We start from the raw sequence: 57,671 nt of genomic DNA on the forward strand, positions 1-57,671 counted from the left end.
TAGATTAGTTTTTCCTATTCTATCTAGGTTGCTCTCTTGAATAATTCCATCCATAATTAATGGGATGGTAATAGATGACTTATTTTCTTCCTTTTCAAATACAGAAAGTTTACCTGATGTTTCTAGTATGGCAAACTCTACATCTGCAATATTTCGGATATTTTTTTCTCTCAGCTGAATTAATAAGTCATCATAATTATAGCGCTGACTTCTCATGGCTTTTTCGTCAATCTTGCCATTTTTAATAATCAATGTTGGTTCTCCCTCAATAAAATCACGCATTTTTTTGCTTTTTAAGGAAAAGAACGCAAGAAGCACTTGGATGGCTAGAAGGATAAACATTGGAAATAGTGTTGGTAAAATCGGATCCTTATAATCTTCTATAGCAACAACAGCAATTTCTGCGATCATAATGAATACAACAAGATCTAGTATGCTTAATTCCCCTATTTCCCTTTTTCCCATCATTCGAAAAATAAGAACGATTAAGAAATAGATTAAAATCGTTCTAAACAAAATGATCAAATACTGGTCCATATTATCTCCTCCGATCAAATATGTTCTCTTTTAATCTGCTCTATAAGATAAAAATAATACGGGAAAGCAGCATTATAACGATGAGAGAAAAATGTATTTTTAAATATTTTTTAATTCTATTTTCTTCCTTCCTGAATATGCTTGTACTAGAGAACTTTTATAGAAAACTTTAGATGTTTTGGAAAGGAGAGGTTTACAATAGAAGAGAGTAAACATGTTGGCAGTTCCATTTTATACGGTCTAATTGCCATTTTCATTATGTTAATAGCAAGTAGTTTGTTCTTTTCCCTTTTATTAAGATTTACATCTATTCAAGAATCATCCCTGCAACATATTATTACAGCCGTATCCTTTATAACTTTATTTGCAGGTGGTTTTATTTCTGGCGGGAAAGGAAAAGAAAGAGGTTGGTTTCTTGGGGGACTTACTGGGTTCATCTATTCCATCATCATTTTTTTATTTTCCTTTTTAGGCTCAGACCAACTATTTACGATAGAACAAACCATTTATCATGTATGTTATACCCTTATTTGTATGATGGGAGGGATATTAGGGGTAAATCTTTCCAAAAATAACTAACCAAAAATACTTCAAATAAAATATAAAAGTGCAGTCTTATTTTTTAAGACTGCACTTTTTTTACTTATTGTTCTGTTTTTTCTAATGTTGGACTAGCTACTGCAGCAGAGGATTCTACGACTTCACGAATTGCATTACGATCAAATGTCAGGCGTGAACCATCTTTTGCTTTTAACACAACCGTTCCTTCATCAATTGCATCGATTGTAGCATGCATGCCGCCAATCGTGACAATCTTGTCCCCTTTTTTTAAGCTACTCTGCATATCACGCACAGCTCTTTGACGCTTTTGCTGTGGACGGATAAGCAAGAAATAGAATAGTACAAACATTAAAATAAACGGTAGTAAACCAGCTAAATTTCCCATCTATATTTCCCCTCCTTTCAAATTCTCTATTAAAAGTTTTTAGCGTTCGGCTTATTAAATCCATAACGTTCGAAAAACTCTTCTTTAAAATCTCCTAAACGGTCGTTTCTGATTGCGTCTCGGACATTCTCCATTAAGTTTAACAGAAAATATAGATTATGGTAAGATGTAAGCCTTATTCCGAATGTTTCGTCACATCGAATAAGGTGACGAATATATGCCCGGCTATAATTTTTACAAGTATAGCAATCACAATCTGGATCCAAAGGTCCAAAATCTCTAGCATATTTAGCGTTTTTCACAACAAGACGGCCTTCACTTGTCATCACCGTACCATTTCTTGCTATTCTAGTTGGTAACACACAATCAAACATATCAATCCCACGAATCGCACCATCGATTAATGAATCTGGTGAACCTACTCCCATTAAATAACGCGGTTTATTATCCGGCATTAATGGTGTTGTAAATTCGAGGACACGATTCATCACATCCTTAGGTTCTCCAACTGATAATCCACCGACTGCATAGCCAGGTAAATCCAAAGAAACTAAGTCTCTTGCACTTTGTTTGCGAAGTTCTTCGTATTCTCCACCCTGAATAATACCAAATAACCCTTGATCCTCTGGACGATTATGTGCCTTTAGGCAGCGTTCTGCCCAACGTGAAGTACGTTCCACTGATTTCTTCATATAATCATATTCTGCTGGGTATGGCGGACACTCGTCAAATGCCATCATAATATCTGACCCTAATGCATTTTGGATTTCCATTGCTTTTTCTGGAGAAAGGAATAATTTATCCCCATTTAAGTGGTTACGAAAATGTACACCTTCTTCCTCAATTTTGCGGAAATCACTTAAACTAAAAACTTGAAATCCGCCAGAGTCCGTTAATATCGCTTTATCCCAATTCATGAATTTATGAAGCCCGCCCGCTTCTTTTACAATGTCATGACCTGGTCTTAGCCATAAATGATACGTATTACTTAAAATGATATTTGCTCCCATCGTTTTTAAATCTTCTGGAGCCATTGTTTTTACTGTTGCTAACGTTCCAACTGGCATAAAAGCCGGCGTTTCAAAAGATCCATGAGGTGTATGCACAATCCCCAATCTGGCGCCTGTTTGCTTACAAGTTTTTATGAATTCATAACGTATTGCTGTCAAATTATTTTCTCCTTCATATAAAGTGAATCTTCCTCGAGATTCATAATTCACTTCCATTTTTAATGAAAAATATCTATTAACAAAAAAGCAATAGAATCAACTATATTATTCTAATGAATATTACTACGAAACTCAAGCAATTGATAAACCCTATCATGTGGATCTATTACTATTGTATAAACATTGCATCGCCAAAACTAAAGAAACGATATCTTTCTTTGACTGCTGTTTCATAAGCATGAAGTACATTCTCTCTTCCTGCCAGTGCACTTACTAGCATAATTAACGTCGATTTAGGCAAATGGAAATTCGTAATCATGCCATCAATTCCTTTAAATTCATATCCAGGGTAAATAAAGATACTTGTCCAGCCACTGCTTTCTACAAATTCACCATTATTCGCAGCAGCAATTGTTTCAAGTGTTCTAGTTGAGGTTGTTCCTACAGAAATTATTCGTCCGCCCTGACCTCTTACTTTATTTAATAAAGCAGCTGTTTCCTTGTTAAGCTGATAAAACTCAGCATGCATTTCATGCTTATCTACATCTTCGACGTTTACAGGCCGGAAAGTGCCTAGACCGACATGCAGAGTAATAAAGGCAATATGTACACCTTTCTTTTTCAGCGCATCTAACAATTCTGTCGTAAAATGGAGCCCTGCTGTTGGAGCTGCTGCAGATCCCCTTTCCTTCGCGTAAACAGTTTGATAACGATCCTGATCGTCTAGTTTTTCTTTAATATAAGGAGGCAGCGGCATCTCGCCGAGTTGATCCAAGATTTCATAAAAAATGCCCTCATATTGAAAATCAAGAATACGACCACCGTGTTCCAACTCTTTTACACAAACCGCTTTTAGTGTTCCATCTCCAAAGGAAATTACGGTACCTTCTTTAACTCTTTTGGCCGGCTTAACAAGTGTTTCCCACATGTCATCTTTTTGCTGCTTCAGCAATAATACTTCAATATGTGCTCCAGTATCTTCTTTCTCGCCATGTAATCTTGCTGGCAATACCCTTGTATCATTTAATACTAAACAATCTCCAGGATTAATATACTCGTATATATCTTTAAATTTGCGATGTTCTAAATCGCCAGTTTCTTTATTAACGATCATGAGTCTGCTGCTTGTACGATCCTCTAATGGAGTTTGCGCAATTAATTCTTCTGGTAAATGAAAATCAAATAAATCTACTTTCATGTCTATCCACCTATTCTCTTTTATACAATCATTTTTTAGCGAAATTTCCCGATAAAATAAAAAACTAAAGATAAAATAATACTAATCACAATACAAGTTGTAATCGGAAAATAAAAAGTTGAATGCTCTTTTTTTATCAAAATGTCACCTGGAAGTTTTCCAATCGGGACTAACTGCATTACTAATCCAATAAGAAATACAATCACACCAATAGTCATTATATACTTAGGAATGTCATTCATTGTTTTCGTCCTTCATTTCGCATATTCTTTTTTATTATTTAGATGTTTCCCTCAATCCAATTTTATATTTAAATGTTCATAAACAAGATGGGTGACACTTCTTCCTCTAGGAGTTCGCTGCAAGAAACCAATCTGCAGCAAATATGGTTCATAGACATCTTCAATCGTATGTGCTTCTTCTCCAATTGTAGCAGCAATGGTTTCTAATCCTACAGGTCCACCTTTAAATTTATAAATCATTCCTAGTAATAATTTATGGTCAATATGATCTAACCCTAAACGGTCTACTTGCAAAAGTTCAAGGGAATGATCTGCCAATTCTTTCGTTATCATTCCATCACCCTTTACTTGTGCAAAATCCCGCACTCTTCGTAAAAGGCGATTCGCAATTCGAGGTGTTCCTCTTGAACGTCTAGCAATTTCCCATGCGGCAAGGTCCTCTATTCCAATTTGAAGTACATCTGCTGTTCGGGAAACAATATCTTTGAGTTGATCTACCTCATAATATTCCAATCTAGATAGAACCCCAAAACGATCTCTTAACGGTGCAGAAACGGAACCAGCTCTGGTTGTCGCACCCACAAGCGTGAATGGAGGTAAATCTAGCCGGACTGACCGAGCGCTAGGACCTTTGCCTATTACAATGTCTAAACAGTAATCTTCCATTGCAGGATATAAGACTTCTTCAATAGCTCGCGGCAAGCGATGTATTTCATCAATAAACAACACATCACCTGGTTCTAAGGCAGTTAAAATTGCTGCTAAATCACCTGGTCTTTCGATTGCTGGACCAGCAGTTGTTCGAATATTAACTCCCATTTCATTAGCAATAATCGTAGCAAGTGTGGTTTTCCCTAATCCAGGTGGGCCATATAACAATACGTGATCGAGAGCTTCTTCTCTATATTTAGCCGCTTCAATAAACACTTTTAAATTTTCTTTTACTTTATCTTGCCCAATATATTCCTGTAATTGAATGGGTCGAAGACTTTTTTCAAATGATAAATCTTGATTATCTGCTTCACTTGAAATAATTCGATCATCCATAGCATTCACTCCTTTCTTCTAGATAGTCGTTTATCCAAAATTAATTCGTTGAACCACACTTATCTTTTTAAAAGAAGCTTTAATGCCAGTTTGATATAACCATCTGTTGTTAACTGTTCCTTCTTTAAATGTGGGATAATTTTTTTGACTTCTTTCTCCGAATATCCAAGTGCAGTTAAAGCAAGCATCGCTTCATCCATTGCTGAATCACTTTCTGCTTTCGCTACATGCTTATCTACTGTAAATAGATCCGGAGAGAAATCTGGCATAAACTCTGCTAATTTTCCTTTCAAATCCAAAATCATTTGTCTTGCTGTTTTCTTGCCAACACCAGGGAACTTCACAAGGAATGCTTCATCTTCCGCTTCAATGGCGGATATTACTTGGCTCGGTTCTCCAGATGCAAGTATAGCCAATGCTCCCTTAGGACCAATTCCTGAAACGTTAAGGAGCTTTGTAAATAAAGCTTTTTCATCTTGCGAACGAAAACCGTATAAGCTAATATTATCTTCTCTAACATAATGGTATGTATATACAGTAATCTTACTACCTGAAAAAGCAGAAAACGAAAATGGATTAGGTGTTTTAATCTGATAACCAATCTCATTATTCTCCACTACGATGTATTCTGGTCCAACAAATTCTACATTCCCTTTTATATATTCGTACAAATTAATTTCTCTCCCTTATAAAGAAAACTTCCATAAATAGGGCTCCGTGCCCCTTGAGTGTGGGATAAATCCTAGCCCTTATTTTATCATACTATTTTGTAGAACTGCTATTATAGATGTTTTTCATAATATTCTTACAAAAAAACAAAAAAAGTGAGCAGATTCGACACATTTCATTGTGCTTCCTCTGTTCACTGCCAAATCCTTAATTAGTAGTTTCAATTGTTGTTAAGTTTTTAAAGGTTTCTAGTACTTTAACATAGCGATCTCTTGATTTAATCGGAATCCCTTTTTGTAAATCTTCATGTTGTTTCGATTCCAGTTTCTTCAGATCAATCTGGAAAAAGGACTGAATAATGTTCTCTTCAGCAGGTTTTCCATTATAAATGGTTAATATCCCTTCTTCATTAATACCAAAATAACCATTTGTTTTCAACAATGGTGATATATCATCAACTTCTTGTTTAAAAACAAGCTCCCTGCTTGTCATATCTACCAGCTGCCATTTATCATACTTTGACCAGAAATCTTCCATCGACCATACTGTCTCTTCTATTGTTTCTTCACTCATTTCTCCGTCTAAATAAATCCTTTGCAATACGACTTCCAACTTTTTAGGATTCTCATTTTGAGAGACACCGCTTCCAGTCTTTCCATATACTTGTCCATTAGATAAAAAGACAGTAAGAATACTGACAAGAAGAACAGTTGAAAATAAAAGGAATCTGGTTTTCATTATAACCACCTCTTCACATTACTCACAACAGTAGCTTTATTTCCAAGGAAATAGGGTACTGTCAATCTAAAGCTTGGTTTTAAAACAACCTTACTCTCTATTATTCTCACCATAAAAAATAATTTCATTCCTAATTTATAGCAATCTTATTCCGGAGAATTCTCTCATAACGTATTGTAGTACCTCACTCCAGTTTGCATATTCTTTTCCTATTGAAGAATCCTATTCAATGGTTCATTTTTCTTTTTTGGTGCCTATTTTTATATTATCTATCGCTAAACGAATCCCCTTTAAAAACGGCACTTGTGCCTGCCATCCTAGATGGACTTGTGCCTTCTTTATTGAAATTCTACTTTTCTCTCCTTCTTTCAAACCCTCGTGAGGGAGAGAATCCTCTTTTATCGACGACTGAATAATAGAGACAACTTCTTTCATCGAATATTTTTCCATTGGACAAATATTAAAAATTTCATTCCCGCCTTTATTTAAACTAGAAACAAAGGCTCTAACAGCATCACTAATATATAGGAAATGCTTCTTATGTTCTCCATCTTTAAAACAATTAGACGGGCGATTTTCTAGCACATTTTTGATTGTTGTTTCCACTATATTGTCATTCTGATTATGGAAGGAATATTCTCCATAAAGAATAGGAAATCTTAAAATCGTATAAGAAAGACCATATAATGTATGATAATTTTGTATGTATTTTTCCACTATCTTCTTCGATAATCCTTCAAATAGTACTGGTTGTAAAGTCATATCCTCTGTGATCACTCCTTCCAAGTCCCCATAAACTGCTATGGTAGATGGAAAGATAATTTTTTCTACTTTAGCTTCCACACATGCTTCCAGTACTTCAATCGTACGGCCAATATTCTTCTCTGACTGTTCAAAGGAGTCTTTCATTTTGTTTGATATAATTGGCTCATTCGATAAGTCAATTACACAATCGATTTGATACTTTGCCATTAAACCTGCTAATTCCATCGTGTTTAAGAAAGTGTGTACTTGATGCTGAACTAGAGAGGTAAGGATACTATTATCATTTGCTTGATCAGCTACTATATGATAAATTTGCTTGTTTGAAAGTTCTTGCATTAGAGCATATCTAATTTTATTCTCTTGTCCACCTACGATTAGCACTCTCACCATATATCCCTCCGCCATTTTCGGCTTTTAACTAATTCTGTGATAGTTCTTTATAACGAATGTTTTTTTCATTATAAAGTATACATCTTTTCTTTTATAATTACAACAACTAATTCATTATATAGAACACCTTCTTTTCCTTCTTTCTTTTTTCTGTTAGTATTCATTCTTTTCTTCTTTTATAATTTGGGTGAATCTTGTCTACTTTTTTTAATATGTTCCTAATAAAGAACAAATGTATAAAAACTAACTCCAAGTGGTTTATTCCACTCAAAGTTAGTTTTTATTTTATCTGTTATCTCTTGCAGGATTTAAATCCTGAAAAATATTTTCAATATTATTGTTAATCGTTTGTCGCGGCTGACCATTTCGAATCGAACGATTTATATCTTCTATACTGTTAAATACTCCTCTATCTGTGACGACTGAAATATCTCTTCCATTTAGTAAATCATTTAGTTTGTCTTTTACCTGCGCTTTTGTTTTGGCTATATTCTTTGTGTTTTCAACTTCCAATGCAACTAAAACGTTCTCTCTATAAACAAGCGTCCGTGCATTTTTAACATTATCCATTTTAGTAACCCGATCGGATATTTTTTCAGCTAATTCCGTGTCATAGGATACTCTTTCATCCCGATCATTTGTATTTACGTTATCATGATCATTGTTGCGATTATTTATATTTCTAACGTTTGTTCCGTTTCTATTGTTTACATTTCGAACATTCGATCCATTTCTATTGCCTTCATCCCCAAAAGTATGGTCCATCATTTCTGTAATTGGTCCATCGTTATCTGTATTGCCGACGCCATTGTTTCCTTCATGCTGTTCATTTGAATAGTATCCAATCGGCCTAGTATTATTAAGGCGATTTCGATCAGCAGTCTCATCCTCATTTACACCACAACCTGTCAATCCAAAAGACAGTGTCAACAGAACTGGAGCAACTAGTTTAACTTTACGCATAGTAGAATTCTCCCCTTCATGTAAATCTCGAGCAATATCCTTGCTCTCTTTTATCTTCTACTGTTTGGAAAGAAACATACTGTAAAGTCTAGCCAGTCTTTTTCATGTCTTATGTTCCTACGAGTTGTTGAAGTTTTTGATAAAACTTCTTCCTCCTTTTATATTGATTAGTTGTTAGTAATTGTACTTGATCTAACAAGAAGTCATTATTTACATCTTTATTTCTGATTATTCTATTCCATTCCCTCAAAATATCTGTCGGATATATTAAAGCTGTTAAAAACCATTTATCTTTAAAAAGATCGGCATATACTTGCATTTTTTGTAAATCTTGTAAAGACCATCCTATATCAGGGAGAATGCGATTAGCAAATTGTAAATAGTCAGCAATTCGTGGACCAATACTTATTAAATCAAAATCAATTAAGTATAATTCATTATTCTTAACTCGTAAGAAATTATGATGAGCAACATCCCCATGTATGATTACGTTTGGGGTTGTGTCCAAGTAGTCCATTTGTTTTTTTATTAAACCAAATGAATAATCAGCCCATTCCATTATTTCCTCCGCTATGTCTTTTTTTATATATTGCTCAATAATTAGTAAATTCCCTCGAAATTCTTCTAGCCTTTGTTCAAATTTCTTTATTAAATGAAAAGTTGGCAAGATATACTTATATATTTCTACCAGTCGCTCTGTAACCGAATAATAATGTTCCAATAATTGAAGTGCTTCCCTTCTATTCCGCTTACTATGATAGGAAAAAGTATCTCTATGAGGGGGAAGATATTCAATCAGCCCATACACTTTATTATCGATAATGATTGGCTCATCATCGAAATCATAAAATTGATATGTCTGTGTAAAACCTTCTTGTTTAAGTGCTCTTGTAAAAGCAACTTGAACCTTGAGTTTTTGATAACTATTGTACCCTTTTAAAATTATCCAATATTGCTTCGTTTTTATTAGATATACATCATTTCTAATCCTGTTTAATTCGATAATTTGGATTGGTATTTTTTTTTCTAATAAAGAAAGGAGACGATAAAAAAAAGTATCGTCCCCTCTATGATAAAAATCATAGATCACTGCTTTCATCCTCTTGGTATCTTGGCATTCCAAATGGAGTACCTTGATTCATGCCATATGGATTCATAAATGGCGGCTGCCCAATAGTAGGATTATAAGGCGGTGTGAATACTGGAGCATTCCCTCCCGGTCCATATACAGGTGATGTCACGTCTGTAGAAACTGGCTGCGCCATACTACTACCTTCATATGATGGCGCTTCTTGATCTGCACCATAATTTTCCGTTGTATATGAGATTGGCGTATTTCCAACAGCATCTTGAGGATACGGAGATTGATTTATAGATGGTTGATATCCTATCGGATGTCCTCCCATTTCCATTCCTGAAGTGAATCCTCCCGCCATCGGATAGCCTCCTAATTCTAAGCCAAATCCTTGTGGCACTCCTCTCATATCCATTCCTGGATTAAATCCTCCACCCATTGGGTGTCCTCCCATTTCTGGGCCAAACCCTTGCGGCATTCCTCCCATTCCTGGATTAAAACCTCCACCCATTGGATGTCCTCCCATTTCTGGACCAAATCCTTGTGGCATTCCTCCCATTCCTGGATTAAATCCTCCACCCATTGGATGTCCTCCCATTTCTGGACCAAACCCTTGTGGCATTCCTCCCATTCCTGGATTAAATCCTCCACCCATTGGATGTCCTCCCATTTCTGGGCCAAATCCTTGTGGCATTCCTCCCATTCCTGGATTAAATCCTCCACCCATTGGATGTCCTCCCATTTCTGGGCCAAATCCTTGTGGCATTCCTCCCATTCCTGGGTCGAATCCTCCACCCATTGGATGTCCTCCCATTTGTGGGTCGAATCCTTGTGGCATTCCTCCTATTCCTGGATTAAATCCTCCACCCATTAGATATCCTCCCATTTCTGGGCCAAATCCTTGTGGCATTCCTCCCATTCCTGGGTCGAATCCTCCACCCATTGGATGTCCTCCCATTTGTGGGTCGAATCCTTGTGGCATTCCTCCTTTTCCAGAAGTGGCTCCTTGCATCATTCCATCTACTTGAAAATTGCTTGCTGTAGGGAATGATGGACCACAACCACAATCCTCTTTAACAGGAAGAGTAATAGTCGGATGAACCGCTGTGTGCGTAGGTGCATTTGGTTTATGCGCAACATTTGGTTTTTGAGCTGCACCAGCTACATGGGAAGTAGGTTCATTCTCTATAGGCATCTGACTAAACTGAGCCCATGGTTTTTGACTATTTTCCTGTGGTATCTGATTAACATGGGAAGGCGCCTGATTTATAAAAGCAGAATAGGACGAGGAAGACTCTTCCCAATGGTGTTTTTCTGTAAATTCTACTCCAGGAAATGTTGGATAAACTTGGGATGCAACTTGTTCAACCGGAACTCCTTCAGGAGGGCAAACCCCTGGAGGAAAACCGCTACCTGGCATCATTGGCGATACTTCATAACAATAAGGCTGATAAGGGACAATGGGTGGACATACATCTTTTTGAACTGGTTCTTGATTTGGCAAAACAGGTGCAAGTTGTGTTGGTTCAGGCTTTGTTGGTGCTGGTTTGGCTGGCATTGGTTTTACTGGTGCTGGTTTGGCTGGTGCCGGTTTTACTGGTGCTGGTTTTACTGGTGCTGGTTTTACTGGTGCCGGTTTTACTGGTGTCGGTTTTACCGGTGCCGGTTTTTCTTTCATTTCCACATCAATATCCACATCAACATTAGTCATATTCATGGAATAATAATTCGTTATATCAATTTCGGGAATGATTGGAGCAGGCATTTTTGGTGTAAATGGTTTCTCTTTTGGTATCTCTTTTTTGGGCATTTCCTTTTTTGGCGCTTCTTTTTTTGGTGTTTCTTTTACTGGCATTTCTTTTTTCGGTGCTTCTTTCACAATTGGTTCCATCGTAATCGGCATTTCTTTTTTTGATCCCATTTGAGGAGCTTCTTTCTTTATACTCCCTCCTAAAGTAGGGACTTTAATTTTCATGCCAGGCATAATCATATCAGTATTAGTCAATTGGGAATTTAACGACTTTAACTCTTCGAAATTCACCCCATATTTTTTGGCAATTTCCCAAAGAGTATCCCCTTTCTGAACAATATGGATCTTCACTATAGATTCCCTCCTATGCATATGTCCATATAGTCTATGTTCACACTGCAAAATGGTTATCATTCTATTCAAAAATCTATGCGTTTTTTTTCAAAATATGTGTTCTGGTCGTACAAAGATTGCCCAGATCTTTGTCCTTCTTTTCGCCATTAATTTATAAAAATAAATTGGTTTATTCATTTAGATATTCTTTTGGTAAAATAGAAAGAAAGAAAAATAAATACTGAGTTCTCCCTTTCAAGTGAAACAGGCTAACTGCCACTATTTTTAAAGTAAATGCCAAATAAATTTGTGTTGTTACCTTTACCGGAGATAACAGAAAAAGCAGATAAAGAAAAGGAAGCTTTCTAATCAGAGTAACTGCAACAAAAGGAGAGATTGGATGACTGAATCAAAAAAAATGCTTGGTGAAGAAAGAAGGGCTTATATTCTTACTTTACTAAAAGAGAAAAATCGACCTTATACCGGCAGTGAACTTTCAAAATTGACAAATGTTAGTAGACAAATAATTGTTGGAGATATTACACTGCTAAAGGCGAAAAATGAACCAATTTTGGCAACTAGTCAAGGCTATTTATATTTACAAGAATCAAAACCGATGCTCTACGAAAGAATTATTGCGTGTAATCATCCACCAGAAAAAACGGAGGAAGAGTTAAATATCCTTGTTGATAATGGAGTAACTGTTAAGGATGTCACAATTGAACATCCAGTATACGGCGATTTGACGGCTTCCATCCTCGTCTCTAATCGAAAAGAAGTGAAACAATTTATGAAGAAAATTAAGCATACAAATGCTGCTTATTTATCTGAATTAACGGCAGGTATTCATCTGCATACCATTACCGCACCATCCCTTGATACATTACTAGAGGCAGAAGAAGCTTTACGAAAAGCAGATTTTTTAATGGAAGAAGAAGCTTAACGTAAATGACAAAAAATCACTAAGACTTTAATCGTCATTAGTGATTTTTTGTCATTCTTCGTATAGTGGTTCTATCTATTCCGTCATGTAATAAGGATAACTCCCCAGTATCTTTACTTCACAGCCTATTGCCTCTAATTCTGCAATAGCACCTGGTATTAATACATCATCCATTTTTCTATCTAAGTCAATAAGAAAGAAATAATTCCCTAATCCAGTTTTTGTTGGCCTTGATTCAATTTTCACTAAGTTTAGTTTTCTCCATGCAAAGGCAGACAATACTTGATGGAGAGCACCAGAACGATCGGCAGGCAAAGTGACCATAAGACTTGTTTTATGACCAACCAGTTGACTTGTTGTTGCTGAATAATGTACAGGATTTTTCGATAAAATGAGAAAACGAGTATGATTATTCATTGAATCATGAATATTATGTTTTACAATCTTCAGACCATATTCTTCAGCTGTTAGCAAATTGCCAATAGCAGCCCCGTTGATATGCGGATTTTCTTTAACAAACTGTGCTGCTGCTGCTGTTGACGTCATATACTCACAAGCAATCCCGTTTAATTCTGTATGTAGAAACTTATGGCATTGAGCAATTGCATGGGAATGACTATAGACTACTTCAATTTCTCTCCATGTGTCTTCCCGGAATGGATGAACCATTATATGTTGTTTTATCGGAACCGTCACTTCCCCATGAATAGGTAAAAATACTTCATGTATTAAATAATCTAATGTAATGTTGACCGATCCTTCTAATGTGTTCTCAACCGGAACTAAAGCAACATCCACTTTATCTTCCATCACAGCATCGAGGCAATTGGGAATGGTTAGAAAAGGAATGGATTCCACCCCAGGAAATTGCTGATTTACCGCCATATTTGTAAATGTTGCTTTTGGACCTAAGTAGCCTACTTTCACTTCTTTCTCCTCCAAAAAAAAAATTATTTATTCTGAATTTAATCTTTATAAAAAGAAGATTGACTGAAAAAGTCATCTTCCTAATAAACAACAGGGTCTCCTTATAAATAAATGACTTTTTATGCGCCCGTACTCAAAACGTCCACTTTCTCCACAAATTCAAGCATACGCAATCGCTCTAACAACATATCAATGGATATTTCCATTTCTGCGGTATTTAACGACAGTGTTACATTGGCTCTTCCTTGCAGCGGAATCGTTTGATGGATTGTCAGTACATTGCATCCAGCAGAAGCAACAACACTTAGCAATTTAGACAAGGTACCCGATCGGTCTTCAATATAAAAGAATAACGTAATCAATCTTTCTTTCACTATTGTGTGGAAAGGAAAGATTGTATCACGATATTTATAAAACGCACTTCGGCTTAGGTCTACCTTTTTTACTGCCTCATGGACAGATTCTGCTTTTCCTCTTTCTAAGAGCTCTTTAGCATCTAGGGTTTTGCGCATTGCCTCTGACAGTACATCTTCTCTTACAATAAAAAATTTATGATCTATTTTACTTTGTTTCATCTGCTCACCCCTATAAGGTATAACGGATACTTAATATGTATGATAGAAATAACTCTGGTTTATAAGAACTAGACATTTCGATTTAGTCATTCTATTCCGTATGAGAAACTGCCCTCTCGTATTATTTATTTTTACGAGAGGGAAGATCTTTCATCTTTTTTAAACCATGTTTTCTTAGTCAATGAATTCAAATTCATATTCCATTAACTTTACAGTATCTCCATCTTTAGCGCCACGCTGACGTAATGCTTCATCGATGCCCATGCCGCGCATTTGACGAGAGAATCTGCGAACAGACTCATCACGAGAGAAATCTGTCATCTTAAATAGCTTTTCAATACCTTCACCTGAAAGAACAAAGCTACCATCAGGATCTCTTGTAATATAGAATTGACGCTCATCTACTTCATGTTTATAAACAACGCGGTGAATACCTGCTTCCTCTTCTACTTCCTCTAATGGGAACTCAGGAGTATTCTCTAATTTATCCGCAATTGCAAAAAGAAGTTCACGCAGACCTGATCTAGTTAAAGCGGACACTGGAAAAATTGGATAGTCTTCCTCTAATTTTTCTTTAAATACTTTAAGGTTTTCTTCTGCATCTGGCATGTCCATTTTATTAGCAACAATAATTTGTGGTCTTTCTAATAAGCGCATATTGTATTCCTGAAGCTCGTTATTAATCGTAACATAGTCCTCATATGGGTCTCTGCCTTCAATAGCAGCCATATCAATCACATGGACAATAACTCTTGTACGTTCAATGTGACGAAGAAACTGATGACCTAATCCGATACCCGAATGAGCTCCTTCAATTAACCCCGGCAAATCCGCCATAACAAAACTTCTATTATCTTCTGTTTCCACCATTCCTAAATTAGGAGCGATTGTTGTAAAATGATAGTCAGCTATTTTTGGTTTGGCAGCAGATACAACAGACAGCAATGTAGATTTACCAACACTCGGGAATCCAACTAAACCAACATCTGCTAATACCTTTAACTCCAGAGTAACATCTCTTTCCTGACCTGGTTCCCCATTTTCCGATAATTCTGGGGCAGGGTTAGATGGACTTGCAAAACGAGAATTTCCTCTTCCTCCACGACCGCCACGTGCAATTACTGCTTGTTGGCCATGTTCAGTTAAATCCGCAATAACTTCTTTTGTATTCGCATCTGCAACGATTGTACCAGGCGGAACCTTGACAATCATATCTTTGGCATTGCGACCATGCTGATTTTTTGACATTCCATGCTCTCCGCGAGGTGCTTTGAAATGACGTTGATATCGGAAATCCATTAAAGTACGCAGACCTTCTTCTACTTGGAATATTACATCTGCACCTTTTCCACCATCGCCACCAGCTGGGCCACCTTTTGGAACAAACTTTTCTCGGCGAAAGGCTACCATACCATTTCCGCCATCTCCGCCCTTCACATAAATCTTAACCTGATCCACAAACATAAATTTATTTCCTCCTATTAAGAAAAACATAAGCAGCTTACTTGTCTAATAGTGAACAAGGACTAATCCTTATGAAAGGAGGGTTGCTCTCCTCACTAGAAGGACTAATTATTTTATTCCTACAAACATTTGCAGCTATTTTTTCTAAAAATCACAATTTTCTTTTATGCTATTGCAAACAAGTCCTTCTTATTATTTACCTGTTTGCTCTCTATCCATCCAAACTTCAAATAGGAGTTCTTCTTTTCTCATTTCAATATTTTCCAATTTCAAATGAGAAAAAGGTTGATGAAGAAATTGAAACATAGATTCACTATCTAACAGCTCTCCGTTAAAATCAACATACAAACGAAATCCTTCTACCATGGAATGAATGGAGATGTATAAATGATTATCTGCAAAGGGTTTGCTATATTGATTTAACGTCTGGAAAAATAAGGTTGTCCATTTGGCAAGTATTTCATCTTCTGTCCCTTGACATTTTTCTTCGGCCAACACTTCATATTCCAATCGAAAATAATAATTTTCCCAGTTTGCGATTAATAATTTTGTAGCAAATTGTGGAATATCTAGATTTGATAACTTAGCTTCTTGTTTTGTCTCTGTAATAATATCATTAATAATTTCTTTCACTCGATCCGGTTTATTTAAATCCAAATTCCCTTTTATCAATTGAATTTTATTTAGCCAATCATGACGAACATGTCTTAAAAACTCTATCGTATTCCAGTCTTTATTCATTCTTGTACTCCTACAAAGGTTATTAAGTCTCAGAAGACTGCTTGAAGTAAGTATAACAAAAAATGAACCATCTATGAACAAAAACGATAACTCCATCATGTTAGCCATTCAATTATATCCACTTGAACTTTAGGTTTTCGCTACTGGAAATATGAATTAAAAAATACCCGTTTTCTAAAAGTTCTATCCAATTTATGCACCAAGTTATTTTGGGTTGATTCGATAAAGAAATGTTGAAAGCGAAGTATATGAAGACTGTGGTAACAACAAACTATATACATAAGAGGCAACCTTCTTGATTGCATACAAAAAAGCAATTGATTTCTCTCTATTTTTCAACACTTAGACAAAAAGCCCCTCCTGCTTTTTGTCTAAGTGTTGAAATCATCCTTCACCTATCTGATCACAACATATATTCTTAATCAAAAAAATCTATCCCTTAACAAACAGATAGGCTGACCCTATACGAGCCAGCCTATCTGATCATTATCTTATGCTTCTTGTGCTACTGGGTATACGCTAACTTGTTTGCGATCACGACCAAGACGCTCAAATTTAACGATTCCGTCAACTTTTGCGAATAGTGTATCATCGCCACCACGACCAACGTTTACTCCTGGATAGATTTTTGTACCGCGTTGACGGTAAAGAATGCTTCCACCAGTTACTAATTGACCATCTGCACGTTTAGCTCCTAAACGTTTAGAAATGGAGTCACGTCCGTTTTTAGTAGAACCTACCCCTTTTTTAGATGCAAAAAACTGAAGATCTAATCTTAACATTTCGTTCCACCTCCTATTTAATTATAAGTGATAGTTACGTATTTTCCATAGTCTCGTTCAATTGTTTCTAAAGAAACAATCATTCCCTCTAATAGAAGTTGAATTTTATCTCTTGTCTCTGCCGGAATATTTCCAGGAATCGTACAAGAAATAAAACCTCCATCCTTTCCTTGCTTTATAATGGGTGTAATACCAGTAAGAGAAATAACGGCATTAATGCTTCCAAAAGAAACAGCTGATACTCCTGCACACACGATATCATCCCCACTATTCGCAAAAAGAGCATGACCACTTATCGTAAAGGAATGAATGAGACCATCATTCGATTTGTTAATCGTAATTTCGATCATACAAATTCAACCTTATGCGTTGATCTTTTCGATAACGACTTTAGTGTAAGGTTGACGATGACCTTGCTTTTTATGATAATTTTTCTTCGCTTTATATTTGAAAACGATGATTTTCTTTTGACGGCCTTGTTTTTCAACTTTAGCTGTAACAGTAGCTCCTTCAACAACTGGACTTCCTACTTTTACATTTTCTCCGCCAACGAAAAGAACTTTATCAAAAGTAACAGTGTCACCAGCTTCACCGTTTAATTTCTCGATGTAGATAGCTTGACCTTCTTCAACTTTGATTTGTTTTCCGCCTGTTTCAATAATTGCGTACATTAAACTGCACCTCCTTAATAGACTAAGACTCGCCAATGACAGGCGTTTTGCGAAGCAAAAGCTTAATTACCTGCTATGTGCGGTTGTAGAGCACGGGTGCTACAAACAACATTAAAATACTAACATGTTTAAAAGATACTGTCAATCATATTATCTATTATTAGCTTTATGGTGAATCATTTAACCATTCGAATAAAATAATCCGGCTTTGGAAATTCAGCTATTTCCATTTTAATCATAAAGCCTAATACTTCCTCTAATCGTTTTTTATGTTTATTTCCTACTCCCGTAAATAGAGTATGGACATCTTGTGATACGATAACTTCCACAAGTTCGATATCCATATGGCGATATTCCCATAACTCTCTTTCTAATTGAAAGGCCATACTACTTGCGCTATTCACTAAGCCTGTGCCTTCGCAAATCACACACTTACTTTGCAGTGTTTCGGATAAGGATTTCATCGTTTTCTTTCGGGTGAGCTGCAATATTCCTAGTGTAGTAAATCCAATTACTTTCGATTGTCTATTATCTGATTGCAATTCCTTCTCCAGGATATCCAGCACTTTCTTTTCTTCCTCGCTCTTCATATCAATAAAATCAATTAATATAATGCCAGAAAGGTCTCTTAATTTAATTTGCCTTGCAGCTTCCTTTGCAGCAAGTATATTTGTTTGAAAGACCGTTTGCTCTAACTGATGTTTCCCTTCATATTTACCTGTATTTACGTCAATAATAGTCGCCGCCTCAGCCTGATCGACTATCAAATAGCTGCCATTTGTTAGCCAAACAACTCTTTTCAAAGCTTTATCTATTTCCCTTTCGACATGGTAATAAGAAAATAAATTTTCATTTCCTTGATGAAACGAAACAGTTAAATGGGGGTACATCGCTTGCCATTTTTTCTGCTCTTCAAGACTATCCACAATGACTTCTCCCTCTTTCATTTGTTTAAAGAGAACATTCAACTGTTTAGTAAATTCATCATTTTCATAGACAAGCATTATTTTCTTTTGGCTAGCTTTTTGTTCCAATCTCTTATATTCCTGCCGTAATGCTTCGAGCTCTTCCTTTACTGTTTCTTCCGAACAATTAGCTGCAGATGTGCGAAAGATTAAGCCTTCTTTGTCTGTTTTTATACGACTCCCTATGCTTCTTAACTCTTTTTGCGCAGTATGAGAATGAATTTTTTTGGATACCGCTACATATCGCCCATAAGGCATATACACTAAATGCTCTCCGTTAATCTCAATTATCCCCGTTATTTTAGCACCTTTTGGCCCAGCAGCATCTTTTATTACTTGAACTAATACTCGTTCTCCTTGTTTTATATAAGAGGAGACACTTTTCTTTTTTTTCTCCTCTAAAGTTCCATCACTCCGCACAAATGAAGCCATTTTCTCTCTCGGCAAATAGGCTCCTTTGCCTTCCCCAATTTCTACAAATGCAGCGTTCATTCCTGGGATCACCTTTGTCACTTGTCCTAAATAAATATTTCCAACAGTTGTTTTATATTGCGGCTGCTGGACATATATTTTTTCTACTTTCCCATCTTTTAGATAAGCAAATCTATTTTCTCTTGTTTTTATATTAATGATTACTTGATTCAACATCATACATCCTCTTTTTCTGGTTATCCTTTTATTGTAGCTTAGATGAAATGTTTTAGTAAACTTAAGGACCTATTTATTGGACAAATTTCAAGTAAACTCTAACTAAAGAGATCTCATCAGTAATCACCGTTTTAACTATGTATATCTTATAAGACGCATAGTATTTCTTTTATTTTTGCCGTTACGTTCTTTTCTTTAAAATAAACATGTAATAGCTCATTCTCATCCAAAATCGTGTTTTCTTTCCGCTTGGACCTTACAATAATCGGATGTTTGCATCCTCGATGAAATCGCTCTAACACATCCAATAAGGAATCGTCTTCTTGGACTTCTAGAGGAAGTAACTTTCTTAATTCAGTCGATTTCCCATAATATCGTTCCAGTAAAAATCGCATAAACAGAAACCTTCTTTGTTTCCATTCAAAATAAATAGAAAAAACTAAAAAACTAATAATAATCCATGCATTTACATTCTTCGGCATCATAATAAGAACCATTAACAGAAAGATTAAGGTTCCAACAATGGAAAAATAAAGCGTATATTTATGAGATTTGGGAAAGGAATTTTTCAAGGAAAATAAAAGAAACATCAATTTGCCACCGTCCAATGGCCAAATTGGTAGCAAATTAAAGAAAAGGATCATGAAATTATATTGAATAAAGGTATGATACAAGGATTCTGTGAAAATCCCCCACTGCCATAAAAGAAACCCTAATCCAACCAGCCAAATATGCTGTATAGGTCCAGATATTATAACGATTGCCTCTTCTCGCAAAGGACGATTTCCGTGTTCATCCATTTCCGCCACTCCGCCAAATGGTAATAAAGATATTTTCTTTATTCTCCACGAAAAAAATGCGGCAGCAAACGCATGACCTAATTCATGAATAAAAATAATCATAAACAATAAGCATAATTCATAAAAATGGGCAGTCATTACCCCGATAGCAATGACAACCCATAATAGTGGATGAATATGAAGGTACTTAAAAACGCTAAGAAACCTATTCAATTTCAATCACCTGTAAAGGATCGATAAAATCATCATTTTGCTTAATCGCAAAAAAGAATAAACCTAATGTTTCATCTCCTTCATATCTTGAAGCGTTTCCAACTTTTGTTCCTTTTTTAATATTTTCATATAACTTTACATCCACTTCTTCTAAGTTGCCATACCATGATTCACTCTGATCACTATGCTTAATAACGACAGTTTTTCCAAAGCCTTCTTTCTCGCCAATAAAGGTAATTTGTCCTTCATTAAAGGATTGTACCGTTGTATCTACTCCGGTTTCTATCGCAATTCTTTGCCCGTTTTTCTGAAATTCTTCTAATACCTTACCAGAAGCAGATAAAGCATATTGTTGCAATTGTTCTGTATCTTGTTCTTTTCCTTTTTGTTCCGGTAAAAAAGCTAATGGTTTACCGAATTTCTCTTCATACCAATCTGTAACAACCATAAAATTAAATTCTGTCGACATTGCTTGTCTAATCGCATTTTCGACTTTTGCTATTTTTGTGGATGGATGGTCTACTATGATGGCAACAGCAAGAAAAAGAATAGCTGCTCCTAAAATTTTCAACATAAATAAATCTTTTCGAAATAAAGGGTGAATTTTAGGAGGGTAATTTTCCTCTTTTGATGAAAACGTATAATCGAAGTTGTCCTCTTCATCAGACCAAAGCACTCGGTTATCAATATTTTTTTCTATTCTCGCCCGTTCTTTTCTTCTTCTCTCGATTTTTTTTCTAACCTCATCATTTCTTGACCCCATATACTCCTCTCCCCTAACATACTTGTCCTCTTTACCCTATATTTATGTTAGGGAGCTATAAGTTATGCCACTAATAAAAGAATGGTAGAGATATAAAAAAACTGTAAAGAAATAAATTGATTACGCATGAATCAATTTACTCTTTACAGGGCCAGCTATTACGATTATCTCCTATCAGCAGATAGAAGTTTCGTTCATATTTTAAAACAGTTTCGCAACCGACTTATTTATACAAGTTTATAAATTTACAATCGTTGTATTTATCTAGCACCAAAGAATGTCTTAATTTTTGCAAACACGCCTTTTGATTCTTCTTCTAACTGCTGCAAAGGAACCGTTTCGCCTAAAATTCTTCTTGCAATATTTCGGTAAGCAATCGCAGATTTACTATTGGGGTTTAAAGCAATCGGCTCCCCGTTGTTAGAAGCTCTTATAACCGCATCATCATCTGCTACAATTCCCAATAAATCAATGGATAGATGGCTAGTTACTTCATCAATATCTAACATATCGCCATTTTTCACCATATGATTTCTAATTCTATTGATAACAAGCATAGGAGGTTCCATCTGCTCTTCTTTTTCCAATAACCCAATTACTCTATCTGCATCTCTAACAGAAGATATTTCAGGAGTCGTAACAACAATGGCTTTATCCGCTCCAGCCACTGCATTTTGATATCCCTGTTCAATTCCTGCAGGACAATCAATGATGATATAATCATAATCTTGCTTTAAGCGAAGAACCAATTCTCTCATTTGATTTGGTCGTACAGCCGTTTTATCACTCGTTTGCGCAGCAGGTAATAAATATAATAGATCATCAAATCGTTTATCTTTCACAAGCGCTTGATGAATTTTACATCTTTCCTCCACCACATCTACTAAATCATAAATGATACGATTTTCTAATCCCATCACGACATCAAGATTTCGCAAGCCAATATCTGTATCTATTAAACAAACTTTTTTCCCTTGTAACGCAAGTGCTGTTCCAATGTTTGCAGAAGTGGTCGTTTTTCCAACTCCACCTTTTCCTGATGTTATAACAATTGCCTCTCCCATCTTAATATCCTCCTTCCAATTTCAGCAAATTAGGTCTTAAATGTGGTAATACTTGTAATCTATCAATCTTAATGACACTGTCATTCACATATGCACATTCCATTTCTCTTGTTTTTTCAGATGAGGTATTTCCAAGCTCTCTCTCAATAAAACGACTAATTCGAATTTGTGTCGGTTTCATAACGGACGCAGCAATGACCGCGTCATCCTTCCCATTATATCCAGCATGAGCTATTCCTTTTAACTGTCCCATAATATAGATGTTGCCGCCGGCGATTACTTTTCCACCTGGATTCACATCACCTATTAATAATAAATCACCGGGGACCTCTAAAACTTGACCAGAGCGCACAATACTGGTTATCGATTTCAATTCATTTTGTTTTAGCCAGTTCTCCGCTTCTTTCTTTGTCACTAAATTACTATTAATCGCTTGAACAGTTAAATTTTGTTTTTCCTGAATGAGATGAATAATGGTTTCTTTTTGTTCATCTGTTACATATCTATTTCCAAGCTCTACTGTCACTTTTATGTCTCGATTTTCATTATGTAGACTGGAGCTCTCATTCAATTTATACTGTAATTCCTTTAGTAGATCCTCGTAAGAACAATTATCATATAGATGCAAACTCAGCCCATTTTTTGTTCCTTTAATTGTTACTAGTTGCCTTTTTTTCATTTCAAGTTGTTCACCTCTGTAAGAAAAGCGTAAGCGTCTCTTTATCCTGCTTGGACATAAAGACATAATACATCTATTTCATCCACCATACTAATAGTCTATCGTTCCTTAGATATAAGACGCAAATGCTCGGATATCGTTATACTTATAAATCTCACTTTGCATAAAAAAGCGCAAACATCCTTATCAAATAAAGAAGAGCTATCGATTCTAAACAAGTATCATGCTGTCTATTAGATGATACAAGTCTCCTAATCGATCCAACAATTTAATTTGATAGATGGTTGGCACTTTAACTTAAAGCATTTACTGCTTTGCATAAATGCTGTTTCCACATGCAAAAATAATGTTTTACTTCTCCGTTCACTTTTTAAATAAGTGTCTTTCACCAACACTATGATATAACATTAAAGACTTTAGACCTTTATTTCTAATTCCTTTTTATATCATTCGACAAACGCTTTTAAAATTCCTTTTCGAGCTAAATATATTTCTTCTCAAAAAGAACAAAAGACAAATAGTCACTAATCAAATAAATTTCAGATTGTTGACAACTTAATGTCCAACCTGAAATTTATTATCATGCATTCTAACTATATCATTCTTTTAACTCTGCTGCATACTTCTCAAATAATCGTTTATAAGGATAAGCGACAATGATGATAAAAATAAGATTTAATCCTAAAGACGGTAGAAGTCGTAAATGTAGGAAACTCGCAAAATCAATCGTTGTCAAATTTATCACTTTTATCATTTGATACACAATCATTTCCAGTGCCGAAACAGCGAGTAAATTCATCACAGATACAACAACAATATTACTATGAAAAATTTTCATCAATTTATTAAAAATATAAATGATAAAAGGAAAAGTAAAAAAGTAGATACCTAAAATTTCTGTATAAACAATATCAAAAAGTAGTCCAAAAACAAAGCCATATATGACACCAACATTTCTATTTCCATAAACAGAAAAGAAAAGGATAGTAATGAGCAAAAAGTACGGGACAAAAATCCAGTTTTTCCCAAAAGGATCTGTAGGGAGCAACTCAAGAAATACACTCTCCAAAATAAACATAAAGGAAATTAAACAGCCAATTAAAACTTTTCTCATTGTTCTTCCTCTTTAGGAGATAACGCTGCCCTGTCTACCACCATTACATGCTCAATATCATAGAAGTCCGCTGCCGGCTTAATGTATACTTTCTTCTGCAGTCCATTTTCATCTGGCTCTACTTTATCTACTGTACCAATAGCTAATCCCTTCGGAAAGACTCCACCCATACCTGAGGTTGTAACAAGCTGACCTTTTTTCACTTTCAACCCATTAGGAACTTCTTCCCAAGTCATAATTAATTGCTTTGTTTCTTTATCATAATCAGCAATAATCCCAAAAACTTCGGATTTTTCTTTCTTCTTTTTACCATCATCTTTTGACTGAATAAAAGCAGAAATTCGATTAGCTGGATCTTCAGAACTAAGCAGCTGCACAGTCGCAGTATTAGGTGCTACTGACTTTATTTTTCCTATTAACCCAGCAGAAGTTATAACCGCCATATTTTTCTCTACGCCGTCATTATCTCCCCGATTAATGGTAACTAGTTCTGTCCATTGAGAAGGATTTCTCCGAATTACCGTTGCTTTCATAAGTGTGTAGTCACTTAATGACTCTTTTTCTTCCAATGTTTCCTGTAATGCCTGTACATCTTTTTTGAGACCTTGAACCTGATATTTAAGCTGAGCATTTTCCTCTAGCTTTGCCTTTAATTCTTTATTCTCTTTATATGTATCTTGCAAGGATTGGACATTATCAACAAAACCCACCACATAATGGGCAGGTCTAGATACAAGGGTTTGAACCCAGCCGGTAGTATCCTTTACGAATTGTTCCGGCCAGGTTAATTTGTTTCGATTACTCAATGAAAACCCTATTAATGCCACGAGAATAATGATGCTAACAAGCAATATAATCAAGCGTTTATTCATAAAAAACTGTGGCATGCTTCTACACCTCTACTAAAATTATCGTGAATCTTTTGCTTTATTTTTGAATAAATGAATATGGTCTAAAGCTTTACCAGTTCCGATAGCTACACAATCCAATGGATCTTCTGCTATCACAACAGGCATTTTTGTTTCTTCACTGATAACTTTATCAAGATTACGAAGCAATGCTCCACCACCTGTTAGAACTATACCACGATCCATAATATCTGCAGCTAATTCTGGAGGCGTTTTTTCTAACGTTACTTTGACTGCATCAACAATTGCAGCAACTGTATCTTTTAACGCTTTCGAAATTTCATCTGCAGTAATTTTAATTGTTTTTGGAAGACCTGTTAATAAGTCTCTTCCGCGAATATCCATGTTTTCAATTTGATCTGGGTTTCCAGCACTGCCAATTTCCACTTTAATGCTTTCAGAAGTTCTTTCCCCAATCATCAAATTATACGTTTTACGAATATAGTTAACGATTGCGTCATCCATTTCATCACCAGCAATGCGAATGGATTGACTAGTAACAATACCACCAAGGGAAATAATAGCTACCTCTGTTGTACCACCACCGATATCAACAACCATACTACCAGTTGGCTCCCACACTGGAAGATTAGCACCAATAGCAGCAGCAAAAGGCTCTTCAATCGTATAGGCATCTCTTGCACCAGCTTGACGTGTTGCATCAATTACAGCTCTTTCTTCTACAGCTGTAATGCCTGATGGTACACAAACCATTACATACGGTTTGCCAGAAAAATAGCCCTTATTCTTTGTTGCTTGTTTAATGTAATATTTCATCATCGTTGCTGTTGTTTCATAATCTGCAATTACACCATCCTTCATAGGACGTAGTGCAACAACATTTCCTGGTGTTCTACCAATCATATTCTTTGCATCGTTACCAACCGCTACAATGCTCTTTGTATCGGTTTGTAGTGCAACAACTGACGGTTCTCTTAGTACAATTCCTTTACCTTTTACATAAACTAGCGTATTTGCTGTTCCTAAATCAATTCCAAGATCTCTTGTTCCAAAACCTAACATAAATGTATCTCCCTTTCTGAAACTAATGCAATATTATAAAGTAGGTAGATGTTCTCCTCTTTGTAATTTCCTTTAAATGTTACTTATCTATATTTTGTCATGTTTAGACATAAATAGCCAAAAAATCATAAATTATATTATAGCTTATATCTACAAAAAAGAACAGTATCATACATACCCTTTTTCTTTTAAGCTGATAAATTTATTTTCCCCAATTATGATATGATCTAGCAGATCAATACCAATTATTTTTCCACATTCCACTAATCTTTTTGTCACTTCAATATCCTCTCTGCTTGGGGATGGATCGCCTGATGGATGATTGTGAAGACAAATGATAGAAGCTGCAGATCTTCTAAATGCTTCTTTATATACTTCTCTAGGGTGGACGATACTAGCATTTAAACTACCAATAAAAATGACTTGCTTATGCATGACTTGATTCTTAGTGTTTAAATATAGACAGACGAAATGCTCCTGAGTTAGAAATCTCATTTCATTCATCATATATTTGGCAGCATCCTCTGGTGATCGAATACAATATCGATCGGTAAATTCTAAATTGGAAACACGTCTCCCTAATTCAATTGCTGCCATCAATTGAATCGCTTTTGCCGTTCCAATTCCTTTCATTTCTTTTAACTCATCAAGACTTGCATCCTTCAATAAGCGAAGTCCATCAAAATGGACTAAAAGTTTGTTCGCTAATGTTAATACAGATTCATTTTTGGAACCTGTTTGAATCAAGATAGCAAGCAGTTCATGATTTGCTAAACTTTTTGGTCCCTGTTTCATAAAACGTTCTCTTGGTCGTTCATCATTTGGAAAATCTCTTATTAATAGTGAATCCATTCTTTCTTAGTTCCTCCCTATCATTTGATTTTGGGAAGAAAAGAATAAGGGACCTTTGAATTATTTAGGCATATTGAAGCCTTTCGCTTTCAATTCGCGTACCGTTCGAGAAATCGGAAGACCGACTACGGTGAAATAATCTCCTTTAATTTCTTTCACGAGCGTTCTGCCTACTCCTTGAATTCCATACGCACCTGCTTTATCAAATGGTTCCCCGGTGTCTAAATAATCGTGTATTTCTTCATCTGTTAATTCCCAAAATAACACGTCTGTTTTTTCATAAAATGTGGAACATATTCCATTTGCCATAATGGCGACACCAGTGTAGACAGAATGCGTTTTGCCAGAAAGTTCTCTTAACATACGAAACGCTTCCCCATGCGAAGCAGGCTTGCCTAATATCGCACCATTAAGATATACTATCGTATCAGCACCTAGTATATATGGATACTGTTCATCAGCATAAATTGCTTCAACTTTTCGTCTCGCTAATTCCATGACAATTTCATTAGGAGAAAGAGAAGGATCGAAACTTTCATCTACATTACTACTGGATATTACAAATGGTATTTGGAGTTCTTCAAGGAGCTCTTTTCGTCGAGGAGAAGAAGAGGCCAATATGAGGGTTTGCTTTAACATGATTACACCTACCTACTATTTCAAATTGTGAGATACAGATTAATCCTATCAAAGAATTCGCCGATATACAATTTTGAAACGAAAAATTTTATATAATAGTAAATAAAATGTAATATGACGAAATTTGTAGAAATATTTATACAATTAATACAAAAGATATTTTTGCCTATTTAGTTGTATTGCGGCAGATAATCTATACTCTAGTCAATCGTTCGAAGCTGTATAGATGGGGTACCATTCCCCATCAACTTTCCTTTGAAACAAAGAAAAGGAGCCACCGTTTAATAAACAGTGCGCTCCCCTAATCCATTATAATGAGACATATACAGCTAAATAGTCTAGCAATTTCTGGTGAACTTCCGCTATTTCGTTCTCGCTGCTCTTTTCCTTTAATTTTATGGTAAGCTCACCACCTTCTAAAAGATAGGCTGCCATTTTTTTTACTTTTTCATTAGTAAACTTGGCTGTTTTTTTCTCGTCGACTAGAGAGAGTGCCTTCTCTAGCTTATTTTTATCCTCCGTTGCAATAGATTGATCAAATTGAACACTTGTTACCATTTGCAGAATGGCAGAATAGATAGCGGACGATCCTTCAATAATCTCCTTCTCTTCTTTCGAGACATTTTTCACTTCATTGCCACTAAACACCATCTCTTTTGCGTAAGTATCTTTTACTTGTTTCTGCCATGCTTTCGCATTCTCCAAATTACTCACAACACCAACAAGAAGAAACTGCTGCTTATCTATCGGAAGAATTTGACTCTTCTTCCCTGCATCTGTTAGCTTCTGCTGCTCGCTTTTCGCACGCTCTACATTAGAGAAAACTCCCTTTTGAAGGACATATGTAGTAATATCCGGTTTGGTAGCACTTTCTGTTGTCGATACAGCTTGTCCACTTTTAGGTTTATCGGAAGAATCATTGGCCAAAGCTGCTATTTTTCCATTTGTAGTGTTGCTTTGATCATTGCTTACCATGTTTAATAAAATAAATCCAAAGCTAGTGCCTAAGATGACAGCAAAAAATACAGCAAAGAAAATAGAAGCAATTACTTCCTTTGGCAACCGCTTTTTCTTTCCCTCTTTCTCTTTTTTGCCTTTTTTGAATGGTTGCTTGTCCTTTTTATTTACAGACGATTGAAAGCTAAATATACTTTTTTCTTTATTTTTTGCTGGAATTTCCTCTGATGCGGGCAAAATCCAATCAAAGCTTTCCTCAAATTCAGCTTCTTGTCCAGCCGCAGACTCTTCTTTAAAAATATCCTGTTCTTTTCCTTCGCTATTTTGATCCTTATAAAAAACAGAAGGTTCACTCCGCTCCACCATGTCGTCATTGTCCTTATTTTGGAATGGACGGTCATTTCCGTTGATCTTAATCGTTATCGTTTTGCGATTCTCCGGTTTTTCATTCACTCGTCCTACCCCCATTTCCATTTATTTCGTTAATCCTATCATACAAGCAAAAAAAAATAACAAGACTTTTGTCGTCTTGTTATAGAATGATTTCGTCAAATTCAGTTGTTGTTAGACACAATCTGACTTGGAGAAAGATCGTTATATTGTATAGCTTGGTCTACTCCCTCTTCTTCTGTACAAAGCTTCCGATTTTCCCCTTTTAAACAAACAGCAATCGCTATGTTATTTTGAATGGTTACATAGCTTTTATCTGATGGAACTAACTCTCGATCTGTATCTGGATCATGAAACGTGCCCATATACCCACTTTCAACAAGTTCAAAGTAAGTGATTCTTTCCTTTGCATCTGCTCCACTAGTTGTCGCTTCCTTAATATAAAAATCAGTAGCTTCCTTCATATTCCATGCGTTTGCAATAAAAGCTCGATCGCGCATATCTCCTATTACTTTTAAGACAGAGGGAATCGCTATTGCAGCTATTATTCCAAGTATGACAATCACAGCAAGCAATTCCATCAAGGTTAATCCCTTATTATTTAGTCTAGTTTTTAGCATCGCTAGACCCACCTTCTTTTTTCAGTTCCTCTATTGATCTTTACTATTTTCTAATGTTCCAGTATCAAAAGGATTCTTTCGTTCAGATACCTTTGGTGGATCCAATTGCGGAAGATCCTCCATTAAATCAGTTAATGTCGGATAATAATATACAGACACTGTTAATTCAAAATCTATTTGTTGATCACTTTCTTCAACGGCGATGCTTTCTTTAGGTCCAGTAATATTTAAAGAATCAACGGTCATAATACGCTGAGAGGATTGGATTTTTTCTAAGAATTTTTCTAGTTCAAAATAAGTAGTTGCCTCTCCTATCATATTGATTGTTGTTTGATGGATACCACTTGGGAGGATGATTTCTTCTGTATTTTTCTTTTCATCTGTTTCCCTATTTTCTTGCTTGTTGGCATCATCGATTGCTTCATCTGCTGTAGAAACTTCTCCATCTGTAACATTTTCATCAACGTCAGATCCATTCACACTTATTTCTAGTATATTCGAATCAGAAATAATTTCTGCTTTTTCTATTTCAAGAAGCGCCTGTTCTAATAAGCGTTTAACCGGTACCTTTTTCTGCAACTCGATAGTATTCGTACTTGTTTCTGAACCAGTCGATTTTAGTTTGGATTCCAAAATATCCGCTTGCTGCTCTGTCATTTGCAGCTCCGTTTTTTTCATAGCTAGTTCATTATTTAAAGGCATTAAATAGAAATAATAACTATATATCGCTCCTAATGCGAGGAAAATAATGCTAAATGCAAACCATATCATTAGCTTATGATCGCTTAATTTCATGGGGAATCCTCCCCTTTTTCATTTTTGTCTTTTTGCTTTTCCATTTCATCTCGCAGCTTTGCTTTATTTAGGACAAATTCGTAGCTTGCAAAATAGCGAGGTTCCACTTCTGATTGTTTTAAAATATCAATGGCTTGATTTACTTGTTCGCTAATTTTATTTTCAAGTGCATCGGTTGATTTTCCTTCCGTCAAAAGCGCCTCGTCTATCCAGCTAATTTCAAGCAAAGAATTTAAATAATAGGCAGCATCACTTTTTGTATCAAACTGGACAATCATGTTTGTCTTATGGTCATCAGATACCTTTAGTTCCTGAATAAAACCTCTTTCCGGCAAGTTCTTTGTTAATTCCTGCAGAAAAAGAACATAATCCATTGATTGATTATTCGCCCAACTGATTGCTGATTCAAGGCTTTGGACAGACTGTGAACTTTTGTACCTCTCTAACTTCTGATTGTAAGTATCAACCAGATTAGTCGTCATTTTTAACGAGTTTTCTGTTGCCGTTAATTCAGCTTTTTTAGTCATATACTGCCAGATAAATAAGCCTATTAATAAAAAAGTAATCAAGAAAGCTAGGATAATCCAAAGCAATTGCGACTTTCTCTTTGGTTCTTTTTTAGGAAGGAGGTTAATTTCTACTAACATTTTTACACCTCTTTTAATCCTAAACCAATGTTTAAAAGGAAACTCGATGGTATAGGCTTATTAGAAACTGATTGGTTCACTTTTAATTCAAAAACAGGAATTTCAAAACGATTCACCATATTTTCAATAATGGCAGAAAGCCACGGATGATCACCTGTTACTACTAATTTTGTTACTAGTTTGTCACCCTTATTTAAAGTATAGCGATAGAAGCTCATCACTTTTTCTAATTCATTATAAACATCTTCAAGACCATTCCAAACTTCAGTATGATCGCCAGTAAATGTCAGCTTTTCTTGCAGTAGTAACTCATCTGTCGTAACGGTCCAGTGGTCTTCCTCCATCTCTTGTAATAAATGTCTCATCAATAAAGGATAATGTTCTTCAAAAATACTTGCGTTCACTGTTTTAATATCGATTTCAACTAACATGATAATGTCATTGTCTTCGACTTTTTCAGAGCGATAGAAATAGCGATATAGTGCTAACGCAGATATATCAGCAGATTGTGGCGATAATTTCGCCTCTTCTAATAAATCCGCATACTGGGCGACACTTTCTTCTGGTGAAGCAAATAAAATAATTTGCTGCTTATTTTTTTCTTTTGCTTTCAATAGATAATAATCAAATACAGGATCCTCGAATGGCAAATGAATCGATGTTCCAAGTTCCATATACAAGTACCCTTTAATTTCATCTTCGCTTACATCTTCCGGAATAGGGAGCTTTCGAATGACAATGGAGGAGTCAGGAACTAGAAAACGAACTTGTTTTTTTGATAGTTTCCATTCATCCACACATTCTTCTAAAATCCATAAAAAATTCTCGACATCTTGAATCACTCCATCATGAATTAATCCAGGCGGCAAATAGCGTTCTCCAAAATTTTGCACTACAGCATCTTGGGAATTCTTCATTTCCACAAATCGTATTACATGATCTTTTATGGTTAAGTTAACTACTTTATTTTTTCCAAAATTAAAATTTAATGCCATATTGAAAACTCCTTATTGTTACTAGATGGAGGAAGAAAAATTACTCCCCAAAAAAGGTATCAGCCTTTTAAAGAAAAATACTTAGATACCATTGGATAATCTGATTACCAAAATAATAGGTTATAAGAGTTCCTAAGGCTATGTACGGACCGAAAGGAATTGGTTGTTTCTTTTTTGATTTACCAATAGCCATTCCGATAATACCGCCAATTGTCCCTAGAAAGGTCGAAAGAAAAAGGGAGACAAGGACTAGCTTAGTCCCTAAAACAAAGCCAATTACCGCAAAAAGCTTTATATCTCCTCCCCCCATTCCTCCTTTTGATACAATCGCAATAACTAGAAGAAGCGTAAAACCAACCGCTGCCCCCAGCAAAGAACTCCACCACGGATGCAAAGGGAGAAAGAATCGTTCGATCATAAAAACAATCGAAAAAAACAACAGCACTTTATCTGGGATAATCATGTATTTTAAATCAGAAACAGTAATAATGATAAATAAGGAAATAAGTGTCCAGGAAACAAACAGCTCAGAACTCCAGCCAAGCAGAAGCGGACTAACGACAAAGAGAATACCTGTCAAAAGCTCAAATATAGGATAGAAGGGGGAAATCGATGCTTTACAGCATTTTGATTTCCCCCTTAATAATACATAGCTTAAAACTGGTACAAGTTCCATCGCTGATAACGTGCGTCCACAGCTTGAACAATGAGATCTCGGCCTAACAATCGATACATTTAATGGCACCCTTAAACCTACTACGTTATAGAATGAGCCAAGGGTTATGCCGTATAGGAAGATTAGTAGGTAGATCATGTTATTTTACTATTTACTTTACTACAACTGTAGTAGCATTTTTATCATTAATATTTTTTATGGAAGCACCTTTAAATTCAATAGTTTTTTTTCCTGCCTTAACAGGACCAGCAGTTAATTTAAATTCATTGTCTGTTACATCCACAGAAAATGAGGTGATTTCCAAGTTATTTACATAAGAACTATCAATTTGATCTTCAGTGATTTTACCTCCATCAATTTTTGAAACATCATTCGCAGCAGCATAATTCTTGGCAGCATTTAAAATAGTAATTGCATCTGCTCTAACTGCATCTTCTTTTGAATTTTGAATAATTCCTGAAATACTAGGAATCGCAATCGCTGCAATAATTCCCAAAATAACAATAACCGCTAATAACTCGATAAGTGTTAATCCTTTTTCATTTTTGATACGTTGCTTAATTAATTGACGCATATATCTTTCTCCTTAAAATTGGTATTTTTTGTTTTAAATCTATTACTATTATACTAGATTGTTAATTTTAATTATATCTTTTTTTTACTAGAATCCTCTAGAAATTATTGGACATGATTAAAAATCTCAAACATTGGTATTAGGATAGATGACACAATTGTCCCAACAATGCTTGCAAGAAAAACAATCATAATAGGCTCAATCAAGGACTTTAGTCGATCTGTTGCTGTATCGACTTCTTTTTCATAGAAGTCAGCTACCTTTGCAAGCATGTCATCTAATGATCCTGTTTCTTCCCCTATTGCTATCATCTGCGTCACAAGTGGCGGAAACACCCAATGGGCTTTCATTGGCACAGTTAATGACTGACCTTGTTCAAGCGCACCTCTTGATTGAACAAGGACTTTTGCCATTACTTCATTTTCAATAACTCTTTCGACAATCGAAATGGCCTGTAAGATGGGAACAGAGCTTGAAAATAGCGAACTAAGTGTGCGGGTCATTCTCGCAATCGCTGCTTTCTGCAGAATTTTTCCAAAAATCGGCACTCTTAATAGAAAATAATCGAGATAATACTTCGATGCTTTATTATTTCGTATAACCATGATGGCAATAATAAATGCGATCAGCAACAAAGATACTAGCCACCAAAATTTTTGCATAAAGCTGCTTGCCGATAGAACAAATTGTGTAATGGCAGGTAACTCACTATCAAAATCAGCAAACATATCCACAAACGTTGGTACAACACTCACCAATAAAAATATAACAACTATAAAAGCAATAACGGCAATCGCAATCGGATATGTTAAGGCTGAAATAATTTTTTGTTTTGTGTAATGCTGTTTTTCAAAATGATTGGCTAATCTTTCTAAAGTCTCATCCATACTCCCCGTAGCTTCTCCTGCGCGAATCATATTTACAAACATACTGGAGAAAACCTTTCTATGTTTCGCTGCTGCCGTGGATAAAGGATTCCCATCTTTTAAATCTTGTTCTACCACTAATAAAGCCTTCCGCAATGCCTTACTTTCTGTCTGCTCAGCAAGTATCGCAGTTGCATCCACTACTGATATACCTGCTTTTATCAGGGTAGCGAACTGGCGCAAATAAATGACAAAGTCTTGGAGCTTTACAGGACTGCCAAATGTAATTTCCTTTGTTAAAAGAGTTTCAGGAACTTCATTTATTTCTGTTATCTTAATCCCTTTTTCTTTTAACTGCACGATCGCTTCTCTTTTGGATGAAGCTGTTACTATCCCTTTTTTTGTTCCTTTTCGATCTCTTCCCGTATATTTATAGCGAGCCATATTTATTGCTCCTTTTCTTGTAGATAAGGAAGTGCAGCTTCTCTTAATACAGCACCAGCGTGAACTAATTCTTTTACATTGCTTTCCAATGTATGCATTCCAGCTGCTTTTGAGGTTTGCATAATATTTAATATCTGATGAATTTTTTCATTACGAATCAAATTGGCTACAGCTGAATTGTTCACAAGAATCTCTGTTGCTGAAACCCTTCCCGATTTATCTGGGGTTGGGAATAGGCGTTGAGCTACAATGCTTACTAAAACAGAAGCCAACTGGATTCGAATTTGATCCTGCTGCGTGGGTGGAAAAACGTCAATAATTCGGTTAATGGTTGCTGGAGCACTCGATGTATGGAGTGTTCCCAGTACCAAATGCCCCGTTTCCGCTGCTGTAATGGCTGTTTGAATTGTTTCTAAATCACGCATTTCTCCAACAAGAATCACATCTGGATCTTGGCGCAAAGATGCTCGTAAGCCATTGGCAAAATTATTGGTATCAAACCCAACTTCTCGTTGGTCAATAATACACTTGCCATGCTTATGCAAATACTCAATCGGATCCTCTAACGTGATAATATGCTTGCGCATAGTTTCGTTCATATAGGCAATCATCGCCGCTAATGTCGTTGATTTGCCACTGCCTGTCGGTCCTGTAATTAAAATAAGCCCCTGAGGCCTTTCAGCAATTTTCTTTATAATAGCAGGAAGCTTTAAATCATCTAGACTAGGGATCGATGTTGGTACAACTCGAATAGCTAAAGCAATGCATGCTCTTTGCTTATACACATTAACCCTAAATCTAGACACTCCTTTTAAACTGTATGAGAAATCAAGTTCACCACGATCTTGGAAGACTTCCCATAACTTCTCTGGAACCATTGTTCTTGCCATTATTTCTGTATCATTTGGTTCTAGATTATTTTTGCCATACCGCTTTAAATCTCCATTTATTCTCATAACAGGAGGAACACCAACTGTAAGATGAATATCTGATGCTTTTAATTCAAAGCCTACTCTCAATAAGTAATCAATACTATGGTTCAATAATGTCCCTCCTAATCAGGGATAGCTACTCTTAATACTTCTTCTGTAGTAGTAATTCCTTGCTTCACCTTTAATAATCCATCATCAATTAGGAAGATGGTTTTTGCTTTCATTGCAAGATCTCGTAATCTAGAAAAAGATTCGCCATTCATAATGACTTTTCTCATTTCCTCATTGATAACTAGCACTTCATGAATAGCTACTCTTCCTTTATAACCTGTCATATTACAAGAAGCACAACCTTTTCCTCTAACAACTTTTTCGATTGTTAGACCCCGTTTTGCGAAGATTTCTTTTTCTCTGACTGTTGCACTATGAACTTGTCCACAGTCTCTGCATACTTTACGAACAAGCCTCTGTGCTACAATTCCTGTTACAGATGAAGCCACTAAAAATGGTTCTACCCCCATGTCTAACAGTCTTGTAACAGAGCCTAGTGAATCATTTGTATGCAAGGTGCTTAAAACAAGGTGACCAGTTAAAGAAGCACGCACGGCTATCTCTGCTGTTTCTTTATCTCGTATCTCACCGACCATGATTACATTAGGATCCTGACGTAATATTGCCCGTAACCCTTTTGCAAATGTCATCCCTACATTCGTATTTACTTGAATTTGGTTAATTCCTTCTAATTGATACTCAACCGGATCCTCTACTGTAATAATATTGACTTCTTCACTGTTTAAACGGTTTAGCGCTGCATAGAGTGTGGAGGATTTACCAGATCCTGTAGGACCTGTAATAAGTATAATCCCTGTTGGTTTCTCAATAAGTTTTGTAAATCTAGCTAAATTCACTTTATTAAAACCTAGTTTATCTAAATCATTTAGTGTACTTCCAAGATCCAAAATTCGCATAACTACCTTTTCTCCAAAAATAGTTGGAAGTGTAGATACACGGAGATCAATGGGATGAAAGTCCAAATTGAACTTCATTCTTCCATCTTGCGGGATGCGGTGCTCTGTAATATCCAAGTTTGCCATAATCTTCAACCGTGCTATCAATACACTTTGCATATGTTTTGGCAAAATTCTTTCTATACGCAATACGCCATCAATCCGATAACGGATTACCACTTTTGTTTCTTGAGGGTCCACATGAATATCACTTGCCTTTAGGGTCGCAGCATTCGATAATATCTGATTGACTAAGCGGACAATCGGCGTATCTTGTTGTTCAACCATGCTGTCGCTCACATCTTCGCCAACTGCGCCATTATCAGATAGCAACTCTTCAAACCCTTCGTCCATATCATAATATTTATTGATTGCACGCAAAATATCATCTTTTGTCGCAATAGCTGTCTCGATTTGAAAACCAGTAGATAAGCGCAAATCATCTATGGTATAAAAATCCATTGGATCAGCCATTGCCACATATAACTTTTCGCCTTCTTTTTTTAGCGGAATAATTAACTGTCTTTTCGCTGTTTCCTTTGAAACGATCGTAAATAGCTTAGGATCAAAGGGATAGCGATACAAACTAACATGAGGAATACCTAATTGAAATTCTAATACCTCGATCAATTGTTGTTCTGTAATATAACCCTTTTGAAGCAGACTATCTCCAAGCCTTTGATCTGGATGCTTATCTTTAAGTGCTTGCTGCAATTGATTTTCTGTCAACAAGCCAGCCTCCACCAACAAATCTCCTAAACGCTTTCGTATTTGTTTCATTGCTTTAGCTCCTGATTTCTATACTTATTATTTTTCTATTTCTGCTTGTGGAGTCTCTTCCTTATTCTCTTTCAAATCCTGATTGTTTGATTCTGTCTGTGAAGGATTCACTGTCGTTTGATTGTTACTATCCTTCTCTTCCTCTTTGATGTTTTCTTCAGAATCTGAAGGATCATTTAAATCGGTTGAATCTTCGACATTATCTGTATCAATCACTGTTTCCTGTTCTTTTATTAATCCAGAAGCAACTACTTTATTGATTGGAGGATAAAAGTCTTCACTCATTAAATCTTTTTTCACTTCGACTCCATCTTCATTTTTGGCTAAACGATAGACTTTAATTAAAAGTCCATCTGTTCCTTCTGTGATGGTTCTATATTCATTAAACTCTAATAAAGAATCAAATTGGATGACCGTTTTTGGCTTAAATGCTTCCTGATTGGAGAGAACAACATCATATTTAAATAAAAACGGAACCCCGACTACCGAAGCATATAATTTATTGCCAGACATTTTGAATTGAAGCTGATAAGCAGCAGCATTAGGATTATAAAACCGGTAATCCATTTTTTTAGATTGATTGATTTTCGCTTCATATCCTAATGGAGCATAGTTAGGCAATTGATTACTTATAAACCGCTCAGTAATAGTAAAATTAGTTGCTAAGACTAGCTGATGAAAAGCTGTCGCAACCATACTTAAGGTGGTATCTGAATAGGAATCTGTCTGTTTTCCCATTATATCTAGCAACGAGACCGTCGCTTCTTGCCCCACTTCAATACTTGGAAATTGCTTTACCCATTTTGCAACATTTTTTTTGTTTTCCTGAACGTCTAATGTAGTATCTACTAAGATTACTTCTTCTTCCTTTTGGCTGACTAAATAATCTTGGAGCGCAAGTTCGTGATTTCCTTTGTCTAACTGGGAAGCTATCGCTATTAAAGAATCACTCCATTTATTGACGTAAAAAACATCTTCTTCTACGAGATAGGGAGATATTGAATAAAGTAATCCGATTAAATCATCTTGATTTAACGATACAATCAATGCATTGTCTGTGCCCTGATGGATCTTTTCTAAGCTTTCTTGGAATTGGAATGTAAATAAATCAGTAGCAAAGTCAATTGTTTTTTCTTTATAATTTAATTTAATGGAGACTGCCTGAATCCATTCTTCTTGAGAATCCTTCAATGCTTTTAAAGCTTCTTCTAAAGACATTCCAGAGATATCTATTCCACCCACAGTTGTACCCTCTTCATACACTTGCTTGGTCGAAAAAATCCTTTCATATGCCTTTACACCAAAATGCGAAAAACTAAAAATAAATGCAGTTGTAATGGCTATAGCTATAAATAGCTTTACAGCTTGAACGTTTTTCATGAAGTAATGACTCCTTTTGTTATGCATTCACACTCATGGATAAATCAATTACTACACTCGGTCCCGCGTTTTGCGCTTTCTCAATATCCTCTAGTGCTAATATCGAACCCTTTGCAACAATCAATTCACCATCTGCTGCATAAATATCTTTTGTTACTTGTTTATTTAGCAATAATTCTCTTTGTTTTTCTTTTAACCCATTAAGACCAGCTTCATTTTCTCGCTCCACTTCTTCTAACGCTTGAATTAAGTGGTCATTTGAAGATACAGCTTCTTCTTGAACAAAATTAGGTGTAGCTACTTCTTCTTTCACAATAATGATATCTTTTCCATAGGTGATAACAGCTTCGGATGAAATGACTGATTCTTGTTCCTCCAAAACAAGTCCAATGATTTCACCTGTCTCTTCATTCATTTGATACTCTGTTACTTTACCTACAAGATCCCCTTTTCTCGTAATAACATTTGTATCAATAATCGCGATTTTTTTGCTTGCCAGCTCACTAGCAATAGGAATCTGTGTTAAATCAATGATAGAGTTTGCACTTTCGATCGTTACAGCATATTCCCCTACACCAATCACCTTTTTAAAAGGGATTGCTTGAATACTCTCTTGCCATTCTTCTTGCTCTAATGTTAAAAAATCCACAAAACCTTTTTCTGGATTGATGATTAAAGACTGCACATTTCCTTCTTGTTGTCCGTTAGAAATGCTGATAATCGGTAAACCTTTAAACTGTGTGCTAATTTTCATAATCTATCTCCCCTATACTATCTATTCTTCAGATACTTTTCTTCCATAAATTTGATTTGTTCCAATACAATCGGTTGTTCCATAAATTTTTCCCTAAGTGAATATATTAAACTTTCTAATTTATCCTTTTCGTTATTTTGAAAATATGCATCGATTAACAAAGCAGAATAAGCAAAATATTCATTTAAAGGAATAGGCTTCTTCAAACACAGAGTTAATACAGTCTCAAATTCTTCCATATCCATGGAATTCTTCAACATTACTAATTGTGTTAAAGTATTGTTAATTATCTTATGAGCTAATCCCCTTACCACATTTTCGTGTTTGTCGTCATCTGATCCGATTTGATTTTCTTGGCTTTGATTCTGGGATACTTCTGCTTGTTCACCCAACATTTCAATCGCAGAAAACTCTTGCGATTCCTCTATATGTTCACTTATAGCAGTCATTTCTTCTGATAGGATTGTTTTTTCCTCTTCCGTTAAATCATTGTCTTCTATATTATTCCAGATCTGTTCCTGTTCCATCTTTTCCACTGACACTGCAACTTCAGCGTCCTCGTTAATAGAAAAAGAGATTTCCTCTATTTGATCCTCTTCGGCAATTTCCTCATTTGCTTCATTTCCAGTGGAAGGATCGTTTTCTTCCAGCATTTTTTCAATTTCAGCTAGATAGTTTGTCTCCGCTGGTTCTTTATCTATTTCTTTATCGATAACTTCTTCCTCTATGGAAAGTGAAAATTCTTCATCCAGTTCAACAACTTCTAACTGTTCCATCACATCAAGGTTTATGTCTATGCTCTCGACTGTTTCCTCCTGAATGATATCCTCTTCATTTGTTAAAATACCTTCTCGGTTTACCTCTGGGACATAGGTAATGATATCCCCTTCTTGTTTTACGTCACTCTGGGTAGTTTTTATAGGCTTTATTTCTCGTGGTTCTTGTCTCTTCTCTATAACAGATTCTTCTACTTCTTCTGGCATGACAAAAAGTACTGTTGACCAATTTTTCAACAAAAGATAGCTTGCACTAATAAGGAACAACAGCATGATTAAAATACTTTGCCAGAAAGAAAAGAGCTCCCTTGAAAGTAATCCGATAGCAGAAATACAAAACGCTAATCCGATAATAGTAAACTTCCCTTGATTCGAAAGTCCTAAAGGCAAGATATACAGAATAGGCACAACTAAAATCAAGGACAAAAGCGCCAAAATATATACACTCATTCAAACACCTCCTCTTTTTGAATCATTTCTCTAATCATACGACATTTTTTGTAAATTATCTAAAACTTTTGTATTATTTTTTTGGCATTTTCCATCCTATAATAGCTATTTAGTATTGTATAATAAGATTAGCATTTTTGAAAGCAGGGAAAAAACATGAAAATTTCAAAGCTGATATCTAGTTCCAAAGGATTAACGTTAATAGAGGTCTTATTGTCTCTTACTATCCTTAGTATAATCATTTTAGGTATAATGAACTTTTTTACTCAGGCTTATTCCTATACAAATCTTAATCAGAAAAAAACTGCTGGTATAAATGTTGCTAGAAATGCTTTGACATACATGGAACAAACTACCCAAGAAGACTCCTTTATCAGCATAAAAAATAGAATAGACCATAATAAGGAAGCAACAGGTGAGCTGTTCATCTGCAATAATGAGTATAAAGTAATCTGGAACAAAGATAATCAAGCTTCCTGTACACCTATTAAAATTAATAATATTGATTATCATGTAACCATTAAGCCTGTTTTAGATAAAAATTACAGCAATTTTTTCATTCCTTTAACGGTAACTGTTACATGGAATGTAAACAAAAAAGAGTACAATACTTCCATGGAGGGAGCCATCAAAAGTGAGGATCTTCGATGAAAAAGGGATAACACTATATGAACTATTGGCAACAATCACTATTCTTGCGATCGTATTGCCGGTCATCTATGGTGTCTTTCAGTCTGGGTTATCTTTATATAATAAAATTCAGATAGAAGGACAAATCCGCGACGATGCAGATTATGCCATTTCTATGATGATGAACTCCTTTAACAGTATCCCTTATGACTATGTGACGATAGAAGGTGATTCGAAAATCAGCTTCTATGATACAGAAAAGACTGTATTTGAAAAGAATACTAAAGAGAATTCTTCTTTTTATACTTATGAGAAAGAAAAAATAACACCAGAGAATGCAAAAGTAAGAAGTATTGAATTTGTTGATCAGCAGCTTAAAAGCGAAACGATTACTGCTGTTTCGATCAATAATCAAATTCTAGAGGGGAGCGGGGATTTTACTGGTTCTAAAATAAGGTTGTCCTGTAGTAAAACGGCCCAAGAAGATAAAAATCGTTGCCTTCATGGGTTAATCTATATCACTTTTGTCATTGATCAAGCACGATTAAATCGACCTTTAACTTTAGAAAGTCAATTTGGCTTTTAAGGAGAATACCATTTATGTTCAATTGGAATCAAAAAGGGAACGCCCTAATTACCGTATTATTAATTTCATTAGTTTTCACCACAATAGGTCTTGCAATTGTAGCATCTAGTATAAGCAGTACAAAAAGGGTAGAGACGAGAGAGTCAGATATCAGTATTACGTACGAGAGCAAAAAAGTACTCGAAGAAATAACGTACGAAATGGCTAATGCCTTACAATCCTTACCGTTAGATTATAAGCAGATCGATAACCAATATATCGTGAGTGATTCTTTTGATACACAGCTTGCATCCAATGTTATTATGCCAACATTAAATAAAATTTTAGCAAATCAACCGTATAATGAAGCGATTAGTTGTCTTAGTGTAGTGGATTTAAGCGCTGCTACTAAAGTAGAGATTCCCTCTCATAAAGCGTGCTCTAAAAATACTTACGATTCGGATAGCACTTATTCGATTGATCGAGGATTGGATTTCACCAGAGTGCTAGAAATTATTCTTGTAACCAATAACCCTAACGAAACAGAAGGAGCTATCACGAGAACTTTAAAGAAGCGAGTAATTTTATCTCCCCTTCCTAGCTTTTTGAAGTATGCGCTAGGATCTTATTCTGAACAGGATGATGAAGGACTATTTATTAACGGATCACCTAATGTTAATGGCAATATTTATGCAAATCAGCTTCAAATTAATGATCATGCGAAATACCAGCTAAAAAATGGAAGTAGACAAGAAAAATCATCTCTTCCCCCTTCTATTACCGGTAATATTTATAGTAGTTCTGCAAACTTATTACCAGTGCTGAAAGACAAGAATTTCTATAAAGGAGAAGTACCTTCTTTAAATCATGATAGTCAATTTATTAATATTGATTACAACCGTACTTTTATCCAACGAATGGATACTATGTTAAGAACAGATGATAATTTGAATAGTATAGCTATTGGAGATATAAGTGAAACAGCTAATTTTCCAAGTCTTCTTCAGCACAAAGTGGCTAGTATGGTGAACGATCAACCAAACAGTGCTGCCTTGATTGAAAATGTCCCAGAACAAGAAGCACCTTCTTCTGTATTAGGAGATTCTCTCAAACGACTCTCCAATAGTTTTCAGATTAAGAGTGACAATCATCCATTAGATTTCAAGAACAAAGTAAGCATCAATGGAGATACCGTTATTAACAGCAGCAATTATCCTATTACGTTCGACAAAGATTTGGTTGTTAACGGTGATTTATATTTAGTAAGCAACAACCAATTAAAGTTAGCGGATAATATTTATGTTTCGGGTGATTTACATCTAATCAATTTTGATGGTGAAATGGATTTACAAGGAAATCTATTTGTTGCAGGTGATTTAAATATCGAGTCTGCTGCTGACAATAAAAGTAATCCTCATAACGGTATCAGCATCAACGGAGATATTCTTACAGGGAAGTCTATCCATATCCGTCCTTTAAATACAACCATTTCTTTAAATAGCAATATGATCAGTCTAGATTCATTTACTATAAACGGAGATGAAAAAGGAGAAGAGTCTGGAGAAAATGATATAGTCAAAATTAACTCTGTTGTTTACACATTAAATGAAAGCTTCGTTTCCAACATTAATATTCTTGGCTTGCCATATATTGATAACAGAACAGGTGCCAATCAAGTGGGACAACTGATTTTATTAGCCAAGGAAAAACTGACGATTACAAGGATGAATGAATTTAATCATTTTCATCCAATGAAAGAAACTGGTTTTCCTTATCTTCCAGAGGAGGAGACAATCATCCAACCTTTAAAAGCTTTCTTTTACACGGAAAAAAACGCAGAATTATATGGTGTTGGTTCCCTGTTCTATATTAAAGGTGGCGTTTTTGCAAGAGATTCTCTCGAAATAAATGCAATTCGCGCCAACAGAGAGTTCTCTTCCATTTCTGATATCCCAAATTCAAGGGAAGGAATGCTTTCTCGATTTATCGTTGATTATGACCAAGATGTTTTATTAAGAGGAATAGATGCACTTCCTATAGTGGATCGACTACAAATAATACCGGATGACTTTGTGATTGAATAATTAGTAGTCAGTCTGATAGTGATAATCACAAACCACCTTTCCTAAATATCACAAAAAGCCCGAACAATTACACGAGAGACTATTTACCTCCCTGTAATTATTCGGGCTTAATTTGTGGGATACTTGTGTTCCAGTCTTTGTTCCGCTAGGGTACAAACAATTTACCAGCGTCCATCTCTGTCTTCTCCACTGCCATTATTTCCTTCCTTTTCTTTTACTACTTTGAAAAGGGTAGAATCTTTAGGTTGGGTACCATCTTTTTGCTTTTCTGCAATGGCGGTTATTTCTGCATAACCAACATCCGCTGCTTTCAAATAATATTGACCATCCTGCTTAATTACTTCCACGGTATCAGGAGCATTTGACAGAACTTGCTCAATCTCTTTATCTGTTGCATTAGCAGGGTTAAAGATTAAGAGATCATCTACTGCTATAAGCTTGTCATTTGTTTCAGCACTACGTTCGATTGTATAAACTGGCTTCGTAAATGAAATATCCTCTAGTTTTACATAGGGTTCTATAACATGTACTGGAACCCTTTGTACAAGATTGGATCCATCTGTCGTCTTCACAATTAATTCTGTCATTCCTGCTGCATTTCCTATTAAGGTATTTTGTCCAGGAATTAAGCTAGAGATAGATGGATTAGCGACAGCTATATCCAAAGTCTTATTCGTAGCATGATTCGGCTCGACTTTTATCGTAAAGCTCTTTGTACCATCAACGTTCATTTCTATCGGATTAGGCTCAATTGTTATGGAAGTTATCGGCCATGCTATTTTAATCGTTTTTATTATCTCTGTATTATTCGCAAACCCACCAGCTGCTTTGATCGATAGCGTATTTTCCCCTGATGTCTCGATGCTGATATTATCCTCTGGCTTGAATGTTTTCCAGCCAGTACTCTCAGAACCGTTATCGATTTTATAAGCATAAGTCACATTTTGTCCTGGTACTTTCTGGGTTAATACAGTATCAATAAACTCTGTTGAAGTGGAACCACTCTTATAGCGTTTTTTAGTATCCTGTCCAATTAATTCAAAGTCAGGTAAAAAGTGCAAATATGCTTTACTGTTATCTGAATAGGTAATTTCAATGGTTTGGTTTTCAGATTCTTGCGCAAATACCATTTCTTTTACAGGCTTATTAGCAAGATTATAATCATTGGGGTATTCGGTATTAGCTACTTTCTTATTTGTTTCTTGTTCCCTTTTTTCGATTATCCCTGCTGCATCTCCAGTATATTTAATCATTGTAAACTCTTTTAATTGTACTTTCATATTCATCGTTTGTGCAGACGGAGATATAGTTGTGGCATTTATAGGCTGGAAACGAGAATCCTTAAAATATAAGTCTGCTCTTGGCATACTTATATTATTTACAGCATAATTGATCTTATATTCAACTGTTCTATTAATTGTCGAAGGAGTAAAGCTTCCAGTCGAGTAATGAATCTCATTCGGTAAAGTAATAATGGCATATCGACTGCCATCCTTTGTCACTTCTTTCACACTATCTGTGGTGACGATGGATACACTATCTGGCAAAGGTTGTTCGATAACTAAGTTAGATAGCGTGCCACTTACTGTATTATTCACAAGACCAATCGGATTCAGCGTGTATTTGACATTAAAATGATTCGTTTTATCTGATGAATTGCTTGTCTTAATTAAATCATTTAGTTCATTTACTTCTTTTTCTAACATCATGGTCGAAGAAAAACTAGCTGGTGCATCCTCTTTTACTTGGATTGTTGCACTTGTTTTCTTAGTTTGATTATTTCCATCTAAATCTTTATATTGCAAAGTTATATCATCAAATACATACGTTCCCGTTTCACTAAAAGTCAACGGCAAAGCCATATCAATAGATCCTGATGGCTCTTGATTGACAGGGAAAAGAATGTCTTTCTTAATAATGATATCCCCCACGCTATCTGTTGTTACATTTGCATTATCACTTAATTTGACCTTGTTACCAAACTTCGCAATATTTATTTTTATCGTAGCTGAAATAGTAGGTGTATTTACTTTTTCCGAAATCGTCTCAAATATTTTTGCAATAGATTGTTCAGATGCTTGTTGGGCTGTTACGCCTGTTGTTTCGGACAATTTATTCAAATAACTCATATCTACATCCTTGTTTGTTCCAAAACCAATGGAATAGAGTTTATAGTTATTGGCGGCAAGATTATTTACCTCTGTTTCGATATGAGATTTTATTGCTTTTTCCACATAACTTAAACTTGTTGAAACGATAGTTCCATTGGATCTAACAGCTCTAGCAGTGTTATTTGTATAAATAGTATACGTAACTGTATCCTTAACCTGCTTATTTGAACATGATTGCCAGAAATAATAATTTGTGCAAACTTTATCTGTAAATGTTTCCTCCATCATAGAAGAAGTTGGTTCGCCATCTGTTAAAAATACAATATATTTATTAGCATTATTATTGCCGCTTGCCAGCATAGATCCCGCTGTTTGAAAGGACTGAGTATAATTTGTTCCCCCAGTTGCAACAAGGCGATTCGCTACATTATTAATAGTCTTTAAATTATTTCTGACATTATCAGCTGAATTATAAGCATAAATAGGAAAATAAACCATTTTTTCTTTTTCTACATCCGTTGAAAAGGGAATAAATGCAAATCTATCATATACATTTGGATCTTCACTAAAGTAATTAACAGCCTGTGTAATTGCATTTTTTGCACTTTGAAATTTGTATGGATTATAACCAAGCTCGTCCATCGATCCTGATTTATCGAATACAAATGCTAAATCAATAGGAGAACGATTGCTGCTGGTCACTTTCCCTTCCGGTGTCAAGCGAACATCTAAATTTCCTTGTGCTACACCACCGCTCGGTTTTACAATAATATTTTGGGATGGGGTAACAGAAAAGCTAACAGATGGAGTAGTGGTAGATGCATTAGTCTGTACAGGTAAAATGAATACTAAAATCAATAACACGGTGAAAAATTTACTAGCTAATTTCGTTCTCCTCATTAAATTGCACCTCTATTTATAACTCTTTTACTAGTTTTATTTTATAAACGCAATATTACCATCATTATATCAAGTACTTTTGAACTAGTATAGCCTTTTTATAAGGGGGATCAATAATCGCTTTACGATAAAATCTCAAAAAAAAATGAACTTCTCCCAAGAAGTTCAAAGAGCTTTTAATTATTGACTATTCACCCAACTATCAAACAGTTAGGTAAATATACTTTTCTGGTTATTCGACCCTTTTTGCAAGAAGCATTTATTTCACATAACCCGCGACACGATTACGTCCTGCTCGTTTAGCACCCACATATAATGCACGATCCGCATGGCGAATCAATGCTAACGGCTCATCCGCATCTATTGGCGCATAAGCTAATCCAAGGGAAGCAGTAATATTTACATTTTTCACTTGGTGACGATCATCGATATTTTGTTTAATGACAAATGGACTAGAGGCAATTCTCTTGCGGATAAACTCCGCTAAATCAAATGCTTCTTTCTTCTCTATATTGCTTAAAAGGATGACAAATTCTTCTCCACCATACCTAGCAACCAATCCGTGGTCACCAATAAGATTTTGAATTCTTTTGGCGAAACCTATTAAAATCTCATTTCCAGCTTGATGACCATATTGATCATTAATCGCTTTAAAATGGTCAATGTCCAACATAATGAGCACTAGATTGTCCAAATTCTTTTCATTCAATTCAGTGAACTGCTCACTTAAGATTTTATCAAAATAGCGGTAGTTATATAGCTTCGTTAGAGCACATCTTTCACTATTTTCCTTTGTTGTTTCAAAATATTTAGCGTTTTCTAGCGCAATAGCAAATTGGCTGCATAAAAGGTCCAAAACCATTAACTTGATGTTTGCAAATGCCTTCTTCTGTCTGCTTCCCAGCAATAAAACACCAATTACTTTATTATTTTTAATTAGCGGCATACAAAGTATACTTTGAACTCCATCCGGCATATACCCCTTGTTTACCTTCTGCCAATCCTGTTTAGAATGGTATACTTCTGCTTTTTTCGACGCCAACACTTTCCCACATATCCCCTCATTTTCTTTCATTATTTCAGGTAATAGCGGTAATTTCTCTTGCTGCTCCACACGTGATATCATTTCTAATTCTTCATTCGTATTAACTTGATGAATAAACACGAAATCAACTTTAAATAATTCATATAGCTTTTCGATAAAGAAATCGATTGTTTCATTTACATACAAATTTTGAGAAAGTTGATGGCCAATCTCGGCTGTTTTTCGTAAATAATCATTTGCCGTTTGACTAGAATGATATAGCTTTAATATAAGCGATAACGATATAAATGGAACACCGATTAAGATTAAGGCAGCTAGACCAATATATTCATACATGAGATATAAAACAATACCTACCGGATATGTGATAATCGTTGTGATTATTTCCCAAATTAAGTCTTTCGTGACAAACCGTTGCTTTCGCTTATAGATAAAGCGAACAATAAAAAAGATACCCAAAGTATTGAGTAAGAGATAGGAAATAAGATATACAGTAATTAAATAAAATGATTTAAAATTTAAAGCAATATCAAATCCATGTCCCCCTCCGAAACTATAGTAAATAATCCCACTAAAAAAGGAAACAAGGAAAAACATAATCGAATTCATAGGTAAGCGGAATAACGACTTCCTATCTAATTTAGCCTGATAGAGCACCGCTAATAATGAGATTTGTACAAGAATAATTTCCGTAACTAATCCAAAAATTAAGAAAACAGATAAAGTTGCCCATTGCAGAAAAAACACAGGGGTGCCATTTATAATCATCGGCATACTAGCGACAATTGTCATAAAAAGTAAAAAAGCAACTAACTCCCAACCCTTATCATAAATTTGCGGAGGGTACAAGGTATAAGAAAACCACAAACCCAAAGGTAGAAGGAGTGTCCAAACTGTCCATATTATTTTTTTGTAGCTTGGATTAATCATCCACTCTCTCCCCCTACCTTTCATCTGTCGGTTAAGTTTATATTTTTATATAACTTTTAATTTATATAGAAACAAAAAAATCGCATCAAATTCTTAAAATTCCCACATTTTAAACCTAATAAATATATACTACCTTTTTCTTTTCTAATAATCTATATTTTTTTGTGCGATATAGTTATTTCAGATAGTTTCTCCAAAATTCCTTTACTTCTGAAATAAAGTACAAAGATCCCGTTATAAGGAACAGGTCATCTACTCTAATCTTTTCCAGTTGCGTGAGAATTGCTTTCTGCCAGTCGCTATTCTGCTCCTTCGATGGATGGTTACTTTCTTCATATAATGTCTTGCTGCTTGCAGCCCTTGGATAGTCAAATGTAACAAAAGTAATTGAAGTTGCCACTTGATCCAATTTAGCAATCATTTTGTCCGTTTTTTTATCAGAAAGTGCTGCAAAGATAATATGTTTTTTCTTATCTTTATAGCGATTAACTAATACATCTACCAGTGCATCGATTCCTTCTTCATTATGCGCCCCATCTACGACGACAAAAGGATTTCCTGACAGAATTTCCAATCGACCAGGCCATTTGGATTGGTATAATCCCTTTCGAATACTATCTTCATTTATGTATTCAAATGTATCCTGCAATAGATGGGCACCCATTACAGCTAGTGATGCATTTTCCACTTGGTGCTTACCAAACATGGTAATCTGTAAATCTTCCCATTTAAAAAACATTGACTTTAGTTCAAATGATTCACTAGAAGGTGTTGAATGGTATTTATCAATCATAAAGTCCTTATCTAATAGATAGATAGGCGCTTTCCTTTCCATTGCCTGATTTACGATTACTTTTTGAGCACCCTTTTGTTTCACTGCTGCAATAATCGGCGTTTCTGTTTTAATAATGCCAGCTTTTTCAAAGGCGATTTTTTCATAGGTGTCTCCTAAAATCGCTGTATGATCTAATCCTATACTTGTAATAATAGAAAGCAAAGGGGAGATGATATTAGTTGAGTCAAAACGACCACCTAATCCTACCTCATAAATGACAATATCCATTTTATTGATATAAGCAAAATAGTAGAAAGACATCGCTGTAATAATTTCAAATTCAGTTGGTCCACCAATCTCCATCTGGTCCATTTCTTCGACAATTGGTAATAGTTTATTTGCTAATGCTAAAATTTCTTCGTCGCTAATTGGTATTCCGTTTACGCTAATTCTCTCATTAAATTGTTCGATGTATGGAGAAGTAAAGGTTCCAACTGTTAATCCTGCTTGTTGCAAAATATTTCTTAAATAAGTAACAGTAGATCCCTTTCCATTTGTTCCACCTATATGAACTGTCTTTATCTGTTTTTCCGGATGATTTAGCTTTTCCATCATCATTTCCATTCTTGTTAACCCAGGCTTTATTCCAAAACGCAAACGAGAATGAATCCAATTTAATGCTTCCTCATAATTATGAAACATTGCTACACCCTCTTATAAGATTAATGATTGCCAGTATTTTCTCTAATTAACTTTGGCTAGTATTATGAAAAGTAAATGCTTCATCCATAGAAGAAGGGTGCCTCAAAGGTTTGATAGCGGAGACACCCTTCGTTCTACTATGAAATTAACCTTTTAGTTCATTAATACGTGCTTCAACTGCGGCACGTTTTTCTAAATAATCTTTTTCTTTTGCTTTTTCCTCGTTAATTACTTTTTCTGGTGCTTTTTTTACAAAGCCTTCATTGCTTAATTTCTTTTGAACACGTTCTACTTCTTTATTCCATTTCTCTAACTCTTTATTTAATCGAGCTATTTCTTCTTCCATATTAATTAAACCTTCTAAAGGAAGAATGATTTCAGCACCTGTTACTACAGCCGTCATAGCTTTATCCGGTACAGCTATATCTGTATCAATACTTAATGTTTCCGGGTTGCAGAAACGCTCAATAAAAGATTTATTTTCAAGAAGGGTAGCTTTCACTTCTTCATCTTTAGCTTTTAATAAAATGCTGATTTTCTTACTCATTGGTGTATTGACTTCTGCACGGCTATTACGAATAGAGCGAATGATTTCTACTAATAGCTTCATATCATTTGCAGCCTTATCATCTGTAAATGCCGGATTTACTTCTGGCCAGTCTGCAACAGTAATCGATTCGCCAGCATGCGGAAGGTTTTGCCAGATTTCTTCTGTGATAAATGGCATAAATGGATGTAATAAACGCATTGTATTATCAAGCACATACGCTAAAATAGAGCGTGTTGTTAGTTTTGCTGCTTCATCATCACCGTATAATGGAAGCTTTGCCATCTCAATATACCAGTCACAGAAATCATCCCAGATAAAATTATAAAGGACTCTTCCTACTTCTCCAAATTCATAGCGGTCAGATAGACGTGTCACAGTTTCAATAGTTTCATTCAATCTCGTTAGGATCCACTTATCCGCAACTGATTTTTCACCTGATAAATCAATCTCATCATACGTTAAACCATCCATGTTCATTAACGCAAAACGGGAAGCATTCCAAATTTTATTCGCAAAGTTCCAAGTAGACTCTACTTTTTCAATACTGAAACGTAAATCTTGACCAGGTGAACTTCCTGTTGATAAGAAATAACGTAAGGAGTCTGCACCATACTTAGCAATTACATCCATAGGATCGACACCATTTCCTAGAGACTTACTCATTTTGCGACCTTGTTCATCCCGAACAAGTCCGTGAATTAATACATCTTTAAATGGTCTTTCCCCAGTAAACTCAATACCTTGGAAAATCATGCGAGATACCCAGAAGAAAATAATATCATATCCAGTTACTAAAGCAGCAGTAGGATAATAGCGCTTATAATCTTCTGCCTCTGTATTTGGCCAGTTTAATGTAGAGAATGGCCATAATGCTGAACTGAACCATGTATCTAATACGTCTGTATCCTGTGTCCAATTTTCTATATCTGCTGGTGCTTCATGGTTTACATAAATTTCACCTGTTTCTTTATGATACCAAGCAGGAATACGATGCCCCCACCAAAGCTGACGAGAAATACACCAATCGCGAATATTTTCCATCCAGCGCATATACGTGTTTTCAAAGCGATTTGGAACAAAGTTAACTTTTTCAGCATCTTTATCTTGCAGGGCGATTGCTTTATCAGCCAATGGCTGCATTTTAACGAACCATTGCGTAGATAGATACGGCTCTACTACTGCACCACTTCGCTCAGAATGACCAACAGAATGCATATGCTCTTCAATTTTGAACAAAACTCCCATTTCCTGTAAATCTTTGACAATTTGCTTACGACATTCGAAACGGTCCATTCCTTCATATTTGCCAGCACGCTCATTCATTGTACCGTCTTCGTTCATTACCAAGATTCTTTCTAAATTATGACGGTTTCCAACTTCAAAATCATTAGGATCATGGGCTGGAGTCATTTTAACAGCGCCTGATCCAAAGTCCATTTCCACATAATCATCCGCAACAATCGGAATTTCTCTGCCTACGATCGGAAGAACTACTTTTTTACCAATTAAATGCTGGTATCTTTCATCTTTCGGATGAACAGCAACACCTGAATCGCCTAACATTGTTTCTGGACGAGTTGTTGCTATTTCAATATATCCAGATCCATCTGCTAAAGGATATTTCATATGATAAAAGGCACCTTGTACATCCTTATAGATTACCTCAATATCAGAGAGTGCAGTTTTGGTAGCTGGGTCCCAGTTGATAATATATTCTCCGCGGTAGATAAGCCCTTTCTTATATAAAGAAACGAACACTTCACGAACTGCTTTGGATAGCCCTTCATCTAATGTGAATCTTTCACGAGAATAATCTAATCCTAGACCTAATTTAGACCATTGGGCACGAATATGACTTGCATATTCCTCTTTCCATTTCCATGTTTCTTCTACAAATTTTTCACGACCAAGATCATATCTGCTTATATTTTGGGCGCGCAGCTTTTCTTCTACCTTTGCCTGGGTAGCAATACCGGCATGGTCCATTCCAGGTAACCATAATACATCATAACCTTGCATTCTTTTCATTCTTGTTAAAATATCTTGTAATGTTGTATCCCATGCATGCCCTAAATGCAGTTTACCTGTTACATTTGGAGGCGGGATTACGATTGTATAAGGCTTTTTTCCTTCATCTGGCTTTGCCTCAAAAAATTTGCCTTCTAACCACCAATCATAGCGACCCTTTTCAATACTTGCTGGATCATACTTTGTCGGCATGGAGATTTCTTTCATTTCCATCCTAATTTCCTCCTAATCGTGTTCCTTTGTACTTTTTAAAGCAAATAAAAAACTCCACTCGTCTTAAAAGGACGAATGGAGTTTGTTCGCGGTACCACCTTTTTTCCAATACAAAATAGGTATTGGCTCTTTAAAAGATGATATCGGATACTGTCCGTCTTTTACTAATAAGCACACCGTTCGCAAAAGAAGCTCGAGGGCTACCTTCCAATGGGTTGAATAGAAATCTCGCAGCTGTTGATTTCCTCTCTTTGAAACAACTTACATTGTACTACTCCCTGTCATTGCTTTAATAATTTATTTTATATATGCTATACTACCGAAAATAACTTAATCTCGTCAATAAGGATTGCCTAAATTTTTTAATTTTATTCATTTCCTTTTTTGTTTGTCTTTACTTTATGTACATGTGAAAAAATGGTGACAATTATTACACCCAATAATAATAGACCCAAGTTTTTTAATCCTGGGTCTCTGCTTGTTCCGCAGCATCCTGCTGTGCTTTTTTTTGTCTTTCTATCTCATCCACTCGCATAACAACATATTCAGTATTTTTTAAAAGCCAATATTGTTTAAGCAGCTTTTGAACATATTTTCGTTCATTAATGTCTTTCTTATTTGCTTTCATATATTTCTCACAAACTCGAATAATGGGGCCTGGATGAGCTAAATAACTTAAAAACAATAGCATTTCATCGTATTTTAACGGATTATGCTTAAAGTACGTATATAGCCACTCAATACATTCATCGTTCTGCTTCGGTCCCGTTTTTAATGAGCGTGCGAGAAATGGAAGTAAATCATGACTGGCCGTTCCATACTTAGCTTTTTCAAAATTAGTAAAGTAGCCATATCCTCTATCATCATAAAGAAAATGCTCTGGTGACAGTTTCCCATGAATAATGGAGACTCTTGCCTTTTCATCTTCTTTCGTTTCCTCATACCATTCTTTTAGCTTTGTTTCCGAATAGATCAACGCCTGCCGAATATCATGGTAATACAGACAGAACATTAATTCAAATGGTGACATATACTCTTTATTTTCGCATAGCTCAATAAAGCCATTTAAAAACTCTTGTTCTTTTTCAATATCTAACTGTGTATTTTCAAAATGCTCCTGTCGATCTTCCTTCTCAATTTTCACTTCCTTCGAAGATAAAATATGAAGGCGTGCAAGCTCGCGAAACATTTGCTGATGCTTCCTGGAATAATTCTCTCTTTCCTCATTTGGTAACCAGGGCATTAAGTAGAACAGCTTATTATCATAAAAAATAGCGTATCTACCATCTACAGCTGGATAGATCGGAACAATCCGATTATAGCCTTTTTGATATAGCATTCGAATATGACGGGTGAAATCAGCACCGTGATGAGGATCCATTCGTTTCAAAGCAAAAGTTCCTTTATTACTGTAAATCTTCGCTACTTTTCCGAACTCCTCTACAAAATTCGGTTCGACTGCATATGGCTTCAAAATCGGTGTATACTTCTTTAATATGTTTTGTTCATTCATATCCGCCCACACTTTCTCATAAAGTGAAACTGCCATCTTCTCCGTTTCTATCGATGGTTAGTTGACGATTCGGGCATTTACCATATATTCGATTAACAATCGACTCTGTTTTGTTTTCCTTCCAATTCCTTTCACTCTCTTACCGTTTAAACTTCAAGAGTAAAAGACGGGTGAAAAGTCAAGAAAAACAGTCAAGCAGGATTTTCTCCTGCCTGCTGTTTGTGCCCTATTTCTCTACAAAATTCCCAGGAATATATAGAACTTGCCCCTCATATATATCTTGATTTGCTTCCATGCGATTTTCTTTTAACAATGCATGGATATTTACATTGTATCGGTCACTTAATTTTTCTAATGTATCGCCTTGCTGTACAATACAAACTTTCACTTTTGTATGCTTCTCTTCTTCTTTTCTAGCAAAAAATTCTGTAAAAGTAAGAGACTTTGTCTTATTAAAAAGGCCTTTCTTCTTTTTAGGCTCCTCATTAGGAGAAGAAGATGATTCTTCTAGTTCTTCTTCTTCCATAACAACCTCTTCTTGCTTTGCTTCAGAGGAGGACTCGTGATCCGGTTTCTGGAAAACTTCTTCTGCAGTAAATACTTTTTCTTCACTACGTAATATGGAAACTTTCATCTCTGGTTCTGCAGGAGAAGCCTCCTCCTCTTTTCTAACTTCCTCAGAAAAATAAGGGATCTTTGTATGTTCGTTTGTGCTCCATTCATCATCCTCTTCTGGAGTCTTTCTAACCTCTAGTTCGAAGGAAGAATATAAGTCATCCTCTGTTTCCTTCTCTTCACGTAATTCCTCTAGTAAGGGACTAACATTTTGAAATGGACTAACGGCAATTTCAACAGGTTCTTCTATGGAATCAGTTAAAACCTCCTCTTCTTCCTTCGAATGATCCCGTATTAGTTCCACTACTTCTTCCTCTTCTTGCGTATGCCGTGCTACTTCCAATTCTTCTTCCCTTTCCTCTTCCGCTATATCCTCCTCCACTTCTTCTGAAGCCAAGCCAGAAATAGTTAAATCAGCCGTTAAATTTAAGCAGCTTCTTTCGGGAAAAACATAATCAAAAGTATCAATCTCGATTTCCACATCATCAAGACTTGTCACTCTTTCAAGAGGAATCGTAATATCGACAGGGAAATGGTGTAAAAATTCACATACCCCTTCCTCTCTCTCCATAACAGAATGCACTAATTTAGGAGCTTTAAAAACCTCCTCCTCTTCTTGTTCCCCTTCATTGTAGCGCTTGTATTCACCACTAAGCTCTAAAGAGCCTTGAATGATAATATACTGATCGTTCTCTTGGATTGTTATATTGGGATCAAGTGAAATGGAAAGCAGATCTGCTACTTCCTGTCCTTTTTGAAACCAGACGGACTCTTCCAACGAAAACCGTAAAATAGACGAATTTTCTTGAGACAAAGCGACTCCTCCTCTCATTCCTTTCACGTGTATATCACTATTGTCTTTAAAAACTTATGATTATCTGTAACACTTTATGAATATTTCTTTTATTTGTTTAGCTAAGAAAGAATCGAACTTTAATAAAAATCTAATTTTTCTGAATTTATACACCAAATTGTTAAAACTATTTATAATTCTAGCCGTTTTTTCCTATTAGGGTCCGATATAATAAAAGAAGATTTTGTAAGTTAACAAAATTACTTAAATTGGAAACGCAGAAATTCTGCATTTTATGAAAGAGGAGGTTTTATGATGGCTTTTTCTGTGTTAATGTATCACGAAATAAGAAAAGAGGAAGATTTTCAAGCAGCAGAACAACATCCAATTGATGTCAAACAAGCATATAAGGATTTCTTGCCCTCTCCCCTTTTCATTACACTAGAAAAATTTGAACTACAAATGGAGTATTTGTTTCACAATGGTTTCCACACTTTATCTTTAGAGGAGGTAAAGGCATATTATGAAAGAGGCAATCCCTTACCGGAAAAATCAATATTACTTACTTTTGATGACTGCTTTCAATCCATCAAAGAATATGCATACCCGATTCTCAAAAAATATCAATTTCACGCAACAGCATTTGTGGTAACAGGATGGCTGCATGATAATGAACGTATATTTGTAAAAGATAAATCTGTATGTTTATCTGCAAGGGACCTAGAGGAAATGAAAGACGTATTTGAATATGCCAACCATACACATCATATGCATATACGTACAAGTGAGTCAGAAAGTCTATTAATGACATCTCGTAAAGAAACCTTTGCCAAAGATCTAGATGAATGCAACAATCATATTCTAATCAACCATAAAAATGTATTTGCCTATCCATTTGGCCTATTTAACGAATCCAATGTACTCACTTTAAAAGAAAAAGAATTTAAACTTGCATTCACTTGTGAAAATGGTCACAATGATATGCAGACTAATCCTCTTTTACTAAAAAGAAATGCCATTCCTTATTTAATAGACTTAGAGGCATTTAAAAAAATTATAACTATTTAGGAGAAAAATGATGAAAAAAATATGGACCCTATCCTTCATACTCGTTTTCGTTTTAGTTGCTGCTGCTTGTGGAAAGACAACAGCAACTAAAACAAATGATCAAAAAAGGAACACGACTGAAAAACCATCCGGGGAAGAACTAACGATCGGCATTTTGCCAGCAGAATCAGCGATACCGATTATTTTGGCAAAAGAAAATGGCTACTTTGATAAAGAAGGACTAAAGGTTTCCATCAAATCCTTCTCTGCTCCTACTGATCGAAATGTTGCCATCCAAGCGAATGAAGTAGACGGGACAATCGCAGATGTCATGACAGCAGCAGCTTTTATGGAGAATGGCATAAAGATGAAGATTACTTCTGATATAAGTGAAGATTTTAAAATTCTCTCCTCTCCAAACTCAGGAGTGACAGAGATGAAAGAGTTAGATGGTAAAAATGTTTCACTTGTACCGAATTTTATCTTGGAATATATTATGGATGATTTTGCAGCGAAAGAAGACTTCACTTATAA

General features: G+C 35.5%; 55 protein-coding genes and 2 other annotated features (2 of these 57 only partly in view). Of the genes, 7 read left to right on the forward strand and 48 right to left on the reverse strand.

The window, feature by feature from the left end:
• Positions 1 to 537, reverse strand: partial view of a DUF421 domain-containing protein gene (locus tag NiCM35_RS08095; protein ID WP_095331641.1) — the 5' portion only. Its footprint begins 105 nt before the window's first position; only the first 537 of its 642 coding nucleotides appear in the window; its start codon is at positions 535 to 537; its stop codon lies off the left edge, out of view.
• A 228-nt stretch (positions 538 to 765) separates the two neighbouring features.
• Here NiCM35_RS08095 and NiCM35_RS08100 point away from each other — a divergent pair, with 228 nt between their 5' ends.
• Complete coding sequence (locus NiCM35_RS08100) at positions 766 to 1,116, forward strand: TIGR04086 family membrane protein (RefSeq protein ID WP_328824417.1); 351 nt, start codon at positions 766 to 768, stop codon at positions 1,114 to 1,116.
• 64 nt (positions 1,117 to 1,180) lie between these two features.
• Here the strand turns inward: NiCM35_RS08100 and yajC are convergent, their stop codons facing one another.
• From yajC to safA, 11 genes are all read right to left on the reverse strand, one after another.
• Positions 1,181 to 1,483 (reverse strand): preprotein translocase subunit YajC, encoded by a 303-nt coding sequence (gene yajC / locus NiCM35_RS08105; RefSeq protein WP_095331637.1) that lies wholly within the window; start codon positions 1,481 to 1,483, stop codon positions 1,181 to 1,183.
• Between the two features lie 29 nt (positions 1,484 to 1,512).
• Positions 1,513 to 2,652 (reverse strand): tRNA guanosine(34) transglycosylase Tgt, encoded by a 1,140-nt coding sequence (gene tgt, locus NiCM35_RS08110; protein ID WP_095331635.1) that lies wholly within the window; start codon positions 2,650 to 2,652, stop codon positions 1,513 to 1,515.
• Between the two features lie 169 nt (positions 2,653 to 2,821).
• A complete protein-coding gene (gene queA, locus NiCM35_RS08115; RefSeq protein ID WP_095331633.1) occupies positions 2,822 to 3,850 on the reverse strand; it encodes a tRNA preQ1(34) S-adenosylmethionine ribosyltransferase-isomerase QueA in 1,029 nt (342 codons plus the stop codon).
• A 35-nt stretch (positions 3,851 to 3,885) separates the two neighbouring features.
• On the reverse strand, positions 3,886 to 4,092 hold the full coding sequence (locus NiCM35_RS08120; RefSeq protein ID WP_095331631.1) for a DUF2905 domain-containing protein: 207 nt from the start codon (positions 4,090 to 4,092) through the stop codon (positions 3,886 to 3,888).
• A gap of 51 nt (positions 4,093 to 4,143) precedes the next feature.
• The gene (gene ruvB, locus NiCM35_RS08125) at positions 4,144 to 5,139 is read right to left on the reverse strand and encodes a Holliday junction branch migration DNA helicase RuvB (protein WP_095331629.1); all 996 of its coding nucleotides are present in this window, start codon (positions 5,137 to 5,139) and stop codon (positions 4,144 to 4,146) included.
• A 59-nt stretch (positions 5,140 to 5,198) separates the two neighbouring features.
• Positions 5,199 to 5,810: a Holliday junction branch migration protein RuvA gene (gene ruvA, locus NiCM35_RS08130; RefSeq protein ID WP_095331627.1), complete on the reverse strand. Its 612-nt coding sequence runs from the start codon at positions 5,808 to 5,810 to the stop codon at positions 5,199 to 5,201.
• 205 nt (positions 5,811 to 6,015) lie between these two features.
• Positions 6,016 to 6,546 carry an intercompartmental signaling factor BofC gene (locus NiCM35_RS08135; RefSeq protein ID WP_095331625.1) on the reverse strand — a complete coding sequence of 177 codons (531 nt, stop codon included), beginning with the start codon at positions 6,544 to 6,546 and terminating at the stop codon, positions 6,016 to 6,018.
• Between the two features lie 234 nt (positions 6,547 to 6,780).
• Positions 6,781 to 7,701, reverse strand: a complete 921-nt coding sequence (locus NiCM35_RS08140; protein ID WP_164464125.1) for an NAD-dependent epimerase/dehydratase family protein — start codon at positions 7,699 to 7,701, stop codon at positions 6,781 to 6,783.
• Positions 7,702 to 7,986: 285 nt separating this feature from the next.
• The gene (locus tag NiCM35_RS08145) at positions 7,987 to 8,664 is read right to left on the reverse strand and encodes a YhcN/YlaJ family sporulation lipoprotein (RefSeq protein WP_095331621.1); all 678 of its coding nucleotides are present in this window, start codon (positions 8,662 to 8,664) and stop codon (positions 7,987 to 7,989) included.
• Positions 8,665 to 8,773: 109 nt separating this feature from the next.
• Positions 8,774 to 9,754 (reverse strand): phosphotransferase, encoded by a 981-nt coding sequence (locus tag NiCM35_RS08150; protein ID WP_164463669.1) that lies wholly within the window; start codon positions 9,752 to 9,754, stop codon positions 8,774 to 8,776.
• Positions 9,744 to 11,840 (reverse strand): SafA/ExsA family spore coat assembly protein, encoded by a 2,097-nt coding sequence (gene safA, locus NiCM35_RS08155; RefSeq protein WP_433779171.1) that lies wholly within the window; start codon positions 11,838 to 11,840, stop codon positions 9,744 to 9,746. The genes NiCM35_RS08150 and safA overlap by 11 nt, the downstream gene beginning before the upstream one ends.
• Before the next feature lie 382 nt (positions 11,841 to 12,222).
• On the opposite strand from safA, the gene NiCM35_RS08160 reads away from it, so the two are divergent.
• Positions 12,223 to 12,765 (forward strand): transcription repressor NadR, encoded by a 543-nt coding sequence (locus NiCM35_RS08160; protein ID WP_047943611.1) that lies wholly within the window; start codon positions 12,223 to 12,225, stop codon positions 12,763 to 12,765.
• Between the two features lie 75 nt (positions 12,766 to 12,840).
• Here NiCM35_RS08160 and pheA read toward each other — a convergent pair whose 3' ends face one another.
• The 30 genes from pheA to NiCM35_RS08310 all read right to left on the reverse strand — a co-directional run bounded on the left by pheA (position 12,841) and on the right by NiCM35_RS08310 (position 40,636).
• Complete coding sequence (gene pheA, locus NiCM35_RS08165) at positions 12,841 to 13,692, reverse strand: prephenate dehydratase (protein WP_095331605.1); 852 nt, start codon at positions 13,690 to 13,692, stop codon at positions 12,841 to 12,843.
• Positions 13,693 to 13,811: 119 nt separating this feature from the next.
• Entirely contained in the window at positions 13,812 to 14,267 is a 456-nt protein-coding gene (locus NiCM35_RS08170) for an ACT domain-containing protein (RefSeq protein ID WP_047943609.1), read from the reverse strand.
• A gap of 174 nt (positions 14,268 to 14,441) precedes the next feature.
• The gene (gene obgE / locus NiCM35_RS08175; protein ID WP_047943608.1) at positions 14,442 to 15,731 is read right to left on the reverse strand and encodes a GTPase ObgE; all 1,290 of its coding nucleotides are present in this window, start codon (positions 15,729 to 15,731) and stop codon (positions 14,442 to 14,444) included.
• Positions 15,732 to 15,923: 192 nt separating this feature from the next.
• A complete protein-coding gene (locus NiCM35_RS08180; RefSeq protein WP_095331603.1) occupies positions 15,924 to 16,472 on the reverse strand; it encodes a Spo0B C-terminal domain-containing protein in 549 nt (182 codons plus the stop codon).
• 491 nt (positions 16,473 to 16,963) lie between these two features.
• Entirely contained in the window at positions 16,964 to 17,254 is a 291-nt protein-coding gene (gene rpmA, locus NiCM35_RS08185; protein ID WP_016201696.1) for a 50S ribosomal protein L27, read from the reverse strand.
• A gap of 17 nt (positions 17,255 to 17,271) precedes the next feature.
• Complete coding sequence (locus NiCM35_RS08190; RefSeq protein WP_123258042.1) at positions 17,272 to 17,604, reverse strand: ribosomal-processing cysteine protease Prp; 333 nt, start codon at positions 17,602 to 17,604, stop codon at positions 17,272 to 17,274.
• Between the two features lie 12 nt (positions 17,605 to 17,616).
• A complete protein-coding gene (gene rplU / locus NiCM35_RS08195) occupies positions 17,617 to 17,925 on the reverse strand; it encodes a 50S ribosomal protein L21 (protein ID WP_016201698.1) in 309 nt (102 codons plus the stop codon).
• A 15-nt stretch (positions 17,926 to 17,940) separates the two neighbouring features.
• Positions 17,941 to 18,020, reverse strand: a sequence feature (ribosomal protein L21 leader region).
• 81 nt (positions 18,021 to 18,101) lie between these two features.
• On the reverse strand, positions 18,102 to 19,541 hold the full coding sequence (locus tag NiCM35_RS08200; protein WP_433779176.1) for an Rne/Rng family ribonuclease: 1,440 nt from the start codon (positions 19,539 to 19,541) through the stop codon (positions 18,102 to 18,104).
• Positions 19,542 to 19,684: 143 nt separating this feature from the next.
• Positions 19,685 to 20,551 carry a M50 family metallopeptidase gene (locus NiCM35_RS08205; protein WP_095331599.1) on the reverse strand — a complete coding sequence of 289 codons (867 nt, stop codon included), beginning with the start codon at positions 20,549 to 20,551 and terminating at the stop codon, positions 19,685 to 19,687.
• A complete protein-coding gene (locus NiCM35_RS08210) occupies positions 20,544 to 21,314 on the reverse strand; it encodes a M23 family metallopeptidase (protein WP_095331597.1) in 771 nt (256 codons plus the stop codon). Before NiCM35_RS08210 ends, NiCM35_RS08205 begins: the two co-directional genes overlap by 8 nt.
• A 260-nt stretch (positions 21,315 to 21,574) precedes the next feature.
• Complete coding sequence (gene minD / locus NiCM35_RS08215; protein ID WP_095331595.1) at positions 21,575 to 22,378, reverse strand: septum site-determining protein MinD; 804 nt, start codon at positions 22,376 to 22,378, stop codon at positions 21,575 to 21,577.
• A gap of 1 nt (position 22,379) precedes the next feature.
• Positions 22,380 to 23,057 (reverse strand): septum site-determining protein MinC, encoded by a 678-nt coding sequence (gene minC, locus NiCM35_RS08220; protein WP_123258043.1) that lies wholly within the window; start codon positions 23,055 to 23,057, stop codon positions 22,380 to 22,382.
• Positions 23,058 to 23,655: 598 nt separating this feature from the next.
• On the reverse strand, positions 23,656 to 24,171 hold the full coding sequence (gene mreD / locus NiCM35_RS08225) for a rod shape-determining protein MreD (protein WP_095331591.1): 516 nt from the start codon (positions 24,169 to 24,171) through the stop codon (positions 23,656 to 23,658).
• The gene (mreC, locus tag NiCM35_RS08230) at positions 24,168 to 25,058 is read right to left on the reverse strand and encodes a rod shape-determining protein MreC (RefSeq protein WP_095331589.1); all 891 of its coding nucleotides are present in this window, start codon (positions 25,056 to 25,058) and stop codon (positions 24,168 to 24,170) included. The genes mreD and mreC overlap by 4 nt, the downstream gene beginning before the upstream one ends.
• Before the next feature lie 21 nt (positions 25,059 to 25,079).
• Positions 25,080 to 26,102 (reverse strand): rod shape-determining protein, encoded by a 1,023-nt coding sequence (locus NiCM35_RS08235; protein ID WP_047943598.1) that lies wholly within the window; start codon positions 26,100 to 26,102, stop codon positions 25,080 to 25,082.
• Between the two features lie 168 nt (positions 26,103 to 26,270).
• Positions 26,271 to 26,954, reverse strand: a complete 684-nt coding sequence (radC, locus tag NiCM35_RS08240; protein ID WP_095331587.1) for a RadC family protein — start codon at positions 26,952 to 26,954, stop codon at positions 26,271 to 26,273.
• Between the two features lie 60 nt (positions 26,955 to 27,014).
• Positions 27,015 to 27,593 carry a Maf family protein gene (locus tag NiCM35_RS08245; RefSeq protein WP_095331585.1) on the reverse strand — a complete coding sequence of 193 codons (579 nt, stop codon included), beginning with the start codon at positions 27,591 to 27,593 and terminating at the stop codon, positions 27,015 to 27,017.
• A gap of 309 nt (positions 27,594 to 27,902) precedes the next feature.
• Positions 27,903 to 29,003 (reverse strand): SPOR domain-containing protein, encoded by a 1,101-nt coding sequence (locus NiCM35_RS08250; RefSeq protein ID WP_164463671.1) that lies wholly within the window; start codon positions 29,001 to 29,003, stop codon positions 27,903 to 27,905.
• A gap of 101 nt (positions 29,004 to 29,104) precedes the next feature.
• Complete coding sequence (locus tag NiCM35_RS08255) at positions 29,105 to 29,560, reverse strand: prepilin-type N-terminal cleavage/methylation domain-containing protein (RefSeq protein WP_095331581.1); 456 nt, start codon at positions 29,558 to 29,560, stop codon at positions 29,105 to 29,107.
• Positions 29,561 to 29,590: 30 nt separating this feature from the next.
• Entirely contained in the window at positions 29,591 to 30,355 is a 765-nt protein-coding gene (locus NiCM35_RS08260; RefSeq protein WP_433779179.1) for a pilus assembly protein PilO, read from the reverse strand.
• Entirely contained in the window at positions 30,352 to 31,002 is a 651-nt protein-coding gene (locus NiCM35_RS08265) for a fimbrial assembly protein (protein WP_095331577.1), read from the reverse strand. Before NiCM35_RS08265 ends, NiCM35_RS08260 begins: the two co-directional genes overlap by 4 nt.
• A gap of 2 nt (positions 31,003 to 31,004) precedes the next feature.
• The gene (gene pilM, locus NiCM35_RS08270; RefSeq protein WP_123258046.1) at positions 31,005 to 31,997 is read right to left on the reverse strand and encodes a type IV pilus biogenesis protein PilM; all 993 of its coding nucleotides are present in this window, start codon (positions 31,995 to 31,997) and stop codon (positions 31,005 to 31,007) included.
• A gap of 67 nt (positions 31,998 to 32,064) precedes the next feature.
• Positions 32,065 to 32,811 (reverse strand): prepilin peptidase, encoded by a 747-nt coding sequence (locus NiCM35_RS08275; RefSeq protein ID WP_171509824.1) that lies wholly within the window; start codon positions 32,809 to 32,811, stop codon positions 32,065 to 32,067.
• Between the two features lie 13 nt (positions 32,812 to 32,824).
• Positions 32,825 to 33,247 (reverse strand): prepilin-type N-terminal cleavage/methylation domain-containing protein, encoded by a 423-nt coding sequence (locus tag NiCM35_RS08280; RefSeq protein ID WP_095331571.1) that lies wholly within the window; start codon positions 33,245 to 33,247, stop codon positions 32,825 to 32,827.
• Between the two features lie 104 nt (positions 33,248 to 33,351).
• Positions 33,352 to 34,557 (reverse strand): type II secretion system F family protein, encoded by a 1,206-nt coding sequence (locus NiCM35_RS08285; RefSeq protein WP_095331569.1) that lies wholly within the window; start codon positions 34,555 to 34,557, stop codon positions 33,352 to 33,354.
• 2 nt (positions 34,558 to 34,559) lie between these two features.
• On the reverse strand, positions 34,560 to 35,600 hold the full coding sequence (locus NiCM35_RS08290) for a type IV pilus twitching motility protein PilT (RefSeq protein ID WP_095331567.1): 1,041 nt from the start codon (positions 35,598 to 35,600) through the stop codon (positions 34,560 to 34,562).
• Positions 35,601 to 35,611: 11 nt separating this feature from the next.
• On the reverse strand, positions 35,612 to 37,276 hold the full coding sequence (locus NiCM35_RS08295) for a GspE/PulE family protein (RefSeq protein ID WP_123260787.1): 1,665 nt from the start codon (positions 37,274 to 37,276) through the stop codon (positions 35,612 to 35,614).
• Between the two features lie 27 nt (positions 37,277 to 37,303).
• The gene (locus NiCM35_RS08300; protein ID WP_171509827.1) at positions 37,304 to 38,656 is read right to left on the reverse strand and encodes a G5 domain-containing protein; all 1,353 of its coding nucleotides are present in this window, start codon (positions 38,654 to 38,656) and stop codon (positions 37,304 to 37,306) included.
• A gap of 19 nt (positions 38,657 to 38,675) precedes the next feature.
• Positions 38,676 to 39,410, reverse strand: coding sequence for a PRC-barrel domain-containing protein (locus NiCM35_RS08305; protein WP_095331561.1), 735 nt, complete (start codon positions 39,408 to 39,410; stop codon positions 38,676 to 38,678).
• Positions 39,411 to 39,427: 17 nt separating this feature from the next.
• Positions 39,428 to 40,636 carry a hypothetical protein gene (locus NiCM35_RS08310; protein WP_433779184.1) on the reverse strand — a complete coding sequence of 403 codons (1,209 nt, stop codon included), beginning with the start codon at positions 40,634 to 40,636 and terminating at the stop codon, positions 39,428 to 39,430.
• Positions 40,637 to 40,792: 156 nt separating this feature from the next.
• On the opposite strand from NiCM35_RS08310, the gene NiCM35_RS08315 reads away from it, so the two are divergent.
• From NiCM35_RS08315 to NiCM35_RS08325, 3 genes are read left to right on the forward strand one after another with little or no spacing between them, the layout of a single operon-like run.
• Positions 40,793 to 41,287 (forward strand): type IV pilus modification PilV family protein, encoded by a 495-nt coding sequence (locus tag NiCM35_RS08315; protein WP_095331557.1) that lies wholly within the window; start codon positions 40,793 to 40,795, stop codon positions 41,285 to 41,287.
• Positions 41,271 to 41,852 carry a type II secretion system protein gene (locus NiCM35_RS08320; RefSeq protein WP_095331555.1) on the forward strand — a complete coding sequence of 194 codons (582 nt, stop codon included), beginning with the start codon at positions 41,271 to 41,273 and terminating at the stop codon, positions 41,850 to 41,852. Before NiCM35_RS08315 ends, NiCM35_RS08320 begins: the two co-directional genes overlap by 17 nt.
• A gap of 14 nt (positions 41,853 to 41,866) precedes the next feature.
• Positions 41,867 to 43,915 carry a hypothetical protein gene (locus NiCM35_RS08325; RefSeq protein ID WP_095331554.1) on the forward strand — a complete coding sequence of 683 codons (2,049 nt, stop codon included), beginning with the start codon at positions 41,867 to 41,869 and terminating at the stop codon, positions 43,913 to 43,915.
• A 161-nt stretch (positions 43,916 to 44,076) separates the two neighbouring features.
• Here the strand turns inward: NiCM35_RS08325 and NiCM35_RS08330 are convergent, their stop codons facing one another.
• The 6 genes from NiCM35_RS08330 to spoVID form a co-directional block, all read right to left on the reverse strand.
• Positions 44,077 to 46,926, reverse strand: coding sequence for a vWA domain-containing protein (locus NiCM35_RS08330; protein ID WP_095331553.1), 2,850 nt, complete (start codon positions 46,924 to 46,926; stop codon positions 44,077 to 44,079).
• Between the two features lie 259 nt (positions 46,927 to 47,185).
• Positions 47,186 to 48,901 carry a sensor domain-containing diguanylate cyclase gene (locus tag NiCM35_RS08335; protein ID WP_433779186.1) on the reverse strand — a complete coding sequence of 572 codons (1,716 nt, stop codon included), beginning with the start codon at positions 48,899 to 48,901 and terminating at the stop codon, positions 47,186 to 47,188.
• 175 nt (positions 48,902 to 49,076) lie between these two features.
• Complete coding sequence (locus NiCM35_RS08340) at positions 49,077 to 50,378, reverse strand: bifunctional folylpolyglutamate synthase/dihydrofolate synthase (protein WP_433779188.1); 1,302 nt, start codon at positions 50,376 to 50,378, stop codon at positions 49,077 to 49,079.
• Positions 50,379 to 50,523: 145 nt separating this feature from the next.
• Positions 50,524 to 53,169, reverse strand: a complete 2,646-nt coding sequence (locus NiCM35_RS08345) for a valine--tRNA ligase (protein ID WP_433779190.1) — start codon at positions 53,167 to 53,169, stop codon at positions 50,524 to 50,526.
• Between the two features lie 64 nt (positions 53,170 to 53,233).
• Positions 53,234 to 53,463: a binding site (T-box leader), on the reverse strand.
• A gap of 166 nt (positions 53,464 to 53,629) precedes the next feature.
• Positions 53,630 to 54,718, reverse strand: a complete 1,089-nt coding sequence (gene ysxE / locus NiCM35_RS08350; RefSeq protein WP_235850299.1) for a spore coat protein YsxE — start codon at positions 54,716 to 54,718, stop codon at positions 53,630 to 53,632.
• Between the two features lie 190 nt (positions 54,719 to 54,908).
• Positions 54,909 to 56,111: a stage VI sporulation protein D gene (gene spoVID, locus NiCM35_RS08355; RefSeq protein ID WP_433779192.1), complete on the reverse strand. Its 1,203-nt coding sequence runs from the start codon at positions 56,109 to 56,111 to the stop codon at positions 54,909 to 54,911.
• Positions 56,112 to 56,402: 291 nt separating this feature from the next.
• Here spoVID and NiCM35_RS08360 point away from each other — a divergent pair, with 291 nt between their 5' ends.
• Positions 56,403 to 57,158 carry a polysaccharide deacetylase family protein gene (locus tag NiCM35_RS08360; RefSeq protein WP_433779194.1) on the forward strand — a complete coding sequence of 252 codons (756 nt, stop codon included), beginning with the start codon at positions 56,403 to 56,405 and terminating at the stop codon, positions 57,156 to 57,158.
• Between the two features lie 10 nt (positions 57,159 to 57,168).
• Positions 57,169 to 57,671, forward strand: the 5' portion of a protein-coding gene (locus NiCM35_RS08365) for an ABC transporter substrate-binding protein (protein ID WP_433779195.1). It continues 463 nt past the right edge of the window; the window shows 503 of its 966 coding nt (coding positions 1-503); its start codon is at positions 57,169 to 57,171; its stop codon lies beyond the right edge, outside the window.

The organism is Niallia sp. M35 (assembly GCF_050971705.1).
GTDB classification, from domain to species: Bacteria; Bacillota; Bacilli; order Bacillales; family Cytobacillaceae; genus Niallia; species Niallia circulans_A.

What these genes read in the sequence shown, in the direction of transcription:
- yajC (WP_095331637.1), bottom strand. Translation starts at nt 1,483, where the DNA reads ATGGGAAATTTAGCTGGTTTACTACCGTTTATTTTAATGTTTGTACTA.
- queA (WP_095331633.1), bottom strand. Translation starts at nt 3,850, where the DNA reads ATGAAAGTAGATTTATTTGATTTTCATTTACCAGAAGAATTAATTGCG.
- NiCM35_RS08120 (WP_095331631.1), bottom strand. Translation starts at nt 4,092, where the DNA reads ATGAATGACATTCCTAAGTATATAATGACTATTGGTGTGATTGTATTT.
- ruvB (WP_095331629.1), bottom strand. Translation starts at nt 5,139, where the DNA reads ATGGATGATCGAATTATTTCAAGTGAAGCAGATAATCAAGATTTATCA.
- NiCM35_RS08135 (WP_095331625.1), bottom strand. Translation starts at nt 6,546, where the DNA reads ATGAAAACCAGATTCCTTTTATTTTCAACTGTTCTTCTTGTCAGTATT.
- NiCM35_RS08140 (WP_164464125.1), bottom strand. Translation starts at nt 7,701, where the DNA reads ATGGTGAGAGTGCTAATCGTAGGTGGACAAGAGAATAAAATTAGATAT.
- NiCM35_RS08145 (WP_095331621.1), bottom strand. Translation starts at nt 8,664, where the DNA reads ATGCGTAAAGTTAAACTAGTTGCTCCAGTTCTGTTGACACTGTCTTTT.
- NiCM35_RS08160 (WP_047943611.1), top strand. Translation starts at nt 12,223, where the DNA reads ATGACTGAATCAAAAAAAATGCTTGGTGAAGAAAGAAGGGCTTATATT.
- NiCM35_RS08170 (WP_047943609.1), bottom strand. Translation starts at nt 14,267, where the DNA reads ATGAAACAAAGTAAAATAGATCATAAATTTTTTATTGTAAGAGAAGAT.
- obgE (WP_047943608.1), bottom strand. Translation starts at nt 15,731, where the DNA reads ATGTTTGTGGATCAGGTTAAGATTTATGTGAAGGGCGGAGATGGCGGA.
- NiCM35_RS08180 (WP_095331603.1), bottom strand. Translation starts at nt 16,472, where the DNA reads ATGAATAAAGACTGGAATACGATAGAGTTTTTAAGACATGTTCGTCAT.
- rpmA (WP_016201696.1), bottom strand. Translation starts at nt 17,254, where the DNA reads ATGTTAAGATTAGATCTTCAGTTTTTTGCATCTAAAAAAGGGGTAGGT.
- NiCM35_RS08190 (WP_123258042.1), bottom strand. Translation starts at nt 17,604, where the DNA reads ATGATCGAAATTACGATTAACAAATCGAATGATGGTCTCATTCATTCC.
- rplU (WP_016201698.1), bottom strand. Translation starts at nt 17,925, where the DNA reads ATGTACGCAATTATTGAAACAGGCGGAAAACAAATCAAAGTTGAAGAA.
- NiCM35_RS08200 (WP_433779176.1), bottom strand. Translation starts at nt 19,541, where the DNA reads ATGATGTTGAATCAAGTAATCATTAATATAAAAACAAGAGAAAATAGA.
- NiCM35_RS08210 (WP_095331597.1), bottom strand. Translation starts at nt 21,314, where the DNA reads ATGGGGTCAAGAAATGATGAGGTTAGAAAAAAAATCGAGAGAAGAAGA.
- minD (WP_095331595.1), bottom strand. Translation starts at nt 22,378, where the DNA reads ATGGGAGAGGCAATTGTTATAACATCAGGAAAAGGTGGAGTTGGAAAA.
- minC (WP_123258043.1), bottom strand. Translation starts at nt 23,057, where the DNA reads ATGAAAAAAAGGCAACTAGTAACAATTAAAGGAACAAAAAATGGGCTG.
- mreD (WP_095331591.1), bottom strand. Translation starts at nt 24,171, where the DNA reads ATGAGAAAAGTTTTAATTGGCTGTTTAATTTCCTTTATGTTTATTTTG.
- mreC (WP_095331589.1), bottom strand. Translation starts at nt 25,058, where the DNA reads ATGCCACAGTTTTTTATGAATAAACGCTTGATTATATTGCTTGTTAGC.
- NiCM35_RS08235 (WP_047943598.1), bottom strand. Translation starts at nt 26,102, where the DNA reads ATGTTAGGTTTTGGAACAAGAGATCTTGGAATTGATTTAGGAACAGCA.
- radC (WP_095331587.1), bottom strand. Translation starts at nt 26,954, where the DNA reads ATGGATTCACTATTAATAAGAGATTTTCCAAATGATGAACGACCAAGA.
- NiCM35_RS08245 (WP_095331585.1), bottom strand. Translation starts at nt 27,593, where the DNA reads ATGTTAAAGCAAACCCTCATATTGGCCTCTTCTTCTCCTCGACGAAAA.
- NiCM35_RS08255 (WP_095331581.1), bottom strand. Translation starts at nt 29,560, where the DNA reads ATGCTAAAAACTAGACTAAATAATAAGGGATTAACCTTGATGGAATTG.
- NiCM35_RS08260 (WP_433779179.1), bottom strand. Translation starts at nt 30,355, where the DNA reads ATGAAATTAAGCGATCATAAGCTAATGATATGGTTTGCATTTAGCATT.
- NiCM35_RS08265 (WP_095331577.1), bottom strand. Translation starts at nt 31,002, where the DNA reads ATGTTAGTAGAAATTAACCTCCTTCCTAAAAAAGAACCAAAGAGAAAG.
- pilM (WP_123258046.1), bottom strand. Translation starts at nt 31,997, where the DNA reads ATGGCATTAAATTTTAATTTTGGAAAAAATAAAGTAGTTAACTTAACC.
- NiCM35_RS08275 (WP_171509824.1), bottom strand. Translation starts at nt 32,811, where the DNA reads ATGATCTACCTACTAATCTTCCTATACGGCATAACCCTTGGCTCATTC.
- NiCM35_RS08280 (WP_095331571.1), bottom strand. Translation starts at nt 33,247, where the DNA reads ATGCGTCAATTAATTAAGCAACGTATCAAAAATGAAAAAGGATTAACA.
- NiCM35_RS08285 (WP_095331569.1), bottom strand. Translation starts at nt 34,557, where the DNA reads ATGGCTCGCTATAAATATACGGGAAGAGATCGAAAAGGAACAAAAAAA.
- NiCM35_RS08295 (WP_123260787.1), bottom strand. Translation starts at nt 37,276, where the DNA reads ATGAAACAAATACGAAAGCGTTTAGGAGATTTGTTGGTGGAGGCTGGC.
- NiCM35_RS08300 (WP_171509827.1), bottom strand. Translation starts at nt 38,656, where the DNA reads ATGAAAAACGTTCAAGCTGTAAAGCTATTTATAGCTATAGCCATTACA.
- NiCM35_RS08305 (WP_095331561.1), bottom strand. Translation starts at nt 39,410, where the DNA reads ATGAAAATTAGCACACAGTTTAAAGGTTTACCGATTATCAGCATTTCT.
- NiCM35_RS08310 (WP_433779184.1), bottom strand. Translation starts at nt 40,636, where the DNA reads ATGAGTGTATATATTTTGGCGCTTTTGTCCTTGATTTTAGTTGTGCCT.
- NiCM35_RS08315 (WP_095331557.1), top strand. Translation starts at nt 40,793, where the DNA reads ATGAAAATTTCAAAGCTGATATCTAGTTCCAAAGGATTAACGTTAATA.
- NiCM35_RS08325 (WP_095331554.1), top strand. Translation starts at nt 41,867, where the DNA reads ATGTTCAATTGGAATCAAAAAGGGAACGCCCTAATTACCGTATTATTA.
- NiCM35_RS08330 (WP_095331553.1), bottom strand. Translation starts at nt 46,926, where the DNA reads ATGAGGAGAACGAAATTAGCTAGTAAATTTTTCACCGTGTTATTGATT.
- NiCM35_RS08335 (WP_433779186.1), bottom strand. Translation starts at nt 48,901, where the DNA reads ATGATTAATCCAAGCTACAAAAAAATAATATGGACAGTTTGGACACTC.
- NiCM35_RS08340 (WP_433779188.1), bottom strand. Translation starts at nt 50,378, where the DNA reads ATGTTTCATAATTATGAGGAAGCATTAAATTGGATTCATTCTCGTTTG.
- NiCM35_RS08345 (WP_433779190.1), bottom strand. Translation starts at nt 53,169, where the DNA reads ATGGAAATGAAAGAAATCTCCATGCCGACAAAGTATGATCCAGCAAGT.
- ysxE (WP_235850299.1), bottom strand. Translation starts at nt 54,718, where the DNA reads ATGGCAGTTTCACTTTATGAGAAAGTGTGGGCGGATATGAATGAACAA.
- NiCM35_RS08360 (WP_433779194.1), top strand. Translation starts at nt 56,403, where the DNA reads ATGATGGCTTTTTCTGTGTTAATGTATCACGAAATAAGAAAAGAGGAA.